The 56,439-nt window shown below is 66.9% G+C and carries 54 protein-coding genes and 1 pseudogene (2 of these 55 cut by a window edge); 28 read left to right on the top strand and 27 right to left on the bottom strand.

Going from position 1 to position 56,439, the window contains the following annotated elements; translation table 11 throughout:
- Window positions 1-82 carry the 3' end of an urease accessory protein UreG gene (gene ureG, locus CG716_RS15810; protein WP_094481195.1) on the top strand. It extends 599 nt beyond the left edge of the window, so 82 of the gene's 681 nt are visible here — the last part of the coding sequence; the start codon falls outside the window, past its left edge; its stop codon occupies window positions 80-82.
- Window positions 83-88: 6 nt separating this feature from the next.
- Window positions 89-715 carry an urease accessory protein UreD gene (locus CG716_RS15805; RefSeq protein WP_094481193.1) on the top strand — a complete coding sequence of 209 codons (627 nt, stop codon included), beginning with the start codon at window positions 89-91 and terminating at the stop codon, window positions 713-715.
- Here CG716_RS15805 and CG716_RS15800 read toward each other — a convergent pair.
- The 5 genes from CG716_RS15800 to CG716_RS15780 form a co-directional block, all read right to left on the bottom strand.
- Window positions 712-2,025 carry a sensor histidine kinase gene (locus CG716_RS15800; protein ID WP_094481291.1) on the bottom strand — a complete coding sequence of 438 codons (1,314 nt, stop codon included), beginning with the start codon at window positions 2,023-2,025 and terminating at the stop codon, window positions 712-714. The two genes, CG716_RS15805 and CG716_RS15800, sit on opposite strands and share 4 nt — an antisense overlap.
- Window positions 2,026-2,137: 112 nt before the next feature.
- Complete coding sequence (locus CG716_RS15795) at window positions 2,138-2,527, bottom strand: heme-binding protein (protein WP_094481191.1); 390 nt, start codon at window positions 2,525-2,527, stop codon at window positions 2,138-2,140.
- 110 nt (window positions 2,528-2,637) lie between these two features.
- Complete coding sequence (locus tag CG716_RS15790; RefSeq protein ID WP_094481189.1) at window positions 2,638-3,999, bottom strand: type II NADH:quinone oxidoreductase Ndh; 1,362 nt, start codon at window positions 3,997-3,999, stop codon at window positions 2,638-2,640.
- Between the two features lie 107 nt (window positions 4,000-4,106).
- On the bottom strand, window positions 4,107-5,036 hold the full coding sequence (locus CG716_RS15785) for an LLM class F420-dependent oxidoreductase (RefSeq protein ID WP_094481187.1): 930 nt from the start codon (window positions 5,034-5,036) through the stop codon (window positions 4,107-4,109).
- Between the two features lie 87 nt (window positions 5,037-5,123).
- Window positions 5,124-5,795, bottom strand: coding sequence for an SDR family oxidoreductase (locus tag CG716_RS15780; protein ID WP_094481185.1), 672 nt, complete (start codon window positions 5,793-5,795; stop codon window positions 5,124-5,126).
- 153 nt (window positions 5,796-5,948) lie between these two features.
- Here CG716_RS15780 and CG716_RS15775 point away from each other — a divergent pair, with 153 nt between their 5' ends.
- The 6 genes from CG716_RS15775 to CG716_RS15750 all read left to right on the top strand — a co-directional run bounded on the left by CG716_RS15775 (window position 5,949) and on the right by CG716_RS15750 (window position 11,402).
- On the top strand, window positions 5,949-6,761 hold the full coding sequence (locus CG716_RS15775; protein WP_094481183.1) for an ABC transporter permease: 813 nt from the start codon (window positions 5,949-5,951) through the stop codon (window positions 6,759-6,761).
- A gap of 6 nt (window positions 6,762-6,767) precedes the next feature.
- A complete protein-coding gene (locus CG716_RS15770; RefSeq protein WP_094481181.1) occupies window positions 6,768-7,862 on the top strand; it encodes a sulfate/molybdate ABC transporter ATP-binding protein in 1,095 nt (364 codons plus the stop codon).
- Window positions 7,863-7,908: 46 nt separating this feature from the next.
- Entirely contained in the window at window positions 7,909-8,886 is a 978-nt protein-coding gene (locus tag CG716_RS15765; protein ID WP_094481179.1) for an APA family fibronectin-binding glycoprotein, read from the top strand.
- 102 nt (window positions 8,887-8,988) lie between these two features.
- Window positions 8,989-9,288, top strand: coding sequence for a GlsB/YeaQ/YmgE family stress response membrane protein (locus CG716_RS15760; RefSeq protein ID WP_094481177.1), 300 nt, complete (start codon window positions 8,989-8,991; stop codon window positions 9,286-9,288).
- 84 nt (window positions 9,289-9,372) lie between these two features.
- Window positions 9,373-10,398 (top strand): zinc-binding alcohol dehydrogenase family protein, encoded by a 1,026-nt coding sequence (locus CG716_RS15755; protein WP_094481175.1) that lies wholly within the window; start codon window positions 9,373-9,375, stop codon window positions 10,396-10,398.
- A 485-nt stretch (window positions 10,399-10,883) separates the two neighbouring features.
- A complete protein-coding gene (locus CG716_RS15750; protein ID WP_165774167.1) occupies window positions 10,884-11,402 on the top strand; it encodes a cupin domain-containing protein in 519 nt (172 codons plus the stop codon).
- Window positions 11,403-11,625: 223 nt separating this feature from the next.
- Here the strand turns inward: CG716_RS15750 and CG716_RS15745 are convergent, their stop codons facing one another.
- The gene (locus CG716_RS15745; RefSeq protein ID WP_094481171.1) at window positions 11,626-12,144 is read right to left on the bottom strand and encodes a hypothetical protein; all 519 of its coding nucleotides are present in this window, start codon (window positions 12,142-12,144) and stop codon (window positions 11,626-11,628) included.
- Between the two features lie 121 nt (window positions 12,145-12,265).
- Here CG716_RS15745 and CG716_RS15740 point away from each other — a divergent pair, with 121 nt between their 5' ends.
- Window positions 12,266-12,853, top strand: a complete 588-nt coding sequence (locus tag CG716_RS15740; protein WP_094481169.1) for a CGNR zinc finger domain-containing protein — start codon at window positions 12,266-12,268, stop codon at window positions 12,851-12,853.
- 1 nt (window position 12,854) lies between these two features.
- Here CG716_RS15740 and CG716_RS15735 read toward each other — a convergent pair whose 3' ends face one another.
- Both CG716_RS15735 and CG716_RS15730 read right to left on the bottom strand, forming a co-directional pair.
- Window positions 12,855-13,619 (bottom strand): CPBP family intramembrane glutamic endopeptidase, encoded by a 765-nt coding sequence (locus CG716_RS15735; RefSeq protein ID WP_094481167.1) that lies wholly within the window; start codon window positions 13,617-13,619, stop codon window positions 12,855-12,857.
- Between the two features lie 45 nt (window positions 13,620-13,664).
- The gene (locus CG716_RS15730) at window positions 13,665-16,100 is read right to left on the bottom strand and encodes a phosphoketolase family protein (RefSeq protein ID WP_165774166.1); all 2,436 of its coding nucleotides are present in this window, start codon (window positions 16,098-16,100) and stop codon (window positions 13,665-13,667) included.
- Between the two features lie 95 nt (window positions 16,101-16,195).
- Here CG716_RS15730 and CG716_RS15725 point away from each other — a divergent pair, with 95 nt between their 5' ends.
- On the top strand, window positions 16,196-18,544 hold the full coding sequence (locus CG716_RS15725) for a CaiB/BaiF CoA transferase family protein (RefSeq protein WP_094481163.1): 2,349 nt from the start codon (window positions 16,196-16,198) through the stop codon (window positions 18,542-18,544).
- On the top strand, window positions 18,541-19,977 hold the full coding sequence (locus CG716_RS15720) for an aldehyde dehydrogenase (RefSeq protein WP_094481161.1): 1,437 nt from the start codon (window positions 18,541-18,543) through the stop codon (window positions 19,975-19,977). Before CG716_RS15725 ends, CG716_RS15720 begins: the two co-directional genes overlap by 4 nt.
- A 63-nt stretch (window positions 19,978-20,040) precedes the next feature.
- On the opposite strand, the gene CG716_RS30210 is transcribed toward CG716_RS15720, so the two are convergent.
- The 3 genes from CG716_RS30210 to CG716_RS15705 form a co-directional block, all read right to left on the bottom strand.
- Window positions 20,041-20,466, bottom strand: coding sequence for a hypothetical protein (locus CG716_RS30210; RefSeq protein WP_165774165.1), 426 nt, complete (start codon window positions 20,464-20,466; stop codon window positions 20,041-20,043).
- Window positions 20,467-20,529: 63 nt separating this feature from the next.
- Entirely contained in the window at window positions 20,530-22,899 is a 2,370-nt protein-coding gene (locus CG716_RS15710; protein ID WP_094481159.1) for an arylsulfatase, read from the bottom strand.
- A gap of 43 nt (window positions 22,900-22,942) precedes the next feature.
- Complete coding sequence (locus CG716_RS15705; protein WP_094481157.1) at window positions 22,943-23,689, bottom strand: alpha/beta fold hydrolase; 747 nt, start codon at window positions 23,687-23,689, stop codon at window positions 22,943-22,945.
- A gap of 63 nt (window positions 23,690-23,752) precedes the next feature.
- Here CG716_RS15705 and CG716_RS15700 point away from each other — a divergent pair, with 63 nt between their 5' ends.
- From CG716_RS15700 to CG716_RS15690, 3 genes are all read left to right on the top strand, one after another.
- Window positions 23,753-25,219, top strand: coding sequence for an acetyl-CoA acetyltransferase (locus CG716_RS15700; RefSeq protein WP_094481155.1), 1,467 nt, complete (start codon window positions 23,753-23,755; stop codon window positions 25,217-25,219).
- A 115-nt stretch (window positions 25,220-25,334) separates the two neighbouring features.
- Entirely contained in the window at window positions 25,335-27,692 is a 2,358-nt protein-coding gene (locus CG716_RS15695; protein WP_207760695.1) for a PEP-utilizing enzyme, read from the top strand.
- A 20-nt stretch (window positions 27,693-27,712) separates the two neighbouring features.
- Window positions 27,713-28,465: an SHOCT domain-containing protein gene (locus CG716_RS15690; RefSeq protein WP_133066952.1), complete on the top strand. Its 753-nt coding sequence runs from the start codon at window positions 27,713-27,715 to the stop codon at window positions 28,463-28,465.
- Here CG716_RS15690 and CG716_RS15685 read toward each other — a convergent pair.
- The 4 genes from CG716_RS15685 to CG716_RS15670 form a co-directional block, all read right to left on the bottom strand.
- Entirely contained in the window at window positions 28,451-29,092 is a 642-nt protein-coding gene (locus tag CG716_RS15685; RefSeq protein ID WP_094481151.1) for an endonuclease, read from the bottom strand. The two genes, CG716_RS15690 and CG716_RS15685, sit on opposite strands and share 15 nt — an antisense overlap.
- Window positions 29,093-29,132: 40 nt before the next feature.
- The gene (locus CG716_RS15680) at window positions 29,133-29,465 is read right to left on the bottom strand and encodes a TfoX/Sxy family protein (RefSeq protein ID WP_094481149.1); all 333 of its coding nucleotides are present in this window, start codon (window positions 29,463-29,465) and stop codon (window positions 29,133-29,135) included.
- Between the two features lie 59 nt (window positions 29,466-29,524).
- Complete coding sequence (gene lon / locus CG716_RS15675; protein ID WP_094481147.1) at window positions 29,525-31,894, bottom strand: endopeptidase La; 2,370 nt, start codon at window positions 31,892-31,894, stop codon at window positions 29,525-29,527.
- A 149-nt stretch (window positions 31,895-32,043) separates the two neighbouring features.
- Window positions 32,044-33,042 carry an esterase family protein gene (locus CG716_RS15670; RefSeq protein WP_094481289.1) on the bottom strand — a complete coding sequence of 333 codons (999 nt, stop codon included), beginning with the start codon at window positions 33,040-33,042 and terminating at the stop codon, window positions 32,044-32,046.
- A 226-nt stretch (window positions 33,043-33,268) separates the two neighbouring features.
- Between CG716_RS15670 and CG716_RS15665 the strand changes: the two are divergent.
- Window positions 33,269-33,688 (top strand): annotated as a pseudogene (locus CG716_RS15665) (DUF1810 domain-containing protein).
- On the opposite strand, the gene CG716_RS15660 reads toward CG716_RS15665, so the two are convergent.
- From CG716_RS15660 to CG716_RS15645, 4 genes are read right to left on the bottom strand one after another with little or no spacing between them, the layout of a single operon-like run.
- Window positions 33,685-34,998 carry an alpha-amylase family glycosyl hydrolase gene (locus CG716_RS15660; protein WP_094481145.1) on the bottom strand — a complete coding sequence of 438 codons (1,314 nt, stop codon included), beginning with the start codon at window positions 34,996-34,998 and terminating at the stop codon, window positions 33,685-33,687. The pseudogene CG716_RS15665 and the gene CG716_RS15660 overlap by 4 nt on opposite strands.
- Entirely contained in the window at window positions 34,995-35,474 is a 480-nt protein-coding gene (locus tag CG716_RS15655) for a nucleoside deaminase (protein ID WP_094481143.1), read from the bottom strand. The genes CG716_RS15660 and CG716_RS15655 overlap by 4 nt, the downstream gene beginning before the upstream one ends.
- An 11-nt stretch (window positions 35,475-35,485) precedes the next feature.
- Window positions 35,486-36,181 carry a rhomboid-like protein gene (locus CG716_RS15650; protein ID WP_234817864.1) on the bottom strand — a complete coding sequence of 232 codons (696 nt, stop codon included), beginning with the start codon at window positions 36,179-36,181 and terminating at the stop codon, window positions 35,486-35,488.
- Between the two features lie 24 nt (window positions 36,182-36,205).
- Window positions 36,206-37,903 carry a tetratricopeptide repeat protein gene (locus CG716_RS15645; RefSeq protein WP_094481141.1) on the bottom strand — a complete coding sequence of 566 codons (1,698 nt, stop codon included), beginning with the start codon at window positions 37,901-37,903 and terminating at the stop codon, window positions 36,206-36,208.
- A gap of 83 nt (window positions 37,904-37,986) precedes the next feature.
- Here CG716_RS15645 and CG716_RS15640 point away from each other — a divergent pair, with 83 nt between their 5' ends.
- Complete coding sequence (locus CG716_RS15640; RefSeq protein WP_420093196.1) at window positions 37,987-38,358, top strand: cupin domain-containing protein; 372 nt, start codon at window positions 37,987-37,989, stop codon at window positions 38,356-38,358.
- A gap of 6 nt (window positions 38,359-38,364) precedes the next feature.
- Here the strand turns inward: CG716_RS15640 and CG716_RS15635 are convergent, their stop codons facing one another.
- A complete protein-coding gene (locus tag CG716_RS15635; protein WP_094481139.1) occupies window positions 38,365-39,951 on the bottom strand; it encodes a SulP family inorganic anion transporter in 1,587 nt (528 codons plus the stop codon).
- A 187-nt stretch (window positions 39,952-40,138) separates the two neighbouring features.
- On the opposite strand from CG716_RS15635, the gene CG716_RS15630 reads away from it, so the two are divergent.
- Window positions 40,139-40,762, top strand: coding sequence for a PaaI family thioesterase (locus tag CG716_RS15630; RefSeq protein WP_094481138.1), 624 nt, complete (start codon window positions 40,139-40,141; stop codon window positions 40,760-40,762).
- 2 nt (window positions 40,763-40,764) lie between these two features.
- On the opposite strand, the gene CG716_RS15625 is transcribed toward CG716_RS15630, so the two are convergent.
- Window positions 40,765-43,143 (bottom strand): arylsulfatase, encoded by a 2,379-nt coding sequence (locus CG716_RS15625; RefSeq protein ID WP_094481137.1) that lies wholly within the window; start codon window positions 43,141-43,143, stop codon window positions 40,765-40,767.
- A gap of 126 nt (window positions 43,144-43,269) precedes the next feature.
- On the opposite strand from CG716_RS15625, the gene CG716_RS15620 reads away from it, so the two are divergent.
- The 3 genes from CG716_RS15620 to CG716_RS15610 all read left to right on the top strand — a co-directional run bounded on the left by CG716_RS15620 (window position 43,270) and on the right by CG716_RS15610 (window position 45,362).
- Entirely contained in the window at window positions 43,270-43,980 is a 711-nt protein-coding gene (locus tag CG716_RS15620; RefSeq protein WP_094481136.1) for an EthD domain-containing protein, read from the top strand.
- The gene (locus CG716_RS15615; protein ID WP_094481135.1) at window positions 43,977-44,420 is read left to right on the top strand and encodes a TIGR03618 family F420-dependent PPOX class oxidoreductase; all 444 of its coding nucleotides are present in this window, start codon (window positions 43,977-43,979) and stop codon (window positions 44,418-44,420) included. Before CG716_RS15620 ends, CG716_RS15615 begins: the two co-directional genes overlap by 4 nt.
- 183 nt (window positions 44,421-44,603) lie before the next feature.
- Window positions 44,604-45,362, top strand: coding sequence for an enoyl-CoA hydratase/isomerase family protein (locus CG716_RS15610; protein ID WP_094481134.1), 759 nt, complete (start codon window positions 44,604-44,606; stop codon window positions 45,360-45,362).
- Window position 45,363: 1 nt separating this feature from the next.
- Here CG716_RS15610 and CG716_RS15605 read toward each other — a convergent pair whose 3' ends face one another.
- Window positions 45,364-45,561, bottom strand: a complete 198-nt coding sequence (locus CG716_RS15605; protein ID WP_094481132.1) for a (2Fe-2S)-binding protein — start codon at window positions 45,559-45,561, stop codon at window positions 45,364-45,366.
- Window positions 45,562-45,800: 239 nt separating this feature from the next.
- Here CG716_RS15605 and bfr point away from each other — a divergent pair, with 239 nt between their 5' ends.
- The 5 genes from bfr to CG716_RS30205 all read left to right on the top strand — a co-directional run bounded on the left by bfr (window position 45,801) and on the right by CG716_RS30205 (window position 49,610).
- On the top strand, window positions 45,801-46,280 hold the full coding sequence (bfr, locus tag CG716_RS15600; RefSeq protein ID WP_094481131.1) for a bacterioferritin: 480 nt from the start codon (window positions 45,801-45,803) through the stop codon (window positions 46,278-46,280).
- A gap of 66 nt (window positions 46,281-46,346) precedes the next feature.
- A complete protein-coding gene (locus CG716_RS15595; protein WP_094481129.1) occupies window positions 46,347-46,844 on the top strand; it encodes a carboxymuconolactone decarboxylase family protein in 498 nt (165 codons plus the stop codon).
- Between the two features lie 37 nt (window positions 46,845-46,881).
- Window positions 46,882-48,228, top strand: a complete 1,347-nt coding sequence (locus tag CG716_RS15590) for a type I glutamate--ammonia ligase (protein WP_094481127.1) — start codon at window positions 46,882-46,884, stop codon at window positions 48,226-48,228.
- A 26-nt stretch (window positions 48,229-48,254) separates the two neighbouring features.
- Entirely contained in the window at window positions 48,255-49,361 is a 1,107-nt protein-coding gene (locus CG716_RS15585) for an amidohydrolase family protein (RefSeq protein WP_094481125.1), read from the top strand.
- Between the two features lie 81 nt (window positions 49,362-49,442).
- Complete coding sequence (locus CG716_RS30205; protein WP_165774164.1) at window positions 49,443-49,610, top strand: hypothetical protein; 168 nt, start codon at window positions 49,443-49,445, stop codon at window positions 49,608-49,610.
- 1 nt (window position 49,611) lies between these two features.
- Here CG716_RS30205 and CG716_RS15580 read toward each other — a convergent pair whose 3' ends face one another.
- Window positions 49,612-50,013: a hypothetical protein gene (locus tag CG716_RS15580; protein ID WP_094481123.1), complete on the bottom strand. Its 402-nt coding sequence runs from the start codon at window positions 50,011-50,013 to the stop codon at window positions 49,612-49,614.
- Window positions 50,014-50,522: 509 nt separating this feature from the next.
- On the opposite strand from CG716_RS15580, the gene CG716_RS15575 reads away from it, so the two are divergent.
- On the top strand, window positions 50,523-51,560 hold the full coding sequence (locus tag CG716_RS15575; RefSeq protein WP_094481121.1) for a hypothetical protein: 1,038 nt from the start codon (window positions 50,523-50,525) through the stop codon (window positions 51,558-51,560).
- Window positions 51,561-51,629: 69 nt separating this feature from the next.
- Here the strand turns inward: CG716_RS15575 and CG716_RS15570 are convergent, their stop codons facing one another.
- From CG716_RS15570 to CG716_RS15560, 3 genes are all read right to left on the bottom strand, one after another.
- On the bottom strand, window positions 51,630-52,100 hold the full coding sequence (locus CG716_RS15570) for a nuclear transport factor 2 family protein (RefSeq protein ID WP_094481119.1): 471 nt from the start codon (window positions 52,098-52,100) through the stop codon (window positions 51,630-51,632).
- Window positions 52,090-53,880 carry an N-acyl-D-amino-acid deacylase family protein gene (locus CG716_RS15565; protein ID WP_094481117.1) on the bottom strand — a complete coding sequence of 597 codons (1,791 nt, stop codon included), beginning with the start codon at window positions 53,878-53,880 and terminating at the stop codon, window positions 52,090-52,092. Before CG716_RS15565 ends, CG716_RS15570 begins: the two co-directional genes overlap by 11 nt.
- Window positions 53,881-53,961: 81 nt before the next feature.
- Window positions 53,962-54,405, bottom strand: coding sequence for a flavin reductase family protein (locus CG716_RS15560; protein ID WP_094481283.1), 444 nt, complete (start codon window positions 54,403-54,405; stop codon window positions 53,962-53,964).
- A gap of 137 nt (window positions 54,406-54,542) precedes the next feature.
- On the opposite strand from CG716_RS15560, the gene CG716_RS15555 reads away from it, so the two are divergent.
- Window positions 54,543-55,478 (top strand): dienelactone hydrolase family protein, encoded by a 936-nt coding sequence (locus CG716_RS15555; RefSeq protein ID WP_094481115.1) that lies wholly within the window; start codon window positions 54,543-54,545, stop codon window positions 55,476-55,478.
- Here CG716_RS15555 and CG716_RS15550 read toward each other — a convergent pair.
- A complete protein-coding gene (locus CG716_RS15550; RefSeq protein WP_094481113.1) occupies window positions 55,475-55,825 on the bottom strand; it encodes a hypothetical protein in 351 nt (116 codons plus the stop codon). The genes CG716_RS15555 and CG716_RS15550 overlap by 4 nt on opposite strands.
- 102 nt (window positions 55,826-55,927) lie before the next feature.
- Between CG716_RS15550 and CG716_RS15545 the strand changes: the two genes are divergently transcribed.
- A protein-coding gene (locus CG716_RS15545; protein WP_094481281.1) for a glycosyltransferase crosses the window boundary here: on the top strand, window positions 55,928-56,439 show its beginning. 625 nt of this gene lie beyond the right edge of the window; the window shows 512 of its 1,137 coding nt (coding positions 1-512); its start codon is at window positions 55,928-55,930; its stop codon lies off the right edge, out of view.

Here is a 56,439-nt window from a genome sequence, read left to right as displayed (position 1 = left end):
GATCTCACTGACCGAGGATCCGGCCGCGTCCCCGGTCTTGTCGTGGGTGCGCGACCAGCTGCGCGTCAACCAGCCGGGTTGAGCCGCAATGCGTTCCGACGTGCTGGTCGTGGCAATACCAGGGCGGCTGCCCCGCATCGAGTGCCGCGGCGCCCTGGCCGCCCGGCAGACCGAACCCGACACCGTGCATCTGGTGTCGGCGGCGGCCACACCGCTGGGCGGGGACACCATCGCGATCCGGCTGATCGTGGAGCCCGGCGCCCGGTTGCGCCTGCGCAGTGCGGCGGCCACCGTTGCGTTGCCCGGAGCGGGAACCACCCAGTCATGGGCATGCTGGCACATCGAGGCCGCCGGTGAGCTCGACGTCGATCCCGAGCCGACCATCGTCGCCGCCACTGCCAGGCACTTCAGCGAACTGCGGGTGCACCTGGCTGAGTCCGGGCGGTTGCGGATCCGCGAACGCGTGCAGATCGGGAGAACCGATGAGCGCGAAGGCTTTTGGAGTGGCGCCTTGCACGCCGACGTGGCTGGCGCGCCGTTGCTGCGGCACCGGGTCGAGCTGGGACAAGGAGCGGTGGCCGACGATGCTCTGGGCACCCCGCTGGCCTGCGTGAGCGAGCTGCGCTATCCCGAGCCGGCCGCTGATGCCGCCGGGATCACACTGGCGCTGGCCGCCGGTGGCAGCCTGTCGACCTGGCAGGGCGCCCGGCTCTAATCGTGCGGGCCGGCCAGGTTGAGCACCAACCGCGCTCCGCCCAGCGGACTGGTGGCTAAAAAGGCTGTGCCGCCGTGCAATTCGGCCTGCTGAGCAACCAGTGCCAGCCCGAGGCCGGACCCGGACCGGGATGCGGTGGAACCGCGGGAGAACCGTTCGAATACCGCGGCCCGCTCTTCTTCGGGCACGCCGCTGCCGTTGTCGTCGACCGTGATCTGCACCCCGTCGGCCGAACTGGACACCGACAGCTGAACCTCGGTGGCAGCACCGTGCTTGACGGCGTTGGCGATCGCGTTGTCGATGACCAGCCGCAGCCCGACCGGCAGCCCCACCATGAGCACCGCCGGTGAGGGCACCAGCGACACCTTGAGGTCGCGGTAGATACGTTCGGCGTCATGGGCGGCGCGGTCGAGCAGTTCGGTGACGTCGAACGGCACGAAATCGTCGGCCGTGGTCAGCTCGCCCTGAGCCAGGCGTTCCAGCGCGGTCAGGGTGGCCTCGATGCGGCTCTGGGTGCGGATCACGTCACCGATCACCTCGGTGCGCTGCTCGGGCGCCAGGTCCAGGGTGGAGAGCACCTCGAGGTTGGTGCGCATGGCGGTCAGCGGAGTGCGCAGCTCGTGGGAGGCGACGGCGGCGAAGTCCCTGGCCGACTCCAGGGCGGCCTTGGTGCGGGCCTGCTCGTCGCCGATGCGGGCCAGCATGCCCTCGACGGCCTCGGCGATCTCCACCGCCTCCTTGACACCGCGGACCTGTACCTCATCGGGGTTGGACTGGGCGTTGATCGCACGGGCCTGCTGGGCCAGCACTCGGAACGGATTGATCATGATCAGCGAGATCAGCCAGCCCACCACGATGGTGCCGGCGATCACCCCCGCGCAGATCAGCAGCACGCGCAGGTGCAGTTCGGCGATTCGGCGCTGGGTCTCGGCCAGCGGCGCGCCAAGCGCGATGGTGGCCCCGCCGACCCCGAACGTGCGCACCCGGTATTCGACGCCGTCGATGGCGGTATTGGCGTAGCCGTTACCCAGGGCCGGCAGCACCACCTCGGAAGGCACCGACACCGTCATGGCCCCGACCCGGATGGTGCGCACCAGGTTCCCGTCGGGCGTGGGCGAGCTGACGCTACTGGGGCCGGACGTGGTCAACAGTGCGCTGAAATCACCCAGGCTGCTGACCGAATCCAGCCGACGGTCCAGCTGGCTGTACTGGTCGTTGGTGACGCCGACCCACACCCAGGTGCCCAGGGTGAGCACCAGGATCACGACGGACAGCGCCGCAACGATCACGATGGTGCGCAGCGACAGCATGCGGGTAGGCAGCCGTTGCAGCACGCGGTAGACGATCTCGTCGGGCTTCACGACCACGACGACCACCTTAGGGCGCGGCGCCCCAACATCATGGGGCCGCGCCGAGAGCGGGTTAGACCACTCCGGGGGCGATCGGGCGCTGCGGCAGGCCGCAGCGGGCGCGGAAGTCGGTCGACGGCTGGCGGACGCCATCCAGTTCGGCGCGAATCTGCGGGTTGGCGTCCAGATACTGTTGCGTCTGAGTCTTGATCTGAGCCTTGGGCAGGCCCTCCAGACCGGTGAAGAACGCGTTGACATCTGGGTGCGTGAACAGGTAGTTCGACATCGCCGCCGACACGCCGGCCATCACGCCGGTCATGTCCGCGGTGGTGCAGTTGGGCGGCGGGTCGGCCGCGGCCGGGCCGGCCAAGACCAACCCAGCTGAGCCTGCCACGCTGAGCAACACCGCGCCGGCGCCGAACGCTGCCGCAGCTGCGCGACGCACAGAACGATTGGATGTCATCGGGCCCCCTTGTCGTCGAACTGTCTTCGTCGATAATGCTAGGGCAGAGCGCGGGAGACCGCCGTGCATTCGGGTCCGCTCACGGCCAATTCCCAGTTCAACCGGCGGCGTCAGGACGCAGCTTTCTCGTCCTCGACGGTTGCTTGGAGTTGCTCGATCGTGGTGCGCGCATAGGCCTGCTGCTCGGTGATCGTCAGCTGGCCGCGCCCACGCCCCAGGAAAGTCGTGATCCACGACAGCATTGTGGCGATCTTGGTGCGGAACCCGACCAGGTAGACCAAGTGCAGGAATAGCCAGGCCAACCAGGCGAAGAACCCGGCGAACTCGATCTTGCCGATCTTGGCCACGGCACTGAACCGCGACACCGTCGCCATCGAGCCCTTGTCGAAGTAGCTGAACGGTTCGCGGGCGGCCGGGTCGGCGCCCTTGAGCTCCGACTTGATCACGTTGGCGACGTACTTGGCGCCCTGAATGGCGCCCTGCGCCATCCCAGGCACACCGTCGACGAACGCCATGTCGCCGACCACGAACACGTCCGGGTGGCCGGGGATCGACAGATCGGGCAGCACCTTGACCCGCCCGGCCCGGTCGATCTCAGCGTCGGATTGGTCGGCGATGATCTTGCCCAGCGGGCTGGCCGACACACCGGCCGACCACACCTTGGTGGCGCACTCGATGCGGTCGATAGTGCCGTCGGGGCGCTTGACGGTGATCCCGTTGCGGTCGACATCGGTGACCATCGCGTTGAGCTGGATCTCGACGCCCAGCTTCTCCAGCCGGTCCTGCGCCTTCTTGCCGAGCTTCTCGCCCATGGGCGGCAGCACAGCCGGCGCGGCGTCGAGCAGGATCACCCGGGCTCGTGTGGAGTCGATGTGGCGGAACGCGCCCCGCAGAGTGTGGTCGGCGAGTTCGGCGATCTGCCCGGCCATTTCGACACCGGTGGGGCCGGCGCCGACGACGACGAAGGTCAGCAGCTTCTCGCGTCGGACCGGATCGCTGGACCGCTCCGCCTGCTCGAACGCACCGAGGATGCGGCCGCGTAGTTCGAGTGCGTCGTCGATGGTCTTCATGCCGGGGGCCCACTCGGCGAACTGGTCGTTGCCGAAGTACGACTGCCCGGCACCCGCAGCGACGATCAAGGTGTCGTAGGGCGTCCGGTAGGTGTGGCCCAACAGGATCGAGTCGACGGTCTTGCTCGCCAGATCGATGTTGGTGACCTCACCGAGCAGCACCTGGCAGTTATCCTGCTTGCGCAGGATGACGCGGGTGGGCGGGGCGATCTCGCCCTCGGAGATGATGCCGGTCGCCACTTGGTACAGCAGCGGCTGGAACAGGTGGTGGGTGGTCTTGGCGATGAGCTTGATGTCGACGTCGGCTCGCTTGAGCTTCTGCGCGGCATTCAGGCCGCCGAATCCCGAACCGATGACGACGACCTTGTGCTTATCCGATGGAGTGGCACCGGGGTGGGTCATTTCTGCTCCTCAACGACATGCACAGGACAACTACTACGGTAGCCGCAAGACGGAAAGACTTCGCGTCAGTCCCCGGGCGGATCAGGTGATGTGGGCCACCCCGGCGGCTATACCCCGAGGACTGGGCGTAGAACCTCGGCCAGCGCAGTGGCCCGGCCTGGGTGGTACCCGTCCAGGTTAGTGACAGGACTGAGGACAACCCCGTCCACGCCGGCGTCGAGGATCTTGGTTTTGATCTGCTCGGTGATCTGCTCGGGGCTGCCGAAGACCGCGCGCTGCTTGACGTCGGCCGGGATGAAATCTTCCGTGACGTTCTCGTCGATGATCGCGAACACGAGCATGCTGGTCTCCAGTGTGCTCGGGTCGCGGCCGATGTCCTCGCAACGCTCCTTGACCACCTGAACCTTGCGGGCGAGCTCGTCGAATCCGCACACCAGGTTGAGGTGGTCGAAATGGCGGGCGGCCAGCGGGATGGTCTTCTTCTCGCCGGTGCCGCCGATCATCAGCGGGATGTGGTCGCGGAAACGGGGATTGGCGAAAGCTTCGTTGGTGCGGTAGTAGGTGCCCTCGACGCTGACGCGCTCGCCGCGCAGCATCGGCAGGATGATCGCCAGCGCCTCGTCGAGCTTGTTGAACCGGTCGGTGAACGTGCCGAACTCGTAGCCCAGCGAGTCGTGCTCCAGCTCGAACCAGCCGGTCCCGATACCCAGGATGGCCCGGCCCTGGCTGACCACGTCCAGCGTGGTGATCGCCTTGGCCAGCAGCGTCGGATTGCGATAGGAATTGCCGGTGACCAGCGTGCCCAACTGCACCCGCTCGGTCGCCGTCGCCAACGCACCCAGCGCCGTGTAGGCCTCGAGCATCGGCTCCTCGGGCGCACCCAGCCCGGGCAGTTGATAGAAGTGATCCATCACGAACACCGAATCGAATCCCGCCGCCTCGGCCTCCTGAGCCTGCGCGATAACCGTCGGGAACAGCTCCGGGACACCGGTGCCGTAGGAAAAGTTCGGGATCTGAAGCGCGAGTCGAATGGTCACCCGACCGACATTAATCCTCGCCGGATTCCGCGTCGGCGAACGTTGAGTTATCAGCGTCGGTCGCCGACCTTTCGGCTCCGCGACTTGTCAGCCGAAGTTGGCCAGGGCGCCCCGGCCGACGTGCACGGTCTGGCCGGTGATGTGCCGCGCAGCGGGCGTGGCCAGGAACAGTGACAGGCGGGCGATCTCCGCGGCCACCGACGGCGGAGTGGTGGACAGCCCGTCGTAGGACGGCTCCGCGCTGCGTCCGCAGGCCACCGTGTTGACAGTGATGCCGCGGGTTCCGAAGTAATCCGCTTGTCCCGCAGTCCAATTCGCTACCGCGGCCTTGACCGCGGCGTCGGCGCCGCCGTCGCGCGGATGGTCGGGGACCACTGTGATGATGGAGCCGCCGGAACGCAGGTGGTCGCCGATGTTCTGCACCAGCAGCACCGCCGAGAGCACGGTGGCATCCAGCGCGGTGCGCCACGCCTTGGCGGTATCGGCGAGCGTGTAGGTGCGGGGATCGCCACCGACCCACGCGGGGGCGGGGACGTGGACGATGGTGTCCAGGTGATGGGGAAACAGGGTGCGCGCCTCGGCCAGCGCGGCCGGGTCGGTGGTGTCACACACGATGGCGTCGACGTCGAGTTCCTTGGCAGCCACCTCGAGGTCGTCGCGTCGGGCGCCGCTGATGACGACCTTGTGGCCGGCGTCGCGGAAGCCTTCCGCGATCGTGCGACCCAATTCCGTATCAGCACCAGTGACCAGCACGTCCATCGCCTTTGACCTCCTCGTGCCGCGCCGTGGACCTCGTTGCCCCGCGCAGTGGTGTCGATTGCAGAGAAATGTTACTGGACGGTAGCTAATTCGGCCAATGTGATCGCGACACGATCCGGACACGGCGTGTCGCCGAGCCCTAGGGTGTGACGGGTGAGACGCAGCGGCGCACACCGGACGCAGCCGCCGCTGCCTCGCTGGGTGTACGTCCCGGCCGTCCTCGGTGCGGCGTTCGTGGTCCTGCCTCTGGTCGCGATGGCGGTCAGGGTGGACTGGACTCATTTCTGGTCGCTGGTAACCAGCACACCGTCGCAGGCCGCCCTGCTGCTGAGCCTGCGCACCGCGGCCGCGAGCACGACATTCTGCCTGGTCCTGGGCGTCCCGATGGCGTTGGTGCTGGCGCGCAGCGACGGGCGGGTCGTGCGTGCGCTGCGCCCGCTGATCTTGCTGCCGCTGGTATTGCCGCCGGTCGTCGGCGGTATCGCGCTGCTGTACGCGTTCGGCCGACTGGGGTTGCTCGGTAGCTACCTGGAGGCCGCCGGCATCCGCATCGCATTCACCACGACCGCGGTGGTGCTGGCGCAGACGTTCGTCTCGCTGCCGTTCTTGGTGATCGCGCTGGAGGGAGCGGCCCGCACTGCCGGGGCCGACTACGACGTCGTAGCGGCCACACTGGGGGCAAAACCGGCAACGGTGTGGTGGCGGGTCACCCTGCCGCTCCTGACGCCCGGTCTGGTGTCGGGATCCGTGCTGGCCTTCGCACGGTCACTGGGGGAGTTCGGCGCCACGCTGACCTTCGCCGGGTCGCGGCAAGGCGTCACCAGGACGCTGCCGCTGGAGATCTACCTGCAGCGCGAGAGCGACCCCGACGCAGCGGTCGCGCTATCGATTCTGCTCGTCGTCGTGGCCGCGGTGGTGGTCCTAGGGCTCGGGGCACGACGGCTGTCCGGCTGGACCGGCGGGTGAGCGCCGGTGGCTGAGTTGCAGTTCTCGGCCGCGGTTGCCGAGCGTGCATTCGAGGTGGCCTTCGAGGTTGCGGCCGGGGAGGTGCTGGCGATCCTGGGCCCCAACGGCGCGGGGAAGTCGACCACGCTGCACGTGATCGCCGGCCTGCTGCAACCCGATTCCGGCGTGGTGCGCGTCGGAGGCAGGACGCTCACCGACACCGCGGCGGGCACGCAGGTGGCCACCCATGACCGTCGAGTCGGCCTACTACTTCAGGATCCGCTGCTGTTCCCGCACCTGAGCGTGCAGGCCAATGTCGAATTCGCGCCGCGCAGTCGGGGCGCGGGCCGCGCAGTCGCCCGGCGCAGCGCCACGACGTGGCTGGGCGAAGTCGGGCTCGCCGAGTTCGGCGAACGCAAACCGGGCCAGCTGTCCGGCGGGCAGGCTCAGCGCGTTGCGATCGCACGGGCGCTGGCCGCCGAACCGGAAGTGCTGTTGCTCGACGAACCGTTGGCCGGGCTGGACGTCGCGGTCGCGGCTTCGGTGCGAGCGCTGCTGCGGCGGGTGACCGCGGCTGAGGGCCGCGCGACCGTACTGATCACCCACGACCTGCTCGACGTCCTGACGCTGGCCGACCGGGTGATGGTGATCGAAAGCGGCGGCGTGGCCGAGATCGGCCCGGTCCGCGACGTGCTGGCCGCGCCGCGCAGCATGTTCGGCGCCCGCATCGCGGGCGTGAACGTGGTGCGCGGGGTTCGCGACGGGCGGGAGGCGCTGCGGGCCGCTGATGGCACACTCTGGCACGGCATACCGGCCGCGGACGCGCCCGCCGACGACGAGCTGGTGGCGGTGTTTTCGCCCGCGGCGGTCGCGGTGTACCGGGAGTTGCCGCACGGCAGCCCGCGCAACAGCGTCCAGGTCCGCGTCGCGGAGTTGGACGCCGATGGTTCGCGAGTGCGGGTGCGCGCGGAGGAGCAATCCGACGGCGCACCCGGGCTCGCCGCCGACATCACCGCGGAGTCGGCGGCGAACCTGCGGCTGGCCGCCGGCGACGAGGTGTGGTTCACGGTCAAGGCGCAGGAGATCGTGCTGCACGCGGCGGCGCGGCGCGCAACATCGTGAGCAGGCCACACTTGCGTCACGGCTGTAACACGGTAGGTTCATCGCCATGACGCAGCCGGATCCGATTTCGCGGCGCCCGGGCCTGTGGACGGCGTTTACGGTCACCGCGGTGACCGCCGCCAGCGCCGTCACGATTGCCCTGCCGTCGACGTCGGCCGTCGCGGATCCCGCGACGCCGACACCCACGACGGCGGCCCCCGCCGTTCCTGCCGCACCGCCGGCCGCACCTACGGCCACGGCCGTCCCGCCGGCTCCGGTGGATCCGAACGCACCGCCGCCGCCGCCGGCAGATCCCAACGCCCCGCCGGTCGACCCGAATGCGCCGCCGCCCCCGCCACCGCTGGAGCCCGGCCGCGTCCCGAATACGGCAGGCGGGTTCAGCTACCTGCTTCCCGCCGGCTGGATTGTGTCCGATGCGTCGCGCCTGAATTACGGCCAGGCGCTCCTGAGCAAGCAGGCCGCCCCGCCCGAAAACGGCCAGCCGGCCGTGACCGCCAACGATGCCAGCGTCATCCTCGGCCGACTGGACCTGAAGCTGTTCGCGGGCGCCGAGCAGGACAACAGCAAGGCCGCGATCCGGCTGGCCTCGGATATGGGCGAGTTCTTCATGCCGTTCCCCGGGGTCCGAATCAACCAGCAGAGCGGACCGCTGCAGGCCGCTGACATGCCGGGCTTCTTCTCGTCCTACGAGGTGAAGTTCACCGACACCACGAAGCCCAACGGTCAGATCTGGGCCGGTGTGGTCGGTACCGCGGTGCCCAACGCACCTAAGGACCAACGCAACCAGCGCTGGTTCGTGGTCTGGCTCGGCACTGCCAAGGATCCGATCGATCCGGCGGCCGCCAAGGCACTGGCCGAGTCGATCCGGCCCTACTCGCCGCCGCCGCCACCGGAGCCGCCACCACCGGATCCGAACGCTCCGCCGCCTGCTGACGCGCCGCCACCGGCGGCGGGTGGCCGGATTCCGCTCGGTGTTCCAGTCCCGGTTCAGACACCCGTTCCCGGGATGACACCCGGTCAATAGGTGATCGTGGCCGTATCTACCGGGCAATCGTGACCTGACGGCGGTATACCAAAGGGATAGCGGTCAGCATTGGCGCTGGCCAGCGATCCTAAGGAGACCGTCATGGACATCCTGGCAGCAACTGAATTTCTCGCCCGTTCGTCAACGCTGACCAGCGTCGGCTGGATCGGCTACATCATCATCGGCGCACTGGCGGGCTGGATCGCCGGCAAGATCGTCAAGGGCGGTGGCTCCGGCATCCTGATGAACATCGTCATCGGGGTGATCGGCGCGCTGGTCGGCGGTTTCCTGCTGAGCTTCTTCCTCGATACCGCCGCGGGCGGGTGGTGGTTCACCCTGTTCACCGCCATCCTCGGCTCGGTGATCCTGCTGTGGATCGTCGGGATGGTCCGCAAGACCTAGCCGGCAAGCGGCACTCCGCCGGGGCGCACCGCGACGTCGGCCAGTTCGGAGTCCATACCTGGCCCGGTGCTGCACGATGGATACATGGCGACCGAACCGACCACAATGCGCGCCTGGCGAGTGCGCCGGCCGGGGCCGATGCGCAGCCAGCCGTTGGAGTTGGACACCCGCGCGCCGGTTCCGCAGCCTGCATCGGGCGAATTGCTGGTGGCGGTGCGGGCATGCGGCGTGTGCCGCACCGATCTTCACGTCACCGAAGGCGACCTGGATGTGCACCGCCCGCACGTGACCCCCGGTCACGAAGTGATGGGCGAGGTCGTCGCCCTGGGACCGGATGCCGGCGACGAGTTCGCCGTGGGGGATCGGGTCGGCGTCGCCTGGTTGCGGCACACATGCGGGGTGTGCGACTACTGCCAGCGGGGGGCGGAGAACCTGTGCCCGTACTCGCTCTACACCGGCTGGGACGCCGACGGCGGATACGCCGACTTCACCACTGTTCCAGCCGCTTTCGCGCACCGGCTACCCGACGGCTACACCGACAGCGAGCTGGCTCCGCTGCTGTGCGCCGGGATCATCGGCTACCGGTCGCTGCTGCGCGCCGAACTGCCACCCGGGGGACGCCTGGGCTTGTACGGATTCGGTGGCAGCGCCCACATCACCGCCCAGGTTGCACTGGCACAGGGCGCCGAGGTCCACGTGATGACCCGGGGTGCCGACGCCCGTGAGCTCGCACTCGGGCTGGGCGCGGCGTCTGCGCAGGGGGCGGCCGACCCGCCGCCGGTCGAGCTTGACGCGGCGATCCTGTTCGCACCGGTCGGCGACCTGGTGTTGCCCGCCCTGGAGGCACTGGATCGCGGTGGCACGCTGGCGATCGCGGGCATACACCTCACTGACATTCCGGCTCTGAACTATCAGCGGCATCTGTTCCAGGAGCGCCAAGTTCGGTCGGTGACGTCGAACACGCGCACCGACGCCCGGGAGTTTCTGGCGTTCGCCGGCCGTCATCACATCGAGGTGACAACTCCGGAATATCCACTCGGACAAGCCGATCGGGCTTTGACCGACCTGGCCGAAGGCCGCATCGCGGGTGCGGCAGTTTTGCTGCCTTAGACTCGATCGACCGATAGACCGATAGACCATGCTGATTGATGTCGGGTTTTCGTTGGACTTGAGTTTCGGTGTTTGACTGGAATGACGGTCGAGTTCATCGGTGATTTCGTGAAGCGAATCCTGGTCCCAAAGCCGCACATCTGCTCAAATCACTCAACCGGTGTACCGTCGCCATTGCTGGGAATCTCAGCCGGTCCAGGACGAGTTCTGCCGCATGCTGCGGGACTTCAGGAGCATTCACTCCGAACCCGGACGTGTCGGTAATCGCCATTCCGTCCACACCACCATGCCTCACAGCCATTTTCCGTCTGTGGCGCTCGCCCAGGGTCGGCCCGGATGGGGGCCCCTGACAGGTGTCGGCCTGATCCCTCCTTGCGGCCGCGGGGATGCTCGTCGTCCGGTCAGCGCCGCAGTCGCGGCCGTACCGAAGATCGCCGCCTCGAATAGACCTCGCTACCAACCAGAGCAGAAGAAAGAAGTTCGCAATGACAACCATCCACACCTCTGATCCGTTCATTTCAACCCCGCAGGACTCCACGGCCTACTGGTTGCTCGACATTTTGTGGGTCGTTCACGCCACGGGAGAACAGACACAGGGGCGCTACTCACTAATCGAGCAGTGGATGCCGCAGGATGCATTCGCACCGCCGCACGTTCATCCTCACGCGGATGAGTCGTTCTGGGTCATGGAAGGCGAATTGACGGTCGAGGTTGGCGGCAAGACGCTGGTGTTGGGGCCGGGGTCGCTGGGCCATGTCCCTCGAAACCATGTGCACTCGTTCAAAGTGACGGGCAATTCGGTCTGCCACATCCTGAACTACTACACACCCGCCGGGTTCGAGCAGGCCGTCATTGGCAGCGCTAGGCCCGCCGAGCGGCGGGAGATGCCGCCTCGCGGACTGGACGCGCCCGATTCGCCCCAAGTCGCGCGGTTCTTCAACAACTACTGGGCCGCCCAGGCCGATCTGCCATGGGCGCTCTTGACGTTCGACCCTGCGAACTAAGCCTCGATCCACCCATGGACCATGCCAACTGCTATCGGGATTCGATGGACCCAAGTTTCGGTGTGTTCCGGGCAGCCCTTTTGTGCCGATTGTGCTGGGCTGTGTCCGATAGTGTTGTGCCGCAGTGCAAGCCACGCTATTGATCAGGGTCAATGATTGGGTAGGCACAGGACCGGGCGGTGCTGTGGGCGATCGCCGCGCACAGCACCCAGGCGGAGTTGGCCTACAGCGCGGCGAGTATTCCGCGCAGTTCCGCGGCGAGGCTACCGCGGCCGCCCTGATACAGCGGCCCGCTTCCGTCGCACAGCAGCAGGCGAAGCCTGGCCATGCCCCGAGCACGCACCGGGCGCGGCGAATGCAGCAGCAACGTGATGTCATCGATCACGCCGCGGCAGCTCGCCAGTCGCTGCAGATGCACCGGGACGCGCGAGGACATGCCCTGGCGGCCGTAACGCACCTCGTCGAGTGCTAGTCGCAGGGTGTGGGCGAGCGCTTCGCGTTCCTCGACCGACGTCAACCGCGCCATGTGAACGGCCAGCGAGCTGCCCGGCAACGGCAGGATGCCCGCTTCGACGTCGCGATCGAGACGGCCGGCGAAGAGCCGGGCCCGCAGACGGGCGGCGAGAGTGGCGCCCTCGAGAACATCCGCCGACACGGGGGTGCCGAATTCACCCGGTAGCGGAGTGTTAATGTCGCCGAAGTTATCCTGGCTGAAGTTATTCTGAAACTGATTGTGCCCCATGGGCTTTTCCTGTTCCGAGGCGGGCGTCGCTGCCCTCTCTTATGACCACCCAAAACGCTACTCTGGTCACGCATGACCAGTCAAGTTGATTTACCGGTCACGAGCTCCTAATCTGGGGTCCATGACGCAGGCACCTGCGGAGTGGCTCGGGGACACCGAGGGAAAGCCGGCCCCCGAGCCACTTGCTCGGATCCAGGCGCTGGTCAACACCCTCGATCTGGAGTCCGGTGCCGACCGGCTGGCGAACGTGGCCCATGCCGAGCCGTGGCTGCACGCCCAGGGCCTGCTACCGCCCGGCGGCGTTCCCACCCCCGACGACCTGCGCAGGATCCGCGACGTGCGGGAAGCGCTGCGCGCGATGCTGGTGCACAACGCCGGCGGGCCGCTGCCCTCCGATGCTCAGCTGCAGCCGTTGACCCTGATCGCCGATAGCGCCGGTGTCCGGGTGCGCCTGGGCGCCGATGGCATGGTGCAGTTGGCCGCCGACAGCGACTCCTTGCAAGGCAAGCTGTTGTCACTGCTGCTGGTGGTCTCCGGCGCCCAGAGCGACGGCACCTGGGCGCATTTGAAGGCCTGTGGCAACGAGGACTGCCGATGGGCGTTCTACGACCGATCCCGCAACCACGGCGGGACCTGGTGCGACATGGCCACGTGCGGCAACAAGCTGAAGAACCGGGAATTCCGGGCTCGGCGCAGAAGCGAGAACTGACTTACGTCGACAGGTGCCAGACCAACGCGGCGGCCAGAGCACCGAGGCCGTTGAGCGACCAGTGCAGGGCGATCGGCGCGATCAGGCTGCCGCTGCGCCGCCGCAGCCAGGTGAACACGAACCCAGCCGCCCCGGTAGCCAGCACCGCCATCACCACACCGGCAAGCATGCCCTCCATGCCACCACCGAAGATCCGGGTGAAGCCAACGTTGCTGCTGGTCAAACCCAACGAGGTGGCGACATGCCACAGACCGAAGAGCAGCGACCCGGCGGCGGCCACCCCGCGAAAACCCCAGGCGCGGTCCAGCGCACCGTGCAGCACACCGCGGAATGCCAGTTCCTCGGGAATGACAGTCTGCAGCGGGATGATGACCATCGACGCGACCAGCGCACCCGAGAGGGTGGCGTAGTGGTTGTTCAGGAACATCGGGCGGGTCCAGGGCAGCAGCGCGCCCACCGCGATGACGGTCAGCACCAGCAGCACCGCGCCGAGCGCGTACAGCGCGCCCGACTTCAAATGTTCGCGGCCCAGACCGAGTTCGGCCCAGCCCAATCCGCGCGAACGCACCAGCACGAGCAATCCGAGGGCGGCGGCAGGCACTACTGCGATATTGGCCCACGGGGTGGTGAAGTGGGCGAGCAGGTTGGTCATGGCCAGTACGACCACCACGACGCCGATGTCGACGTAGGTGCGGAAGTGGTGCAGAGCAGCCAGCTGCGTAAGCGCGGGATGGGGGTGCGCGGGCACCGCGCTCTGCTCGAACATAACTGGGCAAGCATACCTGTCACTGGCAAATGGCCAGCTCAGTCGCTACTCGTTGTCCCCGCCGGTCGAGGCGGTGGCGTCGACGGACCCAGTTACCGCTGCGCCGCGCGCGTCCGGCCACACCCAGTCGCGCACCTCCGGGATGTCGTCACCGTAGGCCCTGGTGTACTCCCGGGCGGCCAGACGCTTGTCGACCATCTGCTGGCGCAGCGTGGCGCACGTGGAACCCAGGCTCGGGACTCGATCCAATACGTCGATGACGAGGTGGAAGCGGTCCAGATCGTTGAGCATCACCATGTCGAAGGGCGTGGTGGTGGTGCCCTCTTCTTTGTAGCCGCGGACATGGATGCGGCTGTCGTTGCTGCGGCGGTAGGTCAGCCGGTGAATCAGCCAGGGGTAGCCGTGGTAGGCGAAGATCACGGGCTTGTCCCGGGTGAAGATCATGTCGAACTCGCGGTTGGACAGGCCGTGCGGATGCTCGGTGGCGTCCTGTAGCCGCATCAGGTCGACGACGTTGACGAAGCGCACCTTCAGCTCGGGTAGGTGCCGGCTCAGCAGGTCGGCGGCCGCCAGGGCCTCCAGGGTGGGCACGTCGCCGGCGGCGGCGATCACCACGTCGGGATCTTCGCCGAGCGTCTCGTTGCCGGCCCATTCCCAGATGCCCAACCCGCGGGTGCAGTGGGCGATCGCCTGCTCCATAGTGAGGAAGTTGGGGTGCGGCTGTTTGCCGGCGACGACGACGTTGACGTACTGGCGCGAACGCAGGCAGTGGTCGTAGGTCGACAGCAGCGTGTTGGCGTCCGGCGGCAGATACACCCGCACCACCTCGGCGCGCTTGTTGACAACGTGGTCGATGAAACCGGGATCCTGATGGCTGAAGCCGTTGTGGTCCTGACGCCAAACATGGCTGGACAGAAGGTAATTGAGGCTGGCTACCGGGCGGCGCCACGGGATGTGATTGGTGACCTTCAGCCACTTGGCGTGCTGGTTGAACATCGAGTCGATGATGTGGATGAAGGCCTCGTAGCAATTGAACAACCCGTGCCGGCCGGTCAGCAGGTATCCCTCCAGCCAGCCTTGGCACTGGTGCTCGGACAGCATCTCCATCACCCGGCCGGCCCGGGCCAGATGCTCGTCGACTTCCGGGCTGAAGTACTCGGCATTCCATTGTTTGTCGGTCACGTCGAAAACGGCTTGCAGGCGGTTGGACGCGGTTTCGTCGGGCCCGAAGATCCGGAAGTTGTCCGGGTTGAGCCGGATCACCTCGGTGAGCCACTGCCCGAGCACACGGGTGGCCTCGGCGATCGTGGCCCCAGGGGCGGGCACGTCGACGCCGAAGCTCCGGAAGTCCGGCAGCCGCAGATCTTTGAGCAGAAGTCCGCCGTTGGTGTGCGGGTTGTCGCTCATCCGGAGCTGGCCGTGCGGTGCCAGCGCGGCGATGTGCGGGTCGAGCCTGCCGTCGGCGTCGAACAATTCGTCGGCCCGGTAGGAGGCCAGCCAGTCGGCCAGCACCTGAAGATGTTCGGGGGTGTCGCGGGCGCTGGCCAGCGGAACCTGGTGCGCCCGCCAGGAGCCGGTGGTCTTCTTGCCGTCGATGTAGGCCGGACCGGTCCAGCCCTTCGGGGTGCGGAACACGATCATCGGCCACGCCGGACGCTCTGCGTCGGGTTGCGCCTTCAGCTCCGCGATCCGGTCCACCACCTCGTCGAGCAGGGCGGCGAACCGGCGGTGCGCCTCGGCGTGATCGGTCGAGCCGTCGTCGGGCACCTCGAAGAAATACGGCTGATGGCCCAACCCGATCATCAGGCTGCGCAATTCGTCTTCCGGGATGCGCGCCAGCACTGTGGGGTTGGCGATTTTGTAGCCGTTGAGATGCAGGATCGGCAGCACCACACCGTCGTTGGCGGTGTTGAGGAATTTGTTGGAATGCCAACTGGTGGCCAGCGCACCGGTCTCGGCCTCTCCGTCGCCGACCACCGCGACCACCAGCAGATCCGGATTGTCGAACGCCGCTCCGTAGGCATGCGATAGCGCGTAACCGAGTTCACCGCCTTCGTGGATCGACCCTGGGGTCTCCGGCGCGACATGCGAGGGGATACCGCCGGGGAAGGAGAACTGGCGGAACAACCGGCGCAGACCCTCGGTGTCCTGGGTGATGTCGGGGTAGGTCTCGCTGTAGGTGCCGTCCAAGTAGGCATTGGCCACCAGACCGGGACCGCCGTGGCCGGGTCCGGTGACGTAGATGGTCGACTGCTCACGCTGTTTGATGACGCGGTTGAGATGTGCGTAGAGGAAGTTGAGCCCGGGGGTCGTGCCCCAGTGGCCGAGCAGTCTGGGCTTGACGTCTTCGCGGGACAGTGGAGTTCGTAGCAGCGGGTTGTCCAGCAGGTAGATCTGACCGACGGAGAGGTAGTTGGCGGCGCGCCACCAGCCGTCCAGTTGGGCGATCGTCTCTTCGCTTATCGACTGCATGTTTTCCATCAAACCCCGATCGGCATGAGTGTGCCGCCGTGGCACCGTTTGTTCACGGGCCGCTCTATTACTCTGACCGACGTGCTGGGCTTGGCGGTGGACTCATGACGGAATCATTGCTCGCGTCGGTACGGGTGCTGGACCTGTGCGAGGCTGCGGGCGACGCGGTTACCCGGCTGCTGGCGGATCTGGGCGCCGATGTCATCAAGATCGAACCGCCCGGAGGCAGCCCGGCCCGACATGCCCGGCCCACCCTGGATGGGGTCAGTGTCCCGTTCGCTCTGCACAACGCCAACAAGCGCGGCACCGTGCTGGATCCGGCCGACGACGCCGACCGCGCGCTGTTCTTCGAGTTGGCCGCGGGCGCCGACATCGTCGTCGACAGCGGGACGCCCGGGCAGGTCGCCGCGTTCGGCACCTCGTGCGCCGCGCTGGCCGACCTGTTCCCGCAGCTGGTCACAATGTCGGTCACCGATTTCGGCAGCACCGGCCCGCGGGCGTCCTGGCAGGCCACCGATGCGGTGCTCTACGCGATGTGCTCGGCACTGTCGCGCTCCGGCCCGCCCACGGGTACCCCCGTGCTGCCGCCGGACGGCATCGCCTCGACCACCGCCGCGGTGCAGGCGACTTGGGCGGTCCTGGTCGCCTACTTCAATCGATTACGTTGCGGGACAGGCGATTACGTTGACTTTTCCCGATTCGACGCGGTGGTCCTGACGCTGGACCCACCGTTCGGCACCCAGGGCCAGGCCGCGACCGCCCGTAACGCCGCCGAGCAGTGGCGCGGCCGGCCGCGAAACCAGGACTCCTATCCGATCTTCCGGTGTGCCGACGGCTACGTTCGTCTCTGTGTGCTGGCGCCGCGACAGTGGCATGGGATGCGGGCCTGGCTGGGGGAGCCCGAGCAGTTCCAGGATCCCCGTTTCGAGTCGATCGCGGCCCGCAGCAGGGCATTCGGCGAGCTGAGCCAGTTGATGGCGGCACTGTTCGCCGACCGGACGATGGCACAGCTGGTGGCCGAGGGCCAGGCGCATGGCGTACCGATCGCCGCCGTCTTGTCTCCGTCGGAGGCGTTGGAATCCGAGCATCTCGCGGCCGTCGGTGCACTGGTCGACACCGAGCTGGCTCCCGGTGTTCCGGCCCGCGTGCCCGCGGGCTACTGGGTGGTCGACGGCACACACGCCGGCTACCGCACTCCGGCGCCCGGCCTGGACAGCGACGGCGACAGGCATTGGTATTCAACGGCATTCACGCCCAGCGGCGTCCGGACAGTCGGGGCCCGGCCGCTGGAGGGAATCCGGGTCCTGGATCTGGGTGTCATCGTGGCGGGCGGGGAGCTCAGCCGGCTGTTCGGCGATCTGGGCGCCGAAGTGATCAAGGTCGAGAGTTCAAGTTATCCCGACGGGCTGCGCCAAAAGGGCTCCGATCAGCAGATCAGCGAGTCCTTTGCGCGGGCGCACCGCAACAACCTCGGGCTGGGTCTGGAGTTGCGCAGCCCGGCCGGGGCAGAGTTATTCGCCCGCCTGATCTCCGCATCGGATGCCCTGTTCGCCAATTTCAAACCGGGAACACTTGCCGCACTGGGCTTTTCCCACCATCGGTTACGCGAACTCAACCCCGGCCTGGTGCTGGCCGAAAGCAGCGCCTTCGGTGATACCGGGCCTTGGAGCAAGCGCATGGGATACGGCCCACTAGTGCGAGCCACCATCGGGGTGACCCGGTTGTGGACATCGCCCGAGCCACCCCCGCCCACCGCGCGCCATGCGTTCTACGACGCGACGACGATCTTCCCCGACCACGTCGTCGGGCGGATCAGCGCGATCGGCGCGCTCGCCGGACTCATCCGGCGCGAACGCGACGGTGTCGGTGCCCGAGTTCACGTGTCCCAAGCCGAAGCGGCGATCAACCAGCTCGACATCCTCTACGTCACGCTGGCCGCAGCCGCGGCCGGTGCCGGGCAGGTCGAGCCGGATCCGGCCACGCACCTGGTGTTGCCGTGCGCCGGTGACGACGAATGGTGTGTCGTATCGATCCGGTCGGACGCCGATCGCCAGACCCTCGCGACGGTCGTCGGTCAGCAGGAGCTGGCGGCGTGGACCCGGGACCGCTCGCCGCTTCAGGCCGCCGAGGCATTGCAGGCCGCCGGGGTTCCCGCCGGCCCGATGAACCGCGCCATCGATGTCCGGGAAGACCCCCAGCTGGGATCGCGAAATGTATTCAGCGACATGATTCATCCGTTGATGCCCGCCCCGCTGCCCACCGAAGCCGGCCCCGCCCCGTACCGCCACATCCCAACCGCGCCTCAGCGCCCGGCGCCCCTTCCCGGTGCCGACACCCGCCAGGTCTGTCGCGACGTATTGGACATGACGGACTCTGACATCGATCAACTGATCGCCGACGGTGTGGTGTTCGTCCCCGCCGGCAGCGCCGAAACCACAGGAGTGGCGCAATGACCACGACGGCGCGGCATTTCATCGACGGCCAATTCCGGCGCGCTGACCGGGTGCAGCCGGTGATCGAAGCCGCCACCGGCGAGCCGCTGGGCGACGGAGCCAGTGCCACCGAAGCCGATATCGACGCCGCAGTGGCCGCGGCCAGGACAGCCCTGACCGACTGGCAATCCACGTCGCCGGACCACCGTGCGGAGGTGCTCACCGCCTTCGCCGCGGCACTGGATCAGCGCGCCCGCGGCACAGACGAACTGGTGACCCGGGAGAACGGCATGCCGATGTCGTTGTCCCGCGGGGCCAACGGCCGCTTCCCGGCAGCGCTGTTGCGGTATTACGCGCAGCTGATCACCACCACACCGATCGAGGAGATCCGCCCGAGCGTGATCGGGCACACCGTCGTTCGCCGCGAGGCCGTCGGGGTGGTCGCTGCGATCGTGCCGTGGAACTACCCGCAGGCGCTGGCCGCGTTCAAACTGGCCCCGGCGTTGGCGGCCGGCTGCACGGTGGTGTTGAAGGCCGCACCCGAAACGGCTTTGGACGCCTTGGTGTTCGCCGAGGCCGCCGCGGCAGCCGGGCTGCCGCCAGGGGCTCTCAACATCGTGCCCGGCGATGCGGCGGCGGGTGCCTATCTGGTGGCGCATCCCGGCGTGGACAAAGTCACCTTCACCGGGTCGACGGCAGCCGGGCGCACCATCGGTGAGGTGTGCGGCCGGCTGCTGCGCCCGGTCACCCTCGAACTGGGCGGCAAGTCGGCGGCGATCATCCTCGACGACGCGGACCTGGTCGCCACGATGAAGGGACTCCGCAACGCGTCGTTCGTCAACAACGGCCAGACCTGCCATCTGAGCTCGCGAATTCTGGCGCCGCGTTCCCGCTACGACGAGGTGCTGGGCGCGCTGGCCGAGATGGTCGGTGCGCTGAAAGTCGGTGACCCGCTGGACACTTCTACCGACATCGGTCCACTGGTCAGCGAACGGCAGCGCAACCGGGTGCTGGGCTACATCGAGTCGGGCAAGAACAGCACCGCGAAACTCGTTGCGGGCGGATCGGTTCCCGCAGATCAACCGCGTGGCTGGTTTGTTTCGCCGACGGTGTTCGCCGATGTCGCCAATGCCGACCGCATAGCCCAGGAAGAGATCTTCGGTCCGGTGCTCGCGGTGATCCCCTACGACGGCGACGACGAGGCTATCGCGCTGGCCAACGACAGCGAGTTCGGTTTAGCGGGAACGGTGTGGTCCACCGATGACGAGCGGGCCACCGAAGTCGCCAGGGCTGTGCGCGCCGGCACCATCGGAATCAATGACTATCAGCTGGATTTCCGCGCGCCGTTCGGGGGAGTGAAAGCCAGCGGCATCGGCCGTGAGCTGGGACCCGAAGGCCTGGATGCCTTCTTCGCCCTCAAATCGATCTACCGGGTGGGACCAGCAGAAGCCTGAGTGGCCACTGGCGACACGACGCGGGTTGATATGCGTCGCCAGTGGCCACTGCAGTACTGGTGTTTAGCCGCCGCTGCCGATGCAGCCCACGCCGTTGATGCAGCCGCCGCCACCACCGGGCCCACCGCCGCCGCTGCCGACGCCGGGAATGGTGCCGCTGCCGCCGCCGGGGCCACCGCTACCGGTCGGGCCACCGGGGACGGTGCCCCCGCCGCCACCGGGGCCACCGCTACCAGTCGGGCCACCGGGAATGCTGCCGCCGCCACCGTTGGCGTCGCCGCCGCCGGTCACGCCGCCCGGAGCCGTCGACGATGCGGGCGCGCTCGAGGTCACCGACACGCTCACGGTCGGGGTGCTAGGCGTCGTCGATGTGGTCGAGGTGCTTCCTGAGCCGCTGTTGCCGCCGCAACCGACAGCCAGCGTCAGCGCTGCGGCGCCGCCGACCACCATCATCGTGGCTCTGGATAACCGTTTCGATCGGAGAAGCATGCGGCCCTCACTTCCTTGTTGTGGGTCCGTCCCGCATACCCCGGATGCGAGGGTGCAAACGTCTCAATCCCGGGCGAACGCCGCGGCCGCCTCCTTTTCGAGATCCAAGTACTGGTCATCACCGATGTCGATGCCGACGCCGAGGATCTTTCCTCCGGTGAACGCGAACCCGACAGGGTAGTCCCGGCTGACCGGGTCGGCGCTGTCGAAGCCGACACAGAGTCCGTCGCCGCACAGGGTGAACGTGCCGACCTGCGCGCGCATCGGGCCCTGCGCCACGACCTGTTCTCCCACATACAGTTTGGTGGTCCCCAACGATTCGCCGTGGCTGCCCTGGCGTTCCTTGGTGAATTCCACGCCGAGCGTCAACTGGCCAGGCGCCAGGACATCGGAGACGAACGTCTGCTCGGGTTTGATGCCGAGGAAGTTGTAAACGTAGTGCAGCCTGCGGTCTTTGATGAACAGCGTATGCCCGCCGAACCGCGCGCCGTGCGCGAAGATGACGCCCTGCGACTCCATCGTCACCTCGACGTCGGCGAGGATTTTGTAGGACCTGCCGCGGATGTTGACGGCGACAGCTTCGGGAACCGGTGTGGTGTCGGGGTAGTAGACGTAGCGCGACCGAGCCGGCTCGCTCCGCGGGCGCTCGACGGTGATCATCTCCAGCGCGGTCCGGTCATCAAGGGGCAGTACGAAATTCGCATCTGCCTCCTCGAACCAGGTCGCGATGAGCTCTTGGAGCTTCTCGGGATGCTGATCGGCGAGATCGTGCGCTTCGGCGCGGTCCTCATCGACGTGGTAGAGCTCCCAGCGGTCCTTGTCGAAGTGGCCCTTGCCGCTGATCGGTGCGTGGATGGCCGATGCTTTCCAGCCGTCCTGCCAGATGCCGCGGGTGCCGAGCATGGCGTAGTACTGGCGCTTCTTCGTGGTCGGGGCGTGCGCGTCGTCGAAGCTGTAGCGCATCGAGACCCCGCTGAGTGGGTATTGGTCGACACCCCGATACACCGTGGGCATCTCGAGTCCGACCGCATCAAGGATCGTCGGCACGATATCGGTGGAATGGTGGTACTGATGGCGCATCTCGCCCTTGGCCTTGATTCCCTTGGGCCAGTGGATGATCATCGGGTCGCAGGTTCCTCCCGCGAACTGCGAGTAGCGTTTGAACATCTGATACGGCGTGGAGAAGGCCGCCGCCCAGCCAGTGGGGTAGTGGTTGTAGGCATCGGGCCCGCCGAGCGCGTCGATGTAGGAAAGATTCTCTTGGAGATCGTCGGGATAACCGTTGAAGAACTTGTTCTCGTTGACCGACCCGCTGGCGGTGCCCTCTCCGGACGCGCCGTTGTCGGCGCAGTAGAAGATCAATGTGTTGTCGAGTTGGCCGGTGCGCTCGAGGAATTCGACGACGCGGCCGATCTGGACGTCGGTGTACTCGGAGAACCCGGCGAACACCTCAGCCATCCGGGCGAACAGTTTCCTCTCGTCGTCGCCAAGCTCAGCCCAGGGACGCACATAGTCGGCGGGGTTGGACACGTCGTCGGACATCGGGTTCAGTGGGGTGAGATCGGTGTCCTCGGGCACGACGCCTCGCTCGATCATCCGGGCCAGCACCCACTCGCGGTAGGCCTCGTAACCGTCGTCGAACATGCCCTTGTACTTGTCGATGTACTCCTGCGGCGCATGGTGGGGGGCATGGTTGGCACCCGGGCAGAACCACATGAACCACGGCTTGGACGGCGCCACCGAGTGCTGGTCGCGCAGCATCATGATCGCCTGGTCTGCCAGGTCCTTGGACAGGTGATAGCCCTCCTCCGGCGTGGCGGGCGGCTCGATGAAATGGTTGTCGACCACCAGGTCCGGATACCACTGGTTGGTCTCCCCACCAAGGAAGCCGTAGAACCGGTCGAAACCCTTGGACAGTGGCCATTCCGAGCGGTTGCCCGCAGCAGAGATGTCCTCAGTCGGCACGTTGTGGTTCTTGCCAATCCAGTACGTGGCAAATCCGTTGTCCTGCAACACCTGGCCGATGGTGGCGCACTCCGCGGGAAGTCGGGCGGCGGCCCCGGGGAAGCCGTTTGAGCCTTCGGTGATCGACGCAAAGCGGTTGACGTGATGGTTGCGCCCGGTCAGGAACGTCGACCGGGTAGGAGAGCACAGGGCGGTGGTATGCCACTGCGTGTACGTCAGGCCGTTGTCGGCCAGCCGATCCAAGGTCGGCATGTTGATCCGGCCGCCGTACGGCGACCACGACGCCTGTCCGGTGTCGTCGTAGAGAATGATCAGGATGTTCGGAGCCCCGTCGGGCGCCTTCGGCAAGGTATAAGGCGTCCAGTCGGCAACGGAGTCCCGCACGTCCAGTCTGATAACTCCGCGGAATGGCTCGGCCACGGTGATTCCTCCGTCCCCGGCGGCGCGTTTCGGCCGCGACGTAGCCATGCTCGCACCGCAGTCGTGGTGCCGCAGTCGAACCCGCTGTGAATCAACCCAGCGACGCCCAGAACTCGGTGAGCGCCTGCGCGCCGCGCGCGGGGTCTTGCAACATCCACCAGTGACCGAGGCCGTTCAGCACCACGGTGCGGGCACCGGCCCGCTCGGCAGCATCGCGCCGCTGGTCGTCAGTGCCGACGAAGGGATCCTCGGTGGCCAGCACCGACAGCCCCGGCCGGGCCGCAGCGTTGCCCAACTGGCGGCCCTCCTCGGCCACCGCGGGCTGGGCCGCTGAGCGGTACAGCGCCAGGATGGCCCGGCCCATGTCCGGACCCTGACCGGCGGCCAGTTCAGCCGCGACGTCGTCCGGTATGCCGAAGCCCGCCATCTGGGCGACCCGGTCCTCGAGCGAGCCGCCGATCATCGCCTCGATCAGTTCTTCCCCGGAGTCCGGGGTCTGCCACACCTGGGCCATGTCGTGCCAGACGTAGTCGGGATGGAACACCCCGACGATGTCGCTGGTCCAACTGCGCACCAGTTCCGGCCGGTGCATGACGACATTGACGACATGGCCACCGCCCCAGTCGTGGCCGACCAGGTCGACGGGTTCGTCGAACCGTTCCAGCTCGACTTCCAGCCAGTCGCGGTAGGCCAAGTACGTCGCGGGGAAATCCGCGGGCAACGAGGCCCCGAATCCCGGCGGGGACAGCCGCACCACATCGTCGCGATCCAGCGCCGCGACCAGTGGGCCCCAGATCGCGTCGGTCTCCGGATTGCCATGCACCAGAACCACCGTCATGGCGACGATGCTAGCTTTTGACGGGCGTCAAGAACGCCGTCGCGACTACAGAAGGGGCCGTCGATGGATCCTCGGACGCCGGTACTGATCGGTGCGGGGCAGGTCAACCAGCACGACGACGTGCCGCAGACCGAACCCGTCGATCTGATGGCCGCCGCGGCTCGGGAGGCGGCCGACCCGCGGGTGTTGGAGGCCGTCGACGCGATCCGGGTGGTCAATCTGCTGTCGTGGCGCTACCGCGACCCCGGAGCCCTACTGGGCCAGCGGATCGGCGCCCCCGACGCCGCGACCCGCTACACCGGGGTTGGCGGAAACACTCCGCAATCGCTGGTGAACCAGGCCTGCCTGGATATCCAGAACGGCCGCGCCGATGTCGTCCTGCTGGCCGGTGGCGAAACCTGGCGGACCCGAATGCGACTGCGCGCCCAGGGAATCAAACCGAATTGGACCCGCCAGGACGACGCGGTTCCGGTGCCGCCGGGCGGCGAGGACGTCCCCATGTCGGGGCCTGCCGAGGACCGCATCGGACTGGACCGTCCCTCGTTCGTCTACCCACTCTTCGAACAGGCGCTGCGGATCGCCAACGGCGAGACCGCAGAGCAGCATCAGCGCCGCATCGCCGCGCTGTGGGCGCGGTTCAGCGAGGTCGCGGCGGGCAACCCGCACGCCTGGAGCCGCGAGGCCCGCAGCGCCGAACAGATCGGGCAACCCAGCCCCGACAACCGGATGATCAGCTGGCCCTACCCCAAGCTGATGAACTCCAACAACATGGTCAATCAGGGCGCCTGCGTCTTTCTCTGCTCGGCGGAAAAGGCGACTCAGCTGCAGATCCCGCGCGAACTGTGGGTCTTCCCGTACGCAGGCACCGACTCCCACGACACCTACGCGGTGGCCGAACGCTACGAGTTGAACAGTTCCCCAGCGATCCGGATCGGGGGGCGGCGCGCCCTCGAATTGGCCGGTATCGGCATCGACGACCTGGACCACATCGACGTTTACTCTTGCTTCCCGTCAGCAGTGCAGGTGGCGGCTAATGAACTCGGGCTGCCCACCGACGACCCGCTGCGGCCGCTCACCGTCACCGGCGGGCTGACCTTCGCCGGCGGCCCCTGGAACAACTACGTCATGCACTCCATCGCCACCATGGCCGGGCTGCTGCGCGCCAACCCCGCCGCTCACGGCCTCATCACCGCCAATGGCGGCTACCTCACCAAGCACAGCTTCGGCGTTTACAGCGCCACTCCGCCGCCGGCCGCGTTCCGCTGGGAGGACGTCCAGCCCGAAGTCGACCGCGAACCGACCCGGGAAGCACTGGTCGAATGGGACGGCGTGGGCACTGTCGAATCCTGGACCACGCCGTTCGACCGCGACGGCCGCCCGGAGAAAGCGTTCGTGATGGTGCGCACCAGCGACGACGCCCGCGCCCTCGCACTCATCGACGACCCCGAGACAGCCGCGCTGACGGTGGCTGAGGACATCGCAGGAGCCAAGGTGCGGGTACACGCCGACGGCCGGGCCAGCCTGACCTGATCCTGTCGGGCAAGCGTCCACCCGGATCTTGTTTGGGCAACCGCCCCAAGGGTCGATATTTTCGCCCCGACCTGCCTATTCTCGTCGGAGCACTACCGGGGAAGTAGGGCCTGGCATGCAGATTTTCCTCACGGGGGTCACCGGAGAGCTAGGCCGCGCCCTCGCCCAGAGCCTGCTGGCCGCCGGACACGACGTCAGCGGCATCGCCGAGCGACCACACCGCGACCTCGATACCGGCGTCGAGTTCAGCTGCGCCGCCTTGACCCACCCCGTCCTGTACCAGCTCGCGGAGCAGGCCGACGTCGTGGTCGCGCTCCCAGTCGAGGACCGCGATACGACCCGGCCGGCCGACGTCGCCCGGATCTGTGACGCCGCCGCCAGGGGCGGCGCGCGGATCGTGTTCCCTTCGCTGACCCTGCTCGCGCCCGACGCCTGGCAGCAGGCCGAGGACCTGGTCAGCACCGGCTGGGCGCCGAACCTGGTGGTGCGCATCGCCGCTCCGCTGGGCAGGCAGGCCGACGCGCTGGTGTGCCGGTCGGTGGCGGCGCTGCTGGGCACCGACGCCTCTGGGCCCCTGCACGTTCTGCACATCGACGACCTGGTGCGGTTCCTGGTCGTCGCCGCGCGCTCCGACCGCACCGGCGTCGTCGATCTGGCCACCTCCGACACCACCACCGCAACCTCGGCGCATCGGATCCTCGGCGGCGCCGACCCGCGGCCCAAGGTGCGCGCCGTGCCGGGCTGGCCCCAGCCGAACCCGCCGCTCGATCTGGCCGCCCTGCGCTCCGAGTGGGATTTCGAATGCGGGTGGAGCGCAACCGACGCCCTCGTCGACACCGTGCGCGGACTTCAGGGCCGCGCGGTGCGCCCGAACGGCGCCGTCGGCATACCGGGCCGAATTCCGTTGCCGATCACCAATATTCCGCAAACCGGCGGCCACGTACTACGCATTGCCGCTCCGAGCGGCGCCGACGGCGAATTCGACGACCGCATCGACCCACGCTTCCCGGTGTTCGTCGCCAGCCCGCTGCATGAGGTCACCGCGGCGCCGCTCACCCCGATGTCACTGGATGTGCACCTGAGCGGCCTGCGGGCTGCCGGACGAACCCTGTCCCAATTACTCGACCTGCGCGGCCCGGTGGCAGGCGAGTGGGAGAGCCGGCTGGTCGCGGTGTTCGGCCACCGCATCTACCTCGGTGCGTCAGCGCTCGCCGCCGCCGAGTCTCAGCTGCCCGCTCGCGCGGCCGGCTTGTCCAGGCGGCTGCGCGGCGCCGCGGATCCTCTCTCGGGCGGACCCGGGTTCCTCGCGTCGGTCACCGGGGCCATGTCGGCGACCAGGCTGCTCACCTCAGCGCGGATGCACGGCAGACACCTGCGCGCCTACCGCGACGCCTTGGACGCCGAGCGGCGCGACACCAGCAAGCTTTCGCTGTTGCGCGACGCCCAGCTGGATGCCCGAATCCGATTGTTGCGCAGCCGGGTTCACGAAGGCTGGGTGTTGTCTGCGCTGGCGGTGCTGCTCGGCGAGGTGGCTCCGGCGCAGCTCGAGGGCGTCGACGCCCCGGCGACCATCCGTTCGGAGATCGATTCGCTGGCGCGGGTGTTGCGCGCGTTCCCCTATGCGCGCACAGCGTTGGAGGACGGCGACGTGGCAGCCGCGCGCACCGCGGCGCCGATGCTGACAACCGCGTTCGACTCGACGCTGGCCCACTTGGGGCATCGCGGGCCCGGCGCTGCCGAGTTGGCTTCGTCGGTAATCGCCGACCGGCCGGACACGGTGCTGGCCGCGGCTACCCGAGTGCCGATGTCGGCGACGGCAGAGGAGGAACTGAAAACTCCCGGCGCGCATGCCTGCCGGCTGTTGGCATACGACACCACCCTGCGATTCACTCACCAACTACGGCTTGCGGTAAGGGAATTGGGCCGGCGGATGGTTGCCGACGACAAGCTCGCCGCGCTCGACGACATCTTTTACCTCACTGTTGAGGAAGCCCTGGGCATTCCGCCGGACAGCCGGCTGCGTATCAAGCGCCGCATCGCCGAGCGTGAACGGTTGCAGGCGCTGCGACTGCCGGCGGTGATCGACACCGAGTGGACCGCTCTCGTCATCCCCGACGCCGTACAGGTCGCCGAGGAACTGCGCGGAACCGGCCTGTTTCCCGGGGTGGTCGAGGGCACCGTCCGGGTGGTGGATTCGGCCGCCGGCGCGGGCCTGCAGGCCGACGACATCGCCGTCATCAACGCCGCCGACATCGAATCCGTCACGCTGCTGGGCACACCCGCGGCGGTGCTCACCGACGGCGGCTCCACGCTGGCCGACCTGAGCCGGGGGGCCATTGAGTTCGGTGTCCCGTTCGTGGCCGGTATCGCCGATGGCGCCATCAGGCTAAGCAGCGGGACGCGCGTTCGCGTCGACGGCGCCACCGGGCTGGTCACCGTACTTGCCCTGGAGTGCGAAGTCGTTGGGGCGTGACCGCGGTATACCGTGGCCCGGTGATGTGGCGGACAATCGCGACCCTCTCGGCGCTGTGGTGGGTGCTGATCGTGGCACCGGCCCTGATCGGCACCCGGCTGCTGGACCACGCCGGCACAGCGGCGGCCACCGGCCGGGTCCTGGGCGTCTGGCTCGTCGGCTATGTCGCACAGTTCGTTGTTTTCCTGATGATTTCGCGACGATCACCGCGCCCGGTACTGCTGGGATGGTTCATCTCGTCGATGGTTCCGTGGGCTGCCGACTGGACGGCGCCCCTGTCCCTGTGGTGGCTGGCGATGTGGACTGCGCTGGTCGTCGGCTACGCGACGTGGCTGGTCGGGGCCGTGTCCAAGGTAGATCACCTGCGCCGCGACGGGGTACGCGGTGTCGGTGTGGTGCTTGAGGTGATCCGGCCCATGTTCAATGTGGTGGTCAACAAGGATGCCGGCCGCCGCGTCCTGCGGCTGAGCGTCGAAAGATCCGATGGCGGAGCACCTTACGAGGCGAATCTGACCGGGACCTTCGCCCTCGGAGAAGTACCCGAATCCGAGGACAGGGTGGTGGTGCGCATCGATCCGGACGAGCCGCACGTGATCGAGCTGATCGAGGACGAGCCGATCCTGCGCGCCGCGCCTCAACCCACCGACCTCGATCCGGAGATGGCCGAGCGGTTGCGCACGCTGAAGATCATGCGGGACCGTGGCGATCTCACAGACGCCGAATTCGCCACGGCCCGAAAGCGATTCCTCGACCAGGGTTCAGCCCCCGAGTAACGCGCCCGCGTCGCCGTTGTGGGAGACCCGCACCAGGGCGGCGGCCAACGGTGCGACGGCACGCCCGGTGAGGGCAGCCAGCTTGTTGGCGTCGCGGGGGAGCCCGAGCTCATCGGCGGACTCCAGTGCGCGCCTGTCGAAATAAGGCCGCACCCAGGGCCATACGTCTTGAACCTCGCGCAGGAAGATGTCAGAACCGGTGTCCCCGATCCCGGCGAACTGCTTGAGCAGGAATTTCGCGGCGCGCACGTCCGGTTTGGCGATGCGAGCCAGCGTGCGGAGGTCGCCTCGGTAGTCCTTGTCGACCCGGCTGGCCAGATCGGTCAGCCGGGTCGCTGAACTCTCGTCGTAGCGTACGTATTGCGCCCGGCCGAACGCCTCAATAACTGTGGGCCGGTCGGCGGCGAGCACCGTGTGCGGCGTGCGCAGCCCGGCGCGGAACAACTCCCTGGCGGCCCGCACCGCGATCCCGGAATCGATTGGCTTACTGGCCAGCATGGCCAGCACCAGCAGCTGGAACAGGGGCATCGGAGAGTCTCGCAGGGTGATCCCCGCCTCGGCGGCGTACGTCATACCCGCATGCTTGCGAAGCCGCAGCACGAGATCCCTGGCTTCCGAACCCTCCATCTGCCTCTCGATACCCGTGCGGCAAATTAGTGAAACGGCGTTAATTGCCGGACAGAGACTTTGCGTAATTGACGCCTCTGGCTACCCAGCTTTTCAGTTGACGGGTGGTCCGCACGCCGTCGTCACCGACCCGCACCCAGCCGCGAGTTTCGCGCCCCGCCATCACCATCGGTTCGACGTGATCACGCTCCAGCAGAGCGGCGGTGTCCTCGGGCGGTACCCGCACCATCAGGCCACCGCGGCCGCTGGCCGCGACCGCCATGTTGCCGTTGATCAGGAACGCCAGGCCGCCGAACATCCGCTTTTCCTCGACACCCCGTTGGGCGGCCAGCAGTTCACGCAGGCGATTTGCCAGCTCTTCGTCGTAGGCCATGCGAGCACCGTAGTGCCGGCCACCGACAATCGTGTCGGGGCCGGCACTGCGATATTCGGTCAGGCGGCAGTGGTGGCCATCTCGGCCGCCGGCTCCAGCGCCAGCGCCACGATCTCGGCGACATCGGTCATCGGCGTCACCGTCAGCGCCTCGAGCACCTCGTCTGGCACATCGTCCAAGTCGGCCTCGTTGCGCTGCGGGATGAAAACCGTTGACAGCCCTGCACGTTGAGCGGCCAGCAGCTTCTGCTTGACGCCGCCGATCGGCAGCACCCGGCCGTTCAGCGTGACCTCACCGGTCATCCCGACATCCGAGCGGACCTGCCGTCCGGTCGCCATGGACACCAGCGCGGTCACCATCGTCACACCCGCGGACGGACCATCCTTGGGCACCGCGCCGGCGGGCACGTGCACGTGGATCTTGCGGTCCAGCGCCTTGGGGTCGACACCGAGCTGCTCGGCATGCGACCGCACGTAGGACAGCGCGATCTGGGCCGATTCCTTCATCACGTCGCCCAGCTGACCGGTCAGCTGCAAGGATCCATCGCCTGGCCCGGTTGATCCAGCGGCTCCGGCTTCGATGTAGAGCACGTCGCCGCCCAGACCAGTCACGGCCAGACCAGTCGCGACGCCCGGCACCGCCGTGCGTTCGGCCGACTCCGGCATGAACCGCGGCCGGCCCAGGTACTCGACCAGGTCGGGCTCGTCGATGGTCAATCCAGCCGCCCCGGCGGCGACATCAGACAGAGGTCGGAGCTCCGCAATTTTCGTGGTGACCTTCCGCATGGCCTTGGCCAACAACCGCTCGAATTGGCGCACACCGGGTTCACGGGTGTAGTCCGCGGCGATCTTGCGCAGCGCAGCGTCGGTGACGGACACCTCGTCGGCGGTCAGTGCGGCCCGATCCCGCTGCCGGGGCAGCAGGTAGTCGCGGGCGATCGCCACTTTGTCGTCCTCGGTGTAGCCGTCGATCTGCACCAGCTCCATCCGGTCCAGCAGTGCAGACGGGATGTTCTCGATCACGTTGGCCGTGGCCAAAAACACCACGTCGGAAAGATCGAGATCCAGATCCAGATAGTGGTCGCGGAACGTGTGGTTCTGCGCCGGGTCGAGCACCTCCAGCAGGGCAGCCGACGGATCGCCGCGATAGTCGGAACCGACCTTGTCGATTTCATCCAGCAGCACAACGGGATTCATCGAACCCGCCTCGCCGATCGCACGGACGATGCGGCCGGGCAGGGCACCGACATAGGTGCGACGGTGGCCACGAATTTCAGCCTCGTCGCGCACGCCGCCCAGGGCGACGCGGACGAACTTGCGGCCCAGCGCACGGGCCACGCTCTCACCGAGTGACGTCTTGCCGACGCCGGGGGGTCCCGCCAGCACCATCACCGCACCCGAACCGCGTCCACCGACGACCTGCAGGCCGCGTTGGGCGCGGCGGGAACGCACCGCCAGGTATTCCACGATGCGGTCCTTGACGTCGTCCAGCCCGTGGTGATCGGCGTCCAGAATTTCTCTGGCGCTCTTGAGATCCGTCGAATCCTCGGTGCGGACGTTCCACGGGAGATCCAGGACGGTGTCCAGCCAGGTGCGGATCCAGCCGCCCTCGGGGCTCTGCTCGCTGGAGCGTTCCAGCTTGCCGACCTCGCGCAGCGCGGCCTCACGGACCTTCTCCGGCAGGTCGGCGGCTTCGATGCGGCCGCGGTAGTCAGCCGGATCGTCCGCCCCGTCGGGACCCAGTTCTCCCAGCTCCTTGCGAATGGCGTTGAGCTGTTGGCGCAGCAGGAATTCCTTCTGCGTCTTCTCCATGCCGTCGCGCACGTCCTCGGCGATCTTGTCGTTGACCTCGACCTCGGCCAGCAGATCACTGGTCCAGCCGATCAGGACACGCAGCCGAGCGGCCACGTCCTCGGTCTCCAGCAGCTGACGCTTCTGGACGTCTGAGAGATACGACGCGTAGCCGGCGGTGTCAGCCAACGCCGACGGGTCGGCGATCTTGTTGACCACGTCGACGATCTGCCAGGCCTCACGGCGCTGCAGCATCGCCAGCAGCAGCTTCTTGTACTCCGCGGCGAGTGCCTTGGTGTCGTCCGTTGATTCGGGCTCGGCGACGTCGGTCACCTCGACCCAGAGCGCGGCACCGGGGCCGGTGGTTCCCGACCCGATGTGGGCGCGACCTTCACCTCGGACGACGGCCGCGGCACCGCCTCCGGGGATGCGGCCGACCTGCACGATCGACGCGATCACGCCATAGGTGGGGTACCGATCGTCCAGGCGCGGGGCGATCAACAACTGGCCGGAGTCGGTCGCTTGAGCTGCGTCGACCGCGGCCCGGGCGGCGTCGTCGAGCGCGATCGGCACGACCATTCCAGGCAGCACGATCGGGTCGCTGACAAATAACACCGGCACAGATTTGGCTTCAGCCATCAGTCCTCCAAAGTTCAGTCTGATGCACTCAACCCTGGTGGGTGTCGCTTTGTTCCCCGGCGCACGACGTCACATGTCCCGCCGGACACAAAGCAGCGAGCCTGCCGCCGGGGGTTGGCGACAGGCTCGCTGGTGTGTGGTGTGCTGGATCAGCCAGCGGACGGGGTGGCCCCCAGAACCCGCTGCATGTCCGGGATCATCTGCTGCAGCTGCTGTCCCCAGTAGCCCCAGCTGTGCGTGCCGTTCGCGGGGAAGTTGAACACGCCGTTGCGTCCACCAGCCGCGAGGTAGTTGTCCATGAAGGTCTTGTTGGTCCGCAACGTGAAGCCTTCGAGGAACTGGGCCGCCATCAGGTTGCCGCCGCCACCGGAGGTGTCCAGATCCGACGGCGTACCGGTGCCGCAGTAGATCCAGATCCGGGTGTTGTTGGCGACCAACTGGTTGATGTTGACCATCGGGTCGTTGCGCCGCCATGCCGGGTCAGACGACGGACCCCACATGCTCTGCGCGTTGAAGCCGCCGGCGTCGTTCATCGCCAGACCGATCAGCATCGGCCACCAGCCCTCGGAGGGGTTCAGGAAGCCCGAAAGCGACGCGGCGTAGGTGTACTTCTGCGGGTAGTAGATCGCGTAGGTCAGCGATGCGCTACCGGCCATCGACAGACCGACCACGGCGTTGCCGTTGGGATCGACCCCATAGTTGGCCGCCAGGTAGGCCGGCAGTTCCTGGGTCATGAACGTTTCCCACTTGTAGGTGTAGTTCTGACCATTGCCCTGCGACGGCTGGTACCAGTCGGTGTAGAAGCTCGACTGCCCACCGACGGGCATAACGGTCGACAGGCCCGAACCGTAGGTCCACTCGAACGCCGGGGTGTTGATGTCCCAGCCGTTGTAGTCGTCCTGCGCACGCAGGCCGTCGAGCAGGTAGATGGCGTGCGGGCCACCGCCCTGGAACTGGATACGGATATTGCGGCCCATCGCGGCCGACGGGACATCGAGGTAGAGAACCGGCAGTCCCGGCTTGGAGAAGGCGGCCGCAGTCGCCGACCCGCCGACAACGCCGATTACGCCGGGCAGAAAGAGTGCGGCCACGAAGGCTGCGGCCACGCGGCGCAACCATGTGCCTCGCATCATTTCGACGATCTTCATGACGGAAACCATCACCTTTCATACGCGTTTCACAACCGGAGAAGTGCTGTGTGCCGGTAGCTAATCACGCACGGCGGCTCCGGCTCGGCACGCGCGGCGGTGCGCCAAGTCGCGGTTCGCTAACGATAAGGAGACGCGCCGGACTCGGGATCTGCGGTATCCCAACAACTTTGAATCAGTCGTTAATAACAGGACGGTCACGGCCCGACAACGATACGGTGGACGCATGGACGACCCGTTCGATCTGCAGCGCTTCGTCGATGCCCAAGATCGCGTCTACTACCAGGTTGTGGCCGAGCTGCGAGCCGGCGCCAAACGCAGCCACTGGGTCTGGTTCATATTTCCGCAACTTGCCGAGCTCGGAACTAGTTCAACGGCAAAGATTTTCGGCATCAGATCGCTGGCCGAGGCGCGAGCCTATCTGGCCCATCCGGTACTCGGACCGCGGTTGCACGAGTGCGCACGGCTGGTGACGGCTGTCAGCGACGCCTAGATCGAGCAGATCTTCGGCTGGCCGGACAACCTGAAGGTGCGTTCGTCGATGACGTTGTTCGCGAAGGCCACCGACGATAACGCCGATTTTGTAGCGGTTTTGGACAGGTTCTACGATTCAAAGCACGACCCACGCACGGTGGAACTGCTCTAGCTGGGGCGCAGCACCAGCCAACCCTGCGGCGGGACCACCACATCGCTGACGATCTCTTCCGGCGGCGCTCCGGTGCCGCCCAGCAGCTGGGCCTGTCGCCCGATGAGCTCGGCCACCGGAAGCGACAGGGGTGTGTCGTCGATGTTGAGAGCGACGACCAACGCGTCGTCACCATGGCGGGTCTCGTATGCGTAGCCCCGGTTGTCCAGCTGCAGCGCAGTGGTTTTCGCCTCGTAGAGCCATGGGTTCCGACGGCGCAGTCCGATCAGGTACTGGTGCAGGTTCAGTACCTCTCGCCCGGCGCCGTCGGGTTGTGCTGGCGGCGTGGCGAATTCGGGGCGCACTTCGTCGTCGCCGCCGGCCCGCTCTTCCTTGACCCCGTGGTAGCCGAACTCGTCGCCGGCATAGATAGTGGGGACACCGCCGGTGGTGAACAGCAGCACCAGCGCATGTGCCACCTGCTCGGGCCGCTCCAGCTTGCTGGCGATGCGGGTGACGTCGTGATTGCCGACGAACGTCAGTGGTGCGAAACGCGCCAGAAAGTCGTTGTGGCGCTGCAGCGCCCAGTCCAGCTCGTGGAAGTTTCCGTCGTTGAGGCTGCTCCAGATCGCCTTCCACAGCTCGTACTGGGTGACCGAGTCGACCCCCGAGCCGTCCACGAACGCGCTGTAGTCACCGTGGATGACCTCGGCGACGAACCAGGCGTCGGGATGCGCTTCGCGGACGCGGGGCAGCACTTGCGCCCAGAATGCCTCTGGCACCGCATAGGCGGCGTCGAGGCGCCAGCCGTCGGCGCCGCGGCCCAGCCAGTGCTTCATGACGTCGACGGTGTAGTCGACGACGGCCGGACTGCCATGGTTCAAGGTGACGAGCTCGCCGTGCCCTTCGAAGGTGTGGAAGCGGCCGGGGCGTCCGCGGAACCAGCCGATCGACTCCGCGTCGCCGTCGTCGACGGCGCGGCGGTAACGCTCGAAATCGGTTCCGACATGATTGAACACACCGTCGAGCAGCACCCGCAACCCGCGCCCGTGGGCTTCGTCGACCAGATGGTCGAAGTCCGAATCGTCACCCAGGCGCGGGTCGATGCGGTAGTGGTCGGTGGTGTCGTAGCCGTGGGTGCGGGAGGCGAATACCGGGCCCAGTGCGATGCCCGATGTGCCGAGTTCGACTGCGTGGTCAAGCCAGTCGACGATGCGGCCCAAGCGGTGCTCGCCCGGCCCGGGTGGCTCATCGGCGGGGAAGGCGCCGACGAATCCCAGCGGATAGACGTGCCACCAGATCGCGTGCCGCACCCAGTCCGGCCCGCTCATGGACGGAACTTCGCGGCGTAGAGGTCCATCATCTCGTCCCGGTACTCCTGCGCCGGCCCGTCGACTCCAACCCCCGGGGCGACCGTGCTGATCGGCAGTGCCGCGACCGGCGGCAGCGGTGCCTGCCAGTCGGTCAGCCACTGCACCAGCTGCGCACCGGAGACCGCGAATACTATGCGGCCCAAGCCCACCCATGCGTGCGCGGCCGCGCACATCGGGCAGTGCTCACCGGAGGTGTATACAGTGGCGCGGGCGCGTTGGTCGGGGGACAGGTTGCTCACCGCCCAGAGCGCGATGGCCAACTCGGGATGGGCGGTGGCATCGCCGCCTGCGACGTGGTTGTGGTCTTCGAACAGGGTTCGGCCGTCGGCATCGACGAGGATCGAGCCGAACGGCTCGTCACCGGCCGCCAAAGCGGTACGGGCGAGTTCGACGCAGCGGCCGAGTCGCCGGATGTCCTGCTCGTCGAGCGCCACGCTGTCTCACTTTACGCACGGCGGACCCGGCGCAGCAGCGGCTCGGGGTTCAGTTGCGGGGCCGGCCGTCGGCGGGCCAGTGGGTAACAGGCCAGTCCGACGATCAGTGCGATCAGGTGACCGACCGGGGTGAAGGTGGGGTTGATCAGCAGCGCGACGATGAACCAGCCGAACGCGAACAGCAGGTACAACCACCGCCACGGACGCACGATGTGATAACTCAGCAGGCCGATGATGCCGACGGCGAAGTAGCTGACCCCGATGTCTTTGGCGTTGAGGTATCGCGGTGAGACGGCCGCCTCCTGGATCTGCCAGTACAGGAAGCCTTCACTGAGGTACGTGGCGACGATGTGGGCGATCAGCCCAGCGACCACGAAACGCAGGTGGCCGAGCCAGCGTTCGGCCGGGGCCAGGAAGAGGCAGAACAACACCAGGTAGGGCCACCATGCGGCGCCGTCGAGCCACAGCAGGCTGGTGATCAGCACCCGGATCGGATCGGCGGCCAGGTGATGCAGGTTGGTCGAGTCCTTCCGCAGCAGGACGACCAGATGCCAGCGGGGCAGCAGGTGCTGGGCGAGGGTGGTCAGGAACAGCACCGCCAGCCAGCCGAACGTCACCGGTGCGGAGCGGACGAAATGCGCGATCGCCTGCGCCCGGCCGCGTTCAGTGACGGTGACCGGTGCGGACTGTTCTGACCTGTCGTGCACGTGATGAGGTTACGACGCGCGACGTCAGTGGCAGCACTCCTTGGCCGGGATGTCGAGGACTTCGAGCCGGCACGCGCATGACGCCAGGATCGGCACGTCGGCGCGGGCTGACGCCAGTTCGAGCTGGCGCCCGATGATCACCGCTTCCTTCGTGCGCCCCAGCCGCTGCAGGCATTCGTGGTAGCCGTGCAGGCTCCACACGTTGCCCGGATGCTGGCAGGGCCGGCTCAACGTCGGGTCCAGGCCGAGGTCGGCGGCGTACACGCCGGCCGCTTCCTCGACCCGCCCCTGCTCCAGGAGTAGCGCCCCGTAAGCGTGCCGGGTGGGCTGCATCCAGCCCCAGGGTTCGTCGTAGGGGAGTGAATCGTCCAGCGCGATCGCCCGCCGCAGGTGCCCGAATGCTTCGTCGAAATTCCCTTCGCGGTAGGCGATCTCACCGTCGAGCATGGCTGCGGCGACAGCCAGGATGTCCCGGCTGGTGTTGTTGAACAGGTACCGGGAGTTCGGCACCCGGGCGTAGGCCTGCGCGAACGCCTCCCGCTCGGCGGCGGCCTGGGCGAGCTGCCCCTTGGCCGCATGTGCGACGCCACGTCCGTAGTGAATGGTTGCGGTTGTGCTGCAATACAACTCGGTATCTGCCGGGAGGATCTCGGCGATCAGGTCGTCCCAGCGGCCGAACCGGATCAGCACGTGCACCCGCAGCGGAACGAAGGCTTCTAACCAGTCGGCCATCGGCGGCGATTCGATGGAGAGCAGTTCGGGGGTCAGCTGTCCGGACAGCTCGCCGGCGGCCTGCAGCGCGACCTGCGACTGACCGGCGAACATCGCGGAGTAGACAATGAAGTGCAGATCGTGCGCCCGGTAGAGCGAGTAGAAGTTCAGCGGCCCGGCATGGCCGACGAAGCGACGATCGGCGGCCACCGCGGACTCGTTGGCCAGCACCGAATCTCGGTAGTTGCCACACAGCACGTCGATGTGCGACGGCATGTGTTGTAGATGCCCGGCGTCGGGCACCAGTCCGCGCAACAGGTCGGCGGCAGGCAGCGCGTCCTCGGGATGCGCCGACATTTCCATCGCGTGGATGTACAGGTGCAGCACGCCGGGATGGGCGCGGCCGGCGTCGGCGCTCAGCGCGGCATCCATCAGTCGCTTGGCCTCCACCACCCGCGATCCGGGGGCGGGCTCACCGGTTGTGGTGTCCCACAACGCCCATGCTGTCAGGTTCACCAGCGCGTCAGCGGCCAAGGCCTGCACGTCGATGTCGCCGGGATAGGTCTGCGCCAGGTCGGCCATCGCATCGGCGTAGGCGACGTGACCTCCCGCCAGCGCCTCGGAGTCCTCCGGATCCTCAGTGGGAAACCGGGTGGCCAGTGCGGCTATCAGGGCATGCTCGACGGCGCTGCCCCGGCCCTTGGCGGCCAGCTCGAGCTCCACCCGGGCCCGCGCCAGCGAGGCTGCGAGGTCGACGGGGTCGAAGGCTTCCCACGCCTTGTTGTAGTTGGGCCCGATGGCGTACGCGATACCCCAGCGGGCGATCGCGAGGTCGGGGTCCAGCGCCAGGGCACGCTCGAAGCAGACGATCGCCTCTTCGTGGTTGAAGGCGTAGGCCCACACCAGTCCTCGGTCGAACCAGACCTGCGCCTGCGGTGAAGGGGTTTCCACGGGTCGGTGGTATGCGCCGAGGTCGTAGTACGGCTCGGTGTCGCCAAGCGGAACCCCCATGCTGCACACCCTAGGTCAGCGCGCCGACTCCGGATAGCGTTGCAACCGACCAGAACGAAAGGGTGCAGACCGTGATTCGTTGCGTGCGTTTGTTCACCGGACCCGACGACCAATCCCACATCGAGATCGGCCGTCTCGACCTGGCGCCGGGGCGCAACGACGACCTGGTGTCGTCCGCGATGTCCTCGAGTCATGTGACGGCGGAGGAGACCGCCACCGGCGGAACGCTGGCCTGGCACACCGCGCCGGTGCGCCAGCTCGTTGTGACGCTAGCCGGGACCCTGGTGTTCACCACCCGCAACGGCGAGGAGTTCACGCTCGCCCCCGGAGACGTGTTGCTCGCCGAGGACACCGTGGGCTCGGGCCATCAGTGGCGTCTGGTGGACGACAACCCGTGGCGGCGGATCTACATCGTGCTCGCCGACGGCGTCGAGGTCCCCTTCCTCGCCGAATGACTCCGCTTAGTGCCCGGCGACGATATCGGACTCGTCCACGGTCACCGGCTCCTTGGCCGAGGGCAGCAGCGAGTACAGCAGGCACACCACCGCGAAGAACAGATACCCAAGCGCCGCTTGCGGATTGGCGGCCCAGCCGATCTCGGGCGCATGGATCAGCCCGATGAACGACAGCGCCGCGGCCACCACCGACGCCAGCGCGGCGTGGCGGAACTTCTTCTCCAGGATGAACGTCACCATCGTGCCCAGCAACAGGCCGACCAGAATGGCGCCCTCACCGAGGGTCTGCAATCCGTCGTAGACCACACCGGCGTTGCCCAGTGCGTCCATGCCAACCTTGGTGGCCGACGTCCCGGCCGCGTTGAGCGCATTGTCGATCATCCCGCTGGCCCACTGCGCCAGGTTGGGCAACAGCGCGGCCACCACCGCCACGGCATGCAGCCGCGGCACGGCCTGGAAGGCCTGGGCGCCGATCAACAGGCCGATGTAGAGCAGGATCGGCACGATCGCCGGCACCGGCAAGATGGCCGCGAGCACGCCGAAAAGACCGAGGAAGCACAGCAAGCCGATCACCACACCGCTGGCCAGCGAGTAGCCGGCCCGGCCACCGGCGTCCTTCCAGCCGGGATGGCCGATGTACACCGCGGGCGGGAATGGCGAACCGAACGCCGAACCGATCACCGCGCCGGCGCCGTCGGCCAGTAACACACTGCGCAGATTGTAGTTGTCCCCAGCCGCGGCAGCGCTTTCCACGTTGCTCATCGCCTCGGTGAAGTTGTAGACGCCCAACGGGATCGCCGTACCCAGCAGGGGAGCCAGATGCGCCAGCCCGGACATCAACAGGTCGATGCGAAGGTCGGGAATCCCGATCGCGATGTCCGACATAGCCTTCCCGACATCCGGTGCCGACATGAAACCGCCGATCCAGCCGATCGCGGTACCGACCAGCAGCGCCACCAGACCGACGGGGATGTTGCCCGGCAGCTTCACGTCGGTGAAGAAGCCGATGAGGATGATCGCCAGCACCGGAAGGCCGATCCAGGCGGCCTCCCACATCTGGGCGGCCGGGCGCATCGAGATGAAGGTGATCGAAATACCGGCCAGGGTGCCAAGCATCGCCGCGCGTGGCGTCAGCTTGCGGATGTAGGGGCCGACGAAGCCGCCGATGATGACGATGATCCCGATCATGAACGCCCACGCCAGACCCGCCTTCCAGGCCTCGATCGGGTTCTTGGTGGCCAGATAGACCGGCAGCATCACGACGAAGACCACGATGAACATGTGCGGCACGCTCGGGCCGTACGGCAATGCGGTCACGTCGGTGCGGCCTTCGCGGCGGGCCAGCCGTCGGGCCAGGAACGTGTAGTAGAGATTCCCGAGCACCAGGGCGACGCCGAGCGCGGGTAGCACGGTGCCGAGCACGTCGTCGTCGGGCAGCTTGATCACGCCGATCATCAACGTGGTCAGGGTCAGGACGTTGACCAGAATGTTGAAGCCGAGCCCAAAGAAGGCGTTCAGGTCGCCGCGGGTCCACCAGGGGATTTTCAATTCGCTCGGCGTCGGCGGTGCGGGCTCGGTCACGTCGGTGCTCATCGGCAGCCTTCCTGGCGCGGCGGGACAGCAGTGCGCGACCCGAGCCGACAACTGCGTCGCTGTCCGTCGCTAACTGGAGATTCTCGACGCCCGCGTTCCAACTGGGGGTCGGCTGTGTGTCAATCGTGTTAGCCCACGTCGAGACCACGGTTCGACACCCCCGTCGGCGCCGTGGTCTAGTGCTGGAGTGCTGGAATTCACCGACGAAGACCTGTCCGCCGAGGACATCGAGCGGCTACGGGCGATTTACGAGCCGCTGGCCATTTCGGTGCGGGAGTTGGTCGACGCCACGATCCGCACCGAGGTGGACGCCGAGACCGTCGCCGCGGTGAAAGCCGATATCGACGCCGCCACCGCGCGGCTGCGGAGTGAGCAGATCGAGGGCGCTTTCGGGGTCCGGCGAACAAGCTCGGGCGCAAGCATGAGTTGGGGCAACGCCGTCATCGGCCTGCGCAACCCGTGCGCGCCGCCGTTGGTGATTCATCGCGACGAGGACGGACGGCGCTGGACCGATTTTCATCTCGGCGCGCCCTACGAGGGACCGCCTGGGCACGTGCACGGCGGGGTGTCGGCGCTGGTTCTGGATCACGTTCTCGGCGAAGCGGCCAGCCCGGACGGCAAACCGCGCTTCACCGGCAGCATCACCGTGCGGTATCTGCGGGCCTGCCCGCTTGGGCCGCTGCATGCCGAAGCGCAGATCACCCGTGTCGACGGCGTGAAAACCTTTGTCTCCGGCTATATCTCCGACGCCGAAGGCATCACCGTGGAAGCCGAGGGCGTCTTCATCACCCCACGCTGGCTGCGCGACTGAGACTACTGCTTGCCCATCGCCAGTTTGAGCCGGTCCGCCGGGGTGATCAGGTGGTCGTGGTTGTCGTCGCCGATGTCGATCTGCACCCAGTCGATCCGTCCGGTGAAGGAGTTGCCGGACGGCCCGTAGTCCGGGGAGGCCGGCGACCCGGTGTCACGCCCGACATCGCAGGCCTCATCGGCGGAGAACCCCATCGGAATGGTGATGTCCACCCGGCCGGTGCCCACCGGCGTGCCGTCGTGATACAGGGTCACCGTGCCACCCTTGGCCAATCCGCCACCGTCGTAGGCGAATTCGATCCGCACCTGGTGTGCACCCGCAGGGAGCGGCGTGTCGGCGGTGACGAAGAAGTACTGGATGCCGAAGAAGTTGTAGCAGTACTTCAGCCGTCCCTCGTGGACGTAGAGCGCCCAGCCGCCGACCTGCCCGCCCTGGGTGATGATCACCCCGGCAGCGCCGGTCTCGGGCACAACGATGTTGGCGGTCACCGAGTGCGACTTGTTCTTCAGGTTCAGGACGCAGCTTTCGCTGACCCGCATGCCGTCGAACAGTAGTTGCCTGGTGCCTTTGATGAGCTGCGGGCGTCCGGCGATGTCGGGATTGATCCGTTCGAAGGACCTGTCGTCGAGCGGGACGACGTTGTACTTGACCGCCTCTATGAGCCAAAGCCGTTGCAGCTCAGCCAGTTTCTCCGGATTGTCGGCGACGAGGTTGCGGGCCTGTGTCCAGTCGTCTGGGCCGTAGAGCTCCCAGACGTCGTCGTCGAATGCCGGCGGGGTGTCGATCTTCCACGGGGTGCGGTGCTTGGTCGCCGCCGTCCAGCCCTTGTGATAGATGCCGCGGTTGCCCATGATCTCGAAGTACTGCACGACATGTGACTCCGGTGCGGCTTCGTCGCGCAGCGTGCCCAGCATGCTCACGCCCTCCAATGGCGCCTGCGCAATACCGTTGACGCTCAGCGGAGCCGGGATACCAGCCGCCTCGAGGATAGTGGGGACGACGTCGATGACGTGGTGGAACTGGTTGCGCACCGTGCCCTTGTCGGCCAAGCCGCTGGGCCAGTGCACGATGGTGCCGTTGCGAGTCCCGCCCCAGTGCGACGCCACCTGCTTGGTCCACTGATAGGGCGTGCACAACGCGTGCGCCCAGCCCACCGCGTAGTGGTTGTAGGCGTCCGGGGTGCCGAAGTCGTCGATCTTGGACAGCAGGAACTCGGTGGTCTCCAGACCCCCCATGCCGTTGAGGACGGCCATCTCGTTGAAGCAGCCGACGGGCGTTCCCTCCGCCGAGGCCCCGTTGTCGCCGATGATGTAGTAGATGAGGGTGTCGTCGAGCACGCCCAGGTCCTCGAGCGTATCGACGACCCGGCCGATCTCGTGGTCGGTCTGCTCGAGGAAGCCGGCGTAGATCTCCATCTGCCGGGCCAGCACCGGCTTCAGCTCGTCGGCCATGGCGTCCCAGGCCGGGATTTCGTCGTGACGTGCGGTCAGCTCGGCGTCCTCAGGAATTACCCCAAGCTGCTTCTGCCGGGCGAAGATCTTCTCCCGCAGCACATCCCAGCCCTCGTCGAACTGACCGCGATACTTGTCCGACCAGTGCGCGGGAACATGGTGCGGCGCGTGGGTGGCGCCGGGGGCGAAGTACATGAAGAACGGCTTGTCGGGCATCAACGCCTTCTGCTGGCGCACCCAGGTGATCGCGTGGTCGGCGAGATCCTCGGTGAGGGTGTAGCCCTCTTCGGGCGTGCGGGGCGGCTCTACCGGTGTCGTGCCCTCATATAGGCCCGGGTAGTACTGATTGGCCTCACCGCCGATGAACCCGTAGAAGTACTCGAAGCCCGACCCGGTCGGCCACTGGTGGAACGGCCCGACGGGGGAGACCTCCCAGACCGGGACCTCGTGACACTTGCCGAACTGCGCGGTCGAATACCCGTTGAGCTTGAGGGTTTCCGCGATCGGGGCCTTGTCCTTCGGCCGGATGCTGCTGTTGCCCGGTGCCGAAGTGGCCGTCTCGGTGATCGCACCCATGCCGACCGAGTGGTGGTTGCGCCCGGTCAGCAATGCCTGACGGGTGGGGGAGCACAGCGCAGTGGTGTGGAACCGGTTGAGCTTCAATCCGTTTCCGGCCAGCCGCCCCGCCACCGGAGTGTCGCACGGGCCGCCGAAGGCGGACGACGCCGCGAAGCCGACGTCGTCGATGAGCACGATCAGGACGTTGGGCGCGTCCTTCGGTGGCCGCAGCGTGGTGATCGGCGGGTAGCTGGTGTCGGGATCCTTGGCGTCGTAGGTGGTCAGCCCGACGTGCCGGGTGTCGGGAATCGGTAGTACGTCGCGACGCACCCGCGCCTGAGCTGTGCCGGGCTGAGACGACGAATCCGCCATCGGTCCTCCTTGACCACGAGGAGACCTCTTCTCGATCCCCTGAGCCGGGCCAGCCTACGCCGCAGGCGCCACACGAGAGTGGGATAGACAGGTTGCTCCCCACACGCTGGCAGGTAGGTTCCAGCCATGGAGAAGGTGATGGTCACACTGCGCACCGGTGCCCCCGACGACGCGTGGGCCGAACAGTTGCGGGGCCCGGTGGCACAGGAGCTGCTCGCCCTCGGCCTGCCCGGGGTGACGGTCAACGTCCGCGACGCCGACGTCCGCGATTCGATGATGATGCTGACGGTGCTGGACCCGCCGGTGCAGGCGGTTGTCAGCCTCTGGACTCAGCAGTACTACGGCGATCAGGTCCTGATGGCCTTGGAACTGCTCGGCCACCAGGCCGAGTACATCGCCGCGTATCTCGTCACCGAGTCGGCTCCGCTGCCGCCGCCGACGTCACCGATCGGGGAGCGTTCGCCCGGGTTGGCCAATATGGCGCTGTTGCGGCGCCCCGCCCACATGGACGAGCCGACGTGGCTGTCGCGCTGGCACGGCAACCACACGCCGGTGGCGATCGCCACGCAGTCGACCTTCACCTATGTGCAGAACTACGTGGTGCGTGCGCTCACCGAAGACGCTCCGGTGATCAATGCGATCGTCGAGGAGCATTTCCCCATCGAATCGGTGCGCAGCCTGCACGCGTTCTTCGGCGCCGCTGACGACGCCGACCTGCAGGACCGGATGGAGAAGATGGTCGCCAGCACAGCGGCTTTCGGTGCCAACGTCAACATCGACGCCGTACCGACCAGCCGCTACGTTCTGCGCAGCCCGTTCGTCGCCGAGCAAGCATGACCACCCTGAGCGAGGCCGTCGCGCTGGCGGAGGCCGACCGCGGATTGGCGGTGGTCTCGACGCTGCGGGCCGACGGGACGATCCAGGCCTCGCTAATCAACGCCGGTGTCGTGGCGCATCCGGCCACCGGCGAACCGGTGCTGGCGTTCGTCACCTACGGGCGGGTCAAGCTGGCGAATCTACGGGCACGCCCGGCCCTGACCCTGACGTTCCGCCAAGGCTGGCAGTGGGCCACCGTGGAGGGCCGCGCCGAACTCGCGGGGCCCGACGATGTGCCGGGGTGGCTGGTCGGGCCGGATCAGCTACGACTGCTGCTGCGTGAGGTGTTCACCGCCTGCGGTGGCACCCACGACAACTGGACCGAGTACGACCGGACCATGATCGAGCAGGCCCGCGTCGCCGTCCTGGTGGCGCCGACCCGGGTGTACAGCAACGGATAGCCGACAAGACAGCCAGTCCTCTCGCGCGAGACTGCGTGCAATGCGCCCAGCCTGCGCTCAGCGCGCATTTCCAGCACGGTCCACGCTCTCTCACCGCAGACTCGGTTGTGGTGAGAGCACCTAGGTCCCATCTGCCGGGCTTGGCTCCCTGACGCGCTTCGCAACCCGGTTAGGCTTCCGCGCGTGACGCTCCTCATCGCCGACGAGAACCGGGTTCGCACCATCACTCTCAATCGGCCCGACGCCCTCAACGCCTTCAACGAGGCCCTGTACGACGCCACCGCCGAGGCGCTGCTGGCGGCCGCCGACGACCCCGAGGTGGCCGTCGTGCTGATCACCGGAGCCGGTCGGGCGTTCAGCGCCGGCCAAGATCTCGGCGACATGCAGGCCCGGATCACCGATCCCGACTTCGTCCAGGGCACGCACGGCTTTCCCGGACTGATCAGCGCGCTGAGCCGGTTCCCCAAGCCGCTGATCTGTGCGATCAACGGTGTCGGCCTCGGCATCGGCGCGACGATCCTCGGCTATGCCGACCTGGCGTTCATGTCCTCGACCGCGCGGCTGAAGTGCCCCTTCACCAGCCTGGGTGTGGCGCCGGAAGCCGCGTCGTCATATCTGTTGCCGCAGTTGATCGGTCGGCAGAACGCCGCCTGGTTACTGATGTCCTCGGAATGGGTGGATGCCGCCGAGGCATTGCGGATGGGTCTGGTCTGGCGGGTCAGTGAACCCGACGAGCTGTTGGCCGATGCCCGCAAGCACGCCGAAGTCCTAGCCTCCCGGCCCATTTCGAGCCTCATCGCGGTCAAGCAGACGATGGTCGAACCGCTACGGCCCGGAATCGCAGAGGCGACCACGCGGGAGAACGCGTTCTTCGAGAAGCTGATGGGCGCGGCGGCCAACGCCGAAGCGCTAGCGGATTTTCACCGCGGAAAAACGAGCTGAGTCAGCGCGCCCCGGCCGAGGCCAGACGGGTGTCGGCCGCGAAATGCGCCTCGATGATGGCCCGCACAGTGCGACGGCACCGGCCGCAATCGCCTCCGGCGCCGCAGGCGGCCGCGACCTGCTTAGACGTGCACGCTCCGCTTGCGACAGCCGCACTGACCGTGGCGTTGGTCGCCCCCGCGCAGAGGCACACGTACATCAGGGCTTCCCTCTCATCGCAGGATCACGTCGCACATCGGACATACGCACAACGGACATACGCACAACGGACATACGCACATTGGACATATTAGTGGAGACTAACCTTAGTAAGGCCTGCCTACAACACCCCGGCGGTTCGGACTTTCGCAAGGCTGTCGCCAGGCTGCACTAGGGTGACTTACGCGCTCGGCCCGATCACTGGGCCCATTGACCGCCGACCTGGGGGGAAGAAACGTCATGCAAGGCGATCCGGAAGTTCTCCGTCTGCTCAACGAGCAGCTGACCAGCGAACTGACCGCCATCAATCAGTACTTTCTGCACTCCAAGATGCAGGACAACTGGGGTTTCACCGAGCTGGCAAAGCACACCAGGGAAGAGTCCTTCGACGAGATGCGGCACGCAGAGGCGATCACCGACCGCATCCTGCTCCTAGACGGGCTGCCCAACTATCAGCGCCTCGGCTCGCTTCGGGTGGGGCAGACCCTGCGCGAGCAGTTCGAGAGCGATCTGGCGATCGAGTACGAGGTGGTTGGTCGGCTGAAGCCCGCCATCATCCTGTGCCGCGAGAAGCAGGACTCCACCACCGCCAACCTCTTCGAGGGGATCGTGGCCGACGAGGAACACCACATCGACTACCTCGAGACCCAACTCGAGTTGATGGACAAGCTCGGCGTGGAGCTCTACTCCGCGCAGTGCGTGTCGCGCCCGCCGAGCTGACCACACCCGGTCGATCAGAAACTAGAACACGTTCCAGATTCGTCGCTCGCGGCGTAACATCGCGCCATGAGCCGAATCGGAAACTTCGCTGAAGACGACATCGCTGGCTGGATCGTCAAGTCCCCGGATATCGGAACCGCGATGGCCGGCTTCAGTAGTGCGGTCTACAGCGAGAAGAACCGCCTCCCGATGCGGGTGCGCGAGCTCGCCCGCGCGGTGATCGCCCACGACAACGAATGTGTCTTGTGTCAAAACACCCGTGACGCCGACGGCCCCGCCGCCGGAGTCGACGAGGATCTCTACGACCATGCACTGGAATGGGCAACCTGGCCGGGCTACAGCGAGCAGGAACGCGTCGCCGCCGAGTTCGCCCACCGGTTTGGCACCGACCACGTGAACCTCAAGTACGACGAGGACTTTTGGGATCGCGCCCACGCCCAGTTCTCCGACGAGCTGCTCGCAGACCTGACCTTGTCGTGCGCGATGTGGATCGGGATGGGCCGCATGCTGTCCACCCTCGACATCGGTCAGAGCTGCAAGCTGACCCTGCCGAGCCGCGCCTAGGCACTTTCGGGCGCACTCGGCGGGCGCGGTGGGCAGAATGTCTGCCATGACCACACCGGCGATCGCGCGATTGAAGGCTGACGGCGTGGACGTCGTCGTCGGGACAATGGTCACTGCCGCAGGCCTGACCCACGCTAAGACCGTGCCCACCCGTCGCGCCACCGCATTCGCCGATCCTGGACTGGGTTTCAGCCCGGTCACCCACGTCTTCGCCATCGACAAGGCCGGGATCGCGTTCACCGAAGGCATCACGGTTGTCGGCGACCAGCGCATCCGGATCGATCTGGAAGCGTTGCGGGTCCTCGGTGACGGCCTGGCGTGGGCGCCCGCCTCCTTCTTCGACCAGGACGGCATCCCCGTCCCGGCGTGCGCGCGAGGAACCCTGGCGCGCATCGAGTCCCGGTTGGAGCACGCCGGCTTGCGGGGTCTGGTCGGACACGAGATCGAGTTCCTGCTCGTGGATCCCGAGGGCAATCGGCTGCCGGGCAATCTGTGGGCGCAGTACGGCCTCGCCGGTGCGTTGGAGTATGAGGGTTTCGTTCGCGATGTAACCGCTGCGGCGGGCGCCGCCGGGGTGGAGATCGAGCAGTTCCATCCGGAATACGGCATCAACCAGTTCGAGATCTCCCTGGCTCCCAAGGCCCCGGTGGCAGCCGCCGACCAGCTGATACTGACCCGGATCGTCATCAGCCGGGTGGCCCGCAAGTACGGGCTGCGGGTGTGTCTGTCCCCGCTCCCCTTCGCGGGCAGCGTGGGTTCGGGTGCGCATCAGCACTTTTCATTGCTGCGCGGCGATTCGCCGGTGTTCTCCGGGGGCACTGGCACGCAAGGAATGACCGCCGAAGGGGAGAGCGCGATCGGAGGGATCATCGCCGGACTACTCGACGCACAGCTGATCTTCTGCGGTTCGATCGTGTCGGGACTGCGAATGAAGCCGGGCAACTGGGCCGGCGCGTACGCCTGCTGGGGCACCGAGAACCGCGAGGCCGCAGTTCGATTCGTGCGCGGCACGCACGGAAACCCGCACGGAGCCAACGTGGAGGTCAAGGTCGTCGATCCGTCGGCCAACCCGTACTTCGCCACGGCCGCAATCCTGGGCCTGGCACTTGACGGCATCGAGCACAGCGCCGCACTCCCGCCGGAGACGCTGGTCGACCCGGCCACCCTTTCGGACGGCGAGCGCACGGCCGCGGGCACGGTCGCGTTGAGCTCCGATCAGGGTCAGGAGATCGCCGCGCTGGACGGTTCGGCGCGGTTGCGGGCGATACTCGGCGATCCAGCCGTCGATGCGTTGGTGGCCGTTCGTCGCTACGAGCATGAGACGTATTCGCATCTGGACCCCGAAGCGCTGACCGAGAAGTTCAGGATGGCCTGGAGCGTATAAGTGCTCATGACCGCTTATCACTGCGCGTGACATCCGCACTGGCCGACCACATCGCCGGTGTGCGCCTGGTGGACAACCACGTGCACGGCTATTGGCTGGCGGCCGCGGACCGCCGGCGCTTCGAGAACGGCCTCAACGAGGCCAATATCGAACCACTGGCGGATTTCGATTCCGGCTTCGACACCCAGCTGGGTTTCGCGGTGCGGGCGCATTGCGCGCCCCTGCTCGGCCTGCCTGAACATGTTGACCCGCAGAGTTATTGGGAACGCCGCAGCCAGTTGACCGAAAGCCAACTCGCCGCGGTGTTCCTGCCGGCCGCCGGCGTCAGCGATTGGCTGGTCGACACCGGGCTGCCGGGCGAGATTGCCGGGCTGCCGGAGATGGCCGCTGCGTCCGGCAGCGCGGTCGGTGAGATCGTCCGGCTCGAGCAGGTCGCCGAGCAGGCGGCGGCATCGCCCGGCGACTATGCCGACGCGTTTCGGCGAATCTTGTTCGAGCGCAGCAAGACTGCGGTCGCCACCAAAACCGTGTTGGCCTACCGCGGCGGGTTCGACGGCGATCTGTCCGCTCCTGATACGCGCGCTGTCGCCGAGGCGGCGGCGCGGTGGCGGGCGGCCGGGGGAGTGCGGCTGACGGACCGGACACTGCTGCGGTTCGGTGTGCACGAGGCGCTTCGGCTGGACAAGCCGCTGCAGTTTCACGTCGGGCTGGGTGACCGCGACTGCGATCTGCACCGGACCAATCCGATGCTATTGCTGGACTTTCTGCGCCAGTCGGGCACCACACCGATCGTCTTGCTGCACTGCTATCCCTACGAGCGCGAGGCCGGCTATCTGGCCCAGGCGTTCAACAACGTCTATCTCGATGTCGGCTTGAGCGTCAACCATCTCGGTGCCCGCGCAGAAGCGTTCATTGGGCGCACTCTGGAGCTGGCGCCGTTTCGGAAGATTCTGTATTCCTCGGACGCGTTCGGACCGGCGGAACTGCACTACCTGGGTTCGGCGTTGTGGCGCGCGGGGATGGCCGCAGTGCTGGCCGGGTTCGTCAGGCGAGGACAGTGGAGTGAAGCCGATGCGATGCGAGTGGTGGATCTGATCGGCCGCGGCAACGCCGCACGGGTCTACGCGCGGTGATGTGTGACGGAGTGTCAGGCCGAGTAGGAGCACCGCCGAAATCCGGTCGTCAGCCCCTGGGTCGTAGGCCTGACGCTGATTGTGCTGGGTCTGATTGCGCCGACGCTGGCCTGGGTTCAGCCCTACCAGGAAATAAAAGCCCTCAAGCAGCTACTCGGGCCGATGTCGTTTTCCATCGTCGGGGTGATGGCGGGCCTGATCGCGGTGCTCGGCCTGATCGCGTTGGTCGTGGTGCTCTGGCGCCTGTGATCTAGGCGGGTACGAAGAAGTGCGCCCACTTCGCGATGTCCGCCGGCCCGACGCACTGCAGCGGCACGCCGGGTGTCTTCACCTGCCACTCGTTGCCGGCCATCCGTTCTTGCGCGGTGGTTCCCGGTGTGGCGCAGGGCAGGGCGACCTGAGCCTCACCGACGAGCGGACCCGTGGGCACCCAGGTACCGCTGGCCGAACAGATGAGCGTCCCGTTGTTGGCGTCCATCCCGAAAACGTAGGAGGGGCTCGGGGTGCAGGGCGTGCCGCTGACCACGTTCTGGGCCACGTTCGGTACGCAGCTCGCAGAGTGGCACGAGCTGGCCGACGACGGTGGGGCGAGCGGAATCGCCGCACCGAGCAGACCGCACGAGACTAGCGAGCCGACGACAATCTTGCGCATCTCTGCCTCCTGACGCTGCGCCCTAGCGGCTCGATCAGCGTAGCGCCGGGACCGCATGAGCGACCTACGTTTGTCCCGACCACCGAGTCGCTATTTCAGCAAACTTTTCCGAAACCAGAATCAACGCTCTTTGACCGACCCGGCACAGCCGGGGATGCCGTCGCTGAAATGGCTGGTCATCACGAAGAGCCGTCGGCCGGGACGTCGCGAATGCCACCGGGGGCAACTGTCGATTCCGTCAATCAACCATTCGCTTAGCTAATTACTCGCGGTATCAAGTAAGTCCCAGAGGCCAACCCGGGAATATATTATCGCATCCGTCAATCAGTGGTGACCCCCAATTGCGCTGTCGTACAAACTATTTCGCTAGATACCCCACGCCGTATCCACGATGTGAACCGTTTCCTGGCGCAGGCGACCATTTTCCTCGAAAACCGCGATCGCTCTACTTACTCGCGAGTAGTTTCCGAATGTGGGGGGGTTACGGATGAGGTAAAGGAGCAGAAACAATGCAGTTAGCCCTCAACCGCACCGTCACCGCGGGAGTCGCTCTCGTCGGCGCCAGTGCTATCGCTTTGACGCCGATCGTGGCGTCGTCTGCCGATGTCCAGCTACCGTCTATTCACAGTGCTGAAGTACAGATGGCGGCCTTCGTGAACCCGATTGAGGAGTGGGTGCAGGTCATCGGGACCAGCTTCACCAATCTGAGCGCGCTGGGCACTCAGGTGCAGGGCGATCCGACGCCCATCCTGAGTCAGCTGGCGACGAACTTCTTGGCCAACGCCAAGACCCTCGTCGACACCGCATCGCAGACGTTCGGTCAGGCGGTGACCACATTCGCTTCCATGCCGCAGGCCTTCCTGACCGCCGCACAACAGGTCGCCGCGGGACACGTTGCTGATGCCGTGCAGACGATCTGGGGCAGTGTGCTGCTGCCGCCGGCTTTTCTGCTGATCATTCCCATCAGCGCAGTGATTCCGATCGTCCAGACCGCGGTGCAAAACGTGGCCAACGTCATTGGGGCGCTCGGTGGGACGAACCTGTTGCTGACCGGAATCGCGGTGATCTCACCGATCTACGCCACCATCACCCAGTTCGGCAACTCGGCCCAGGCCTTGGTCGATGCGCTCAAGGCCGGCGATTTCGTTACGGCGGCAAGCGCGGTCATCAACGCGCCCGCACAGCTCGTCAACGCGTTCCTCAACGGTGACGACACCACACCCGGCCTGCTGACCCCGCTCGACGGAGTCGGTGGCGGCGGAGCCATCGCGGCGCTGCTGAAATTGCGTGATGCGGTGGCCGAGGCTATCGCGCCGCCGACGACGCCCTCGTCTGCAGCCGTCAAGGCTCTGAGCGCCAAGACCGCTGCTCCGGCCGAGGCAACATCATCGGACACGACGACGGGCACCGTGTCGGCACACGGATCAGCGAAGACACCGACCGCCGGGAGGACCAGCAGCGCGAACAAGGCCGGCGGCGCATCGAGTACCAATGGCGAAAAGACCAGTGGGAAGGCAGGTTCCGGCCGGCATCGCGGCGCGGCCTAGTATTCTCCGGCGTTCACGGTGGCCGTCGTAGCCGACGGCGGGCGGCCACCGCGGGCAGCCTTCACCGACTCAGATCAGTCCGGTGGCGTCGAAGATCCAGGACATATCGGCCTTGGCAAGATCCTCGAGCCAGGTCGGCGGGGCGAAGCTCGTCAGCCCGCCCATATCCCAGTAGTCCTTCCACAGCGTGATCTTGCCGTCCTCGACTTTGTGCACCGTGACGAAACGCAGGACGCCCTGCTCGCCCGTCTTGAACGTCCACGTTTCGGAGTGTTCGTACATGGCGTCGATGCCGTTGCTCACCAGAACGCCGTCGTGGTTCACGTACCCGGCCAGCGGCTCCAGCCCGATCTTGAGCCGCTTGACGATGTCCTCCGGACCGCGGGCAGCCGCGATGGCGCCGACCGGCATGTCGGCGTAGATGCAGTCGTCCGACAGGAAGGTCTTGAGTGTTTCCCAGTCGCGGTTCGACAGGGCTTTCCACATGCCGAGAACGGTCTGGGCGACCTCAGTGGGTACCGCCGAGATGTCAATTGACATGAGCCAGCTCCGATTTCGTCGTTCCCGGTGCCGGTGTGGTCCGGCCCACCCGCAGGAAGCTCCCGGTGCGCTCGGCACCCAACACCGGCGTCGGCTCGCCGTTGCGAACTACCGTGCGGCCGCCGATCAGTACCAACTCGACGACGTCGTTGTTGCGGTTGACCATCCGGGGCAGGCCCGCGTACTGCTCGACAGGCTCTTCGGCGTAATCGTCGAGCCGGCTGTCGAGCTTGTCGGGGTTCACCACGACCAGGTCAGCGCGGTCGCCGACGCGCAGATGGCCCGCGTCGATCTGATACCAGTCGGCCAGCTCACCGGTCATCCGGTGCACAGCCTGCTCGGTGCTCAGGAACGGATGCCCGCTGCGCTGAGCGTCGCGCACGTGGCGGAGCAGGCGCAGGCCATAGTTGTAGAACGCCATATTGCGTAGATGCGCACCGGCATCGGAGAAGCCCATCTGGATGCCGGGATCGCGGGCCAGCTTCTTGAGCACCTCGGGACGGTGGTTGGAGATCGTGGTCCGCCAGCGCAGCTTCGTGCCGTGCTCGAGGACCAGGTCCAGAAACGCGTCAACCGGGTGCAGGCCGCCGCGGTCTTTGCCGACCTGACCGAAGGACTTGCCCACTACGGAATCGTCGGGGCAGGCGACGATCTCGGCGTCGAAAAAGTCGCGATGCCATACCCGCACGCCGAACTTGGTGTCGTAGTCCTTGCGGAACTGGCGCCGATACTCCTCGTCGGCCAACAGGGCGTTGCGCTCGACTTCGTCGCGCAGGTGAAGGGCGGCGGCGCCGGAGCCGAACTCCTCGAACACCACCAGGTCGATCCCGTCGGCGTACACCTCGAAGGGAACCGGCAGGTGCTGCCAGCGGAAGTCACCGCCGAATTTGTTGGCCGCCCGAGCCAGCGGGCCCATGATGAGGATGGCGAACGGGTTGGCCTTGACATCGGCAGCCGACAGAAGGCTTGTCTTGAGCTTGTCGCGAAATACCGGAAGCGATTGCGCTACTTGGGATACCAGGTTCAGCGGGTTCTGGATGTCGGGCCCGGACTGGAGCACCCGTCCGCGCTTGCGCAGCAAGGACTTGAGCCGGCGCAACTCGCGTGGCTTGGCGTAGGTCGACGGCAGTGTGCGGGACCGGCAGGTGTCGCCGTCGATCTTGTCGAACAGAAGCTGCTGCGACGACAGGCCGACGAAGCCGGCATCCAGCGCCTCGGTGAGCATTCGCTCCATCTCGGCTTGCTGGCTTCCGTTGGGCCGCACGTCTTTTCGGGTGGACTGGTCCAATCCCAGCACTGCAGTGCGCATATCGGAGTGCCCGATGAAGGCCGCGATGTTGGGGCCCAGCGGACGGGACTCCAACGCCTGGACGTACTGCTCGGCAGTGTTCCACGTCTTCGCGCCGTCGATGGCGGCGATGACGTGCTCGCGCGGGATCGCTTCGACCCGACCGAAGAGGTCGCCGGCGTCGCTGCCGCCCACATGAATGGTCGACAGTGAGCACGAACCGAGCAACACCGTGGTGACGCCGTGACGCACCGACTCGGGCAGCCCCGGACCACCCAGTACCTCGACGTCGTAGTGGGTGTGGACGTCGACCATGCCAGGCATCACCCACTTGCCGCCGGCGTCGATCACCTCGGGGCAACCCGCCACGTCGAGCGGCCGCAGGCTGACCGTGGCGACCCGGCCGTCGCGGATTCCGATGTCACGGATTCCCGAGGGAGCGCCGGTCCCGTCGAACCAGCGGCCATTGCGGATGATCGTGTCGTAACTCACCCGTCAATAGAACCGTCCGACCGAACAGGTGTCAACGATTTAGTGGACACTTTCTTGGATCTGTTTACTGGCACAACAGGCTCAGGCCTCGTGACCGGGCTCCAGGTCCTTGACGTCGACCAACGTCACCAGATCCCCGAAGTTCTCGGGCGCGGCGCCGGCCACCGGCTCGATCAGGTGACCCACGTGATCACCGAGGTCGAACCGATCGAGGATGCGGCCGGTGAACCAGCCGGCTGCATCGGCGAGGATCGGCAAACCCTCCGGCCCGTCCCACCATCGGCAGTGGCTGAACTTGTCCATCCGATCGCCGGTCTCGCCGCCGAACAGCCGCGCCAGGTCCCGATGCTCCTTGCCCAGCAGATGCACTGCCAAGTGTGTGGCACCGCGCGCGGCAACCCGGTAGGTGTGATTGCGCTCGGACAGCCCGACCAGATAACGCGGCGGGTGGATCGACACCTGGCTGCTGAACCCGACCAGGCAGCCCGCACGCTGGTCGCCCACCCGGGTCGTCACCAGGTACATCGGGTAGTCAAGCAGGGCGACCACCCGTTCGAACGCCTCAGAACCGGGCAGTATCTGCTGCTCCGCCACGCCGCTCACCTCCAATCACTCATCATGTTCCCAGTGAACGGTTACCCAGCACGGGCATACTCGCGAGTGTGACCCCACTGCAGCGCTACATCGCCGAAGAGATCGCCACCGATCACGTCGACGGTCTGCTGAGCCGCCGAGAAGCGTTGCGGCGGCTCGCGCTTCTGGGCGTGGGCTCCGCCGCGGCAAGCTCGTTGATCGCCGCCTGCGCCAGCGATAAGCCGACGACCGCGGCATCAACCTCGTCGTCGGCCTCGCCCTCGTCGTCCGCGTCCGCGGCGGCGTCGGCGTCGGCGGCGCCGCCACCGGGCATGGCGACCGCACTTCCCACCACGCCGATCACCTGGCCGGGCCCCAACGGCCAGTTGCAGGGCGCCTGGGCACAAGCCGCGTCCCCGCGCGGAGCAGTTCTGGTGATCCACGAGAACAAGGGCCTCAACGACTGGGTGCGCTCGGTCGCCGGCCGCTTGGCCGGTATCGGCTATTCCGCGCTGGCCATCGACCTGCTCTCCGAAGAAGGCGGCACCGCGACCTTCACCGACCCGGCCGCCGCCACCGCGGCACTGGGCAAGATCGCACCCGACCGCTTCGTGGCCGACCTCAAGTCGGGCCTCGACGAAGTCGCCCGCCGGGCGCCCGGACAAAAACTCGGCGTCGTCGGCTTCTGCTTCGGCGGCGGCCTGACGTGGCAGCTGCTGGCGGCGGGCGAGCCACGGCTGTCAGCAGCGGTGCCGTTCTACGGCCCGCTGCCCGACAACCCGAACTTCTCCGGGTCGAAAAACGCCGCCGTACTCGGCCTGTACGGCGCACTCGACCAACGCGTCACGTCCACCGAGCCGGCGGCCAAGGCCGCGTTGGATCAGGCCGGCCTGGTCAACAACCTCGTCGTCGAACCCTACGCCGACCACGCTTTCTTCAATGACTCGGGGCCGCGCTACAACTCGATTGCCGCTGCGGATGCGTGGACTCGGTTGCAGGACTTGTTCACTCAGCACCTGGCCTAGGCGTCGAGGCGCACGGTGACTGTGACTCGACCGCGCGAGTCCCTGGTCGCCACGGCGTGCGCGGGCCGCTCGGAGCCGGCCAGCAGGATGCTCAATGGGCCCCCCTCGCCGGTGAAGTTGCGCCACCACTTCTTCCCGTCCGGCATGGCGACCCCGATCACGATGTCGGAGCCTTTACGGCGGTAGCCGACCGGCAGCGTGACGGTGCGTCCGCTGCGGCGGCCGGCGTACGTGATTGTGGTCAGCCCCAGCCCGACGAACCGGCCCCAGCGGGGTGAGGTGATCAAGGCGGTGGCACCGCGATTGACGCCGCGGGCCACTGACTGGAACACACCCGAAATCTGCACGTGATCAACGCTAGTCCAATTGTGGCTGTTCACCACGTGTTCAGGACATTGAAGGCCAGGCGTAGCCATGCGCACATCGCCACGGGTTCAGATACGGCCATGATGAGGGTCGCGCAGGTCGCGAACTTCTACGGCCCCCGATCGGGCGGGCTGCGCACGGCCGTCGACCGGCTCGGCGCCGAATACTGTGCCGCCGGACACGAAGTCTTCCTGATTGTGCCGGGATCCAGACCCGACCACTGCCTGCTACCCAGCGGCGTCACTCGAATTACAGTGCCCGCCAGGCAAATTCCCTTCACCGGGGGATACCGGGCAGTGATGCCCGCGCAGGTGACCGCACTGCTGGAGGAACTCGCGCCCGACGCGATCGAAGTATCCGACCGGTTCACTTTGCGTTCGCTGGGTAGCTGGGGTGCGCGGCAGGGCGTCACCACCGTGATGATCTCTCACGAACGACTGGACCGGCTGACCGGGCAGATCCTGCCCAAGCGGCTCGCCCGCCGGATCGCTGATATCGCCAACCGCCGGACTGCCGCGTGTTACGACACCGTGCTGTGCACCACCAGCTTTGCCCGCGAAGAGTTCGACCGCATCGGCGCCACCAACGTGATGAC

Source organism: Mycolicibacterium sphagni, assembly GCF_002250655.1.
In the GTDB taxonomy this organism is placed as follows: Bacteria; Actinomycetota; Actinomycetes; order Mycobacteriales; family Mycobacteriaceae; genus Mycobacterium; species Mycobacterium sphagni.
Note: the sequence above shows the minus strand (reverse complement) of the source record. Positions and strands in the feature narration are given on the sequence as shown.

Coding starts and splice junctions, on each gene's coding strand:
- CG716_RS15805 (WP_094481193.1), top strand. CDS start 89: ATGCGTTCCGACGTGCTGGTCGTGGCAATACCAGGGCGGCTGCCCCGC.
- CG716_RS15800 (WP_094481291.1), bottom strand. CDS start 2,025: ATGCTGTCGCTGCGCACCATCGTGATCGTTGCGGCGCTGTCCGTCGTG.
- CG716_RS15795 (WP_094481191.1), bottom strand. CDS start 2,527: ATGACATCCAATCGTTCTGTGCGTCGCGCAGCTGCGGCAGCGTTCGGC.
- CG716_RS15790 (WP_094481189.1), bottom strand. CDS start 3,999: ATGACCCACCCCGGTGCCACTCCATCGGATAAGCACAAGGTCGTCGTC.
- CG716_RS15780 (WP_094481185.1), bottom strand. CDS start 5,795: ATGGACGTGCTGGTCACTGGTGCTGATACGGAATTGGGTCGCACGATC.
- CG716_RS15765 (WP_094481179.1), top strand. CDS start 7,909: ATGACGCAGCCGGATCCGATTTCGCGGCGCCCGGGCCTGTGGACGGCG.
- CG716_RS15760 (WP_094481177.1), top strand. CDS start 8,989: ATGGACATCCTGGCAGCAACTGAATTTCTCGCCCGTTCGTCAACGCTG.
- CG716_RS15755 (WP_094481175.1), top strand. CDS start 9,373: ATGGCGACCGAACCGACCACAATGCGCGCCTGGCGAGTGCGCCGGCCG.
- CG716_RS15750 (WP_165774167.1), top strand. CDS start 10,884: ATGACAACCATCCACACCTCTGATCCGTTCATTTCAACCCCGCAGGAC.
- CG716_RS15745 (WP_094481171.1), bottom strand. CDS start 12,144: ATGGGGCACAATCAGTTTCAGAATAACTTCAGCCAGGATAACTTCGGC.
- CG716_RS15740 (WP_094481169.1), top strand. CDS start 12,266: ATGACGCAGGCACCTGCGGAGTGGCTCGGGGACACCGAGGGAAAGCCG.
- CG716_RS15735 (WP_094481167.1), bottom strand. CDS start 13,619: ATGTTCGAGCAGAGCGCGGTGCCCGCGCACCCCCATCCCGCGCTTACG.
- CG716_RS15730 (WP_165774166.1), bottom strand. CDS start 16,100: ATGGAAAACATGCAGTCGATAAGCGAAGAGACGATCGCCCAACTGGAC.
- CG716_RS15725 (WP_094481163.1), top strand. CDS start 16,196: ATGACGGAATCATTGCTCGCGTCGGTACGGGTGCTGGACCTGTGCGAG.
- CG716_RS15720 (WP_094481161.1), top strand. CDS start 18,541: ATGACCACGACGGCGCGGCATTTCATCGACGGCCAATTCCGGCGCGCT.
- CG716_RS30210 (WP_165774165.1), bottom strand. CDS start 20,466: ATGCTTCTCCGATCGAAACGGTTATCCAGAGCCACGATGATGGTGGTC.
- CG716_RS15710 (WP_094481159.1), bottom strand. CDS start 22,899: ATGGCTACGTCGCGGCCGAAACGCGCCGCCGGGGACGGAGGAATCACC.
- CG716_RS15705 (WP_094481157.1), bottom strand. CDS start 23,689: ATGACGGTGGTTCTGGTGCATGGCAATCCGGAGACCGACGCGATCTGG.
- CG716_RS15700 (WP_094481155.1), top strand. CDS start 23,753: ATGGATCCTCGGACGCCGGTACTGATCGGTGCGGGGCAGGTCAACCAG.
- CG716_RS15695 (WP_207760695.1), top strand. CDS start 25,335: ATGCAGATTTTCCTCACGGGGGTCACCGGAGAGCTAGGCCGCGCCCTC.
- CG716_RS15685 (WP_094481151.1), bottom strand. CDS start 29,092: ATGGAGGGTTCGGAAGCCAGGGATCTCGTGCTGCGGCTTCGCAAGCAT.
- CG716_RS15680 (WP_094481149.1), bottom strand. CDS start 29,465: ATGGCCTACGACGAAGAGCTGGCAAATCGCCTGCGTGAACTGCTGGCC.
- lon (WP_094481147.1), bottom strand. CDS start 31,894: ATGGCTGAAGCCAAATCTGTGCCGGTGTTATTTGTCAGCGACCCGATC.
- CG716_RS15670 (WP_094481289.1), bottom strand. CDS start 33,042: ATGAAGATCGTCGAAATGATGCGAGGCACATGGTTGCGCCGCGTGGCC.
- CG716_RS15660 (WP_094481145.1), bottom strand. CDS start 34,998: ATGAGCGGGCCGGACTGGGTGCGGCACGCGATCTGGTGGCACGTCTAT.
- CG716_RS15645 (WP_094481141.1), bottom strand. CDS start 37,903: ATGGGGGTTCCGCTTGGCGACACCGAGCCGTACTACGACCTCGGCGCA.
- CG716_RS15635 (WP_094481139.1), bottom strand. CDS start 39,951: ATGAGCACCGACGTGACCGAGCCCGCACCGCCGACGCCGAGCGAATTG.
- CG716_RS15625 (WP_094481137.1), bottom strand. CDS start 43,143: ATGGCGGATTCGTCGTCTCAGCCCGGCACAGCTCAGGCGCGGGTGCGT.
- CG716_RS15620 (WP_094481136.1), top strand. CDS start 43,270: ATGGAGAAGGTGATGGTCACACTGCGCACCGGTGCCCCCGACGACGCG.
- CG716_RS15615 (WP_094481135.1), top strand. CDS start 43,977: ATGACCACCCTGAGCGAGGCCGTCGCGCTGGCGGAGGCCGACCGCGGA.
- CG716_RS15605 (WP_094481132.1), bottom strand. CDS start 45,561: ATGTACGTGTGCCTCTGCGCGGGGGCGACCAACGCCACGGTCAGTGCG.
- bfr (WP_094481131.1), top strand. CDS start 45,801: ATGCAAGGCGATCCGGAAGTTCTCCGTCTGCTCAACGAGCAGCTGACC.
- CG716_RS15595 (WP_094481129.1), top strand. CDS start 46,347: ATGAGCCGAATCGGAAACTTCGCTGAAGACGACATCGCTGGCTGGATC.
- CG716_RS15590 (WP_094481127.1), top strand. CDS start 46,882: ATGTCTGCCATGACCACACCGGCGATCGCGCGATTGAAGGCTGACGGC.
- CG716_RS15580 (WP_094481123.1), bottom strand. CDS start 50,013: ATGCGCAAGATTGTCGTCGGCTCGCTAGTCTCGTGCGGTCTGCTCGGT.
- CG716_RS15575 (WP_094481121.1), top strand. CDS start 50,523: ATGCAGTTAGCCCTCAACCGCACCGTCACCGCGGGAGTCGCTCTCGTC.
- CG716_RS15570 (WP_094481119.1), bottom strand. CDS start 52,100: ATGTCAATTGACATCTCGGCGGTACCCACTGAGGTCGCCCAGACCGTT.
- CG716_RS15560 (WP_094481283.1), bottom strand. CDS start 54,405: ATGTACCTGGTGACGACCCGGGTGGGCGACCAGCGTGCGGGCTGCCTG.